Origin of the sequence: Hyphomicrobium sp., from assembly GCF_036833075.1 — a bacterium.
Lineage (GTDB): Bacteria > Pseudomonadota > Alphaproteobacteria > Rhizobiales > Hyphomicrobiaceae > Hyphomicrobium_C.
Genome location: NZ_DAITQL010000005.1, coordinates 56,909 through 98,961 on the forward strand (window position 1 = coordinate 56,909; position 42,053 = coordinate 98,961).

40 protein-coding genes and 1 other RNA gene are annotated in these 42,053 nt (G+C 66.8%); 20 read left to right on the forward strand and 21 right to left on the reverse strand.

All coding sequences use genetic code 11. The annotated features are described in order from the left end of the window. Positions 1–261: 261 nt before the first annotated feature. Both V7082_RS03075 and V7082_RS03080 read right to left on the reverse strand, forming a co-directional pair. Positions 262–1,095, reverse strand: a complete 834-nt coding sequence (locus V7082_RS03075) for a pentapeptide repeat-containing protein (RefSeq protein ID WP_334146152.1) — start codon at positions 1,093–1,095, stop codon at positions 262–264. Between the two features lie 92 nt (positions 1,096–1,187). After that, entirely contained in the window at positions 1,188–4,850 is a 3,663-nt protein-coding gene (locus V7082_RS03080; RefSeq protein ID WP_334146153.1) for a hydantoinase B/oxoprolinase family protein, read from the reverse strand. 115 nt (positions 4,851–4,965) lie between these two features. Here V7082_RS03080 and V7082_RS03085 point away from each other — a divergent pair, with 115 nt between their 5' ends. The 5 genes from V7082_RS03085 to V7082_RS03105 all read left to right on the forward strand — a co-directional run bounded on the left by V7082_RS03085 (position 4,966) and on the right by V7082_RS03105 (position 8,939). After that, on the forward strand, positions 4,966–5,694 hold the full coding sequence (locus V7082_RS03085; protein ID WP_334146154.1) for a TerB family tellurite resistance protein: 729 nt from the start codon (positions 4,966–4,968) through the stop codon (positions 5,692–5,694). Continuing rightward, a complete protein-coding gene (locus tag V7082_RS03090; RefSeq protein ID WP_334146155.1) occupies positions 5,691–6,476 on the forward strand; it encodes an N-acetylmuramoyl-L-alanine amidase in 786 nt (261 codons plus the stop codon). Before V7082_RS03085 ends, V7082_RS03090 begins: the two co-directional genes overlap by 4 nt. Positions 6,477–6,663: 187 nt before the next feature. After that, positions 6,664–8,022, forward strand: coding sequence for a glycerate kinase (locus tag V7082_RS03095; RefSeq protein ID WP_334146156.1), 1,359 nt, complete (start codon positions 6,664–6,666; stop codon positions 8,020–8,022). Positions 8,023–8,124: 102 nt separating this feature from the next. Beyond that, positions 8,125–8,505: RNase P RNA component class A (gene rnpB, locus V7082_RS03100), an RNA gene on the forward strand. Between the two features lie 167 nt (positions 8,506–8,672). Then, positions 8,673–8,939, forward strand: a complete 267-nt coding sequence (locus V7082_RS03105) for a hypothetical protein (protein ID WP_334146157.1) — start codon at positions 8,673–8,675, stop codon at positions 8,937–8,939. Between the two features lie 262 nt (positions 8,940–9,201). On the opposite strand, the gene V7082_RS03110 is transcribed toward V7082_RS03105, so the two are convergent. Both V7082_RS03110 and V7082_RS03115 read right to left on the reverse strand, forming a co-directional pair. Continuing rightward, a complete protein-coding gene (locus V7082_RS03110) occupies positions 9,202–9,612 on the reverse strand; it encodes a dihydrofolate reductase (RefSeq protein ID WP_334146158.1) in 411 nt (136 codons plus the stop codon). Between the two features lie 95 nt (positions 9,613–9,707). Then, positions 9,708–10,643, reverse strand: a complete 936-nt coding sequence (locus tag V7082_RS03115; protein ID WP_334146159.1) for an alpha/beta fold hydrolase — start codon at positions 10,641–10,643, stop codon at positions 9,708–9,710. Between the two features lie 409 nt (positions 10,644–11,052). Here V7082_RS03115 and mraZ point away from each other — a divergent pair, with 409 nt between their 5' ends. From mraZ to V7082_RS03135, 4 genes are all read left to right on the forward strand, one after another. Then, positions 11,053–11,556, forward strand: a complete 504-nt coding sequence (gene mraZ, locus V7082_RS03120; RefSeq protein ID WP_334146160.1) for a division/cell wall cluster transcriptional repressor MraZ — start codon at positions 11,053–11,055, stop codon at positions 11,554–11,556. 153 nt (positions 11,557–11,709) lie between these two features. After that, a complete protein-coding gene (gene rsmH, locus V7082_RS03125; protein WP_334146161.1) occupies positions 11,710–12,684 on the forward strand; it encodes a 16S rRNA (cytosine(1402)-N(4))-methyltransferase RsmH in 975 nt (324 codons plus the stop codon). 54 nt (positions 12,685–12,738) lie between these two features. Beyond that, on the forward strand, positions 12,739–13,023 hold the full coding sequence (gene ftsL / locus V7082_RS03130; protein ID WP_334146162.1) for a cell division protein FtsL: 285 nt from the start codon (positions 12,739–12,741) through the stop codon (positions 13,021–13,023). A 141-nt stretch (positions 13,024–13,164) separates the two neighbouring features. Further along, the gene (locus V7082_RS03135) at positions 13,165–14,757 is read left to right on the forward strand and encodes a peptidoglycan D,D-transpeptidase FtsI family protein (protein ID WP_334146163.1); all 1,593 of its coding nucleotides are present in this window, start codon (positions 13,165–13,167) and stop codon (positions 14,755–14,757) included. A gap of 168 nt (positions 14,758–14,925) precedes the next feature. On the opposite strand, the gene dxs is transcribed toward V7082_RS03135, so the two are convergent. The 4 genes from dxs to V7082_RS03155 form a co-directional block, all read right to left on the reverse strand. Beyond that, positions 14,926–16,830, reverse strand: a complete 1,905-nt coding sequence (dxs, locus tag V7082_RS03140; RefSeq protein ID WP_334146164.1) for a 1-deoxy-D-xylulose-5-phosphate synthase — start codon at positions 16,828–16,830, stop codon at positions 14,926–14,928. 212 nt (positions 16,831–17,042) lie between these two features. Next, complete coding sequence (locus tag V7082_RS03145; protein ID WP_334146165.1) at positions 17,043–17,303, reverse strand: exodeoxyribonuclease VII small subunit; 261 nt, start codon at positions 17,301–17,303, stop codon at positions 17,043–17,045. A gap of 88 nt (positions 17,304–17,391) precedes the next feature. After that, positions 17,392–18,342 carry a histone deacetylase family protein gene (locus tag V7082_RS03150; RefSeq protein ID WP_334146166.1) on the reverse strand — a complete coding sequence of 317 codons (951 nt, stop codon included), beginning with the start codon at positions 18,340–18,342 and terminating at the stop codon, positions 17,392–17,394. 152 nt (positions 18,343–18,494) lie between these two features. Beyond that, the gene (locus tag V7082_RS03155) at positions 18,495–20,276 is read right to left on the reverse strand and encodes an acyl-CoA dehydrogenase (RefSeq protein WP_334146167.1); all 1,782 of its coding nucleotides are present in this window, start codon (positions 20,274–20,276) and stop codon (positions 18,495–18,497) included. A 99-nt stretch (positions 20,277–20,375) separates the two neighbouring features. Between V7082_RS03155 and V7082_RS03160 the strand changes: the two genes are divergently transcribed. Beyond that, the gene (locus tag V7082_RS03160; protein ID WP_334146168.1) at positions 20,376–21,347 is read left to right on the forward strand and encodes an L-threonylcarbamoyladenylate synthase; all 972 of its coding nucleotides are present in this window, start codon (positions 20,376–20,378) and stop codon (positions 21,345–21,347) included. 86 nt (positions 21,348–21,433) lie between these two features. On the opposite strand, the gene V7082_RS03165 is transcribed toward V7082_RS03160, so the two are convergent. After that, positions 21,434–21,760 carry a hypothetical protein gene (locus tag V7082_RS03165; RefSeq protein WP_334146169.1) on the reverse strand — a complete coding sequence of 109 codons (327 nt, stop codon included), beginning with the start codon at positions 21,758–21,760 and terminating at the stop codon, positions 21,434–21,436. Positions 21,761–21,872: 112 nt separating this feature from the next. Here V7082_RS03165 and V7082_RS03170 point away from each other — a divergent pair, with 112 nt between their 5' ends. Continuing rightward, positions 21,873–23,315 (forward strand): FAD-binding oxidoreductase, encoded by a 1,443-nt coding sequence (locus V7082_RS03170; protein WP_334146170.1) that lies wholly within the window; start codon positions 21,873–21,875, stop codon positions 23,313–23,315. A gap of 75 nt (positions 23,316–23,390) precedes the next feature. Here V7082_RS03170 and V7082_RS03175 read toward each other — a convergent pair whose 3' ends face one another. The 3 genes from V7082_RS03175 to V7082_RS03185 all read right to left on the reverse strand — a co-directional run bounded on the left by V7082_RS03175 (position 23,391) and on the right by V7082_RS03185 (position 26,078). Next, a complete protein-coding gene (locus V7082_RS03175; protein WP_334146171.1) occupies positions 23,391–23,726 on the reverse strand; it encodes a hypothetical protein in 336 nt (111 codons plus the stop codon). Positions 23,727–23,884: 158 nt separating this feature from the next. Beyond that, complete coding sequence (locus tag V7082_RS03180; RefSeq protein ID WP_334146172.1) at positions 23,885–24,484, reverse strand: response regulator transcription factor; 600 nt, start codon at positions 24,482–24,484, stop codon at positions 23,885–23,887. Next, on the reverse strand, positions 24,459–26,078 hold the full coding sequence (locus V7082_RS03185; RefSeq protein ID WP_334146173.1) for an ATP-binding protein: 1,620 nt from the start codon (positions 26,076–26,078) through the stop codon (positions 24,459–24,461). Before V7082_RS03185 ends, V7082_RS03180 begins: the two co-directional genes overlap by 26 nt. A 197-nt stretch (positions 26,079–26,275) precedes the next feature. On the opposite strand from V7082_RS03185, the gene V7082_RS03190 reads away from it, so the two are divergent. After that, positions 26,276–26,488, forward strand: a complete 213-nt coding sequence (locus tag V7082_RS03190) for a hypothetical protein (RefSeq protein WP_334146174.1) — start codon at positions 26,276–26,278, stop codon at positions 26,486–26,488. A 219-nt stretch (positions 26,489–26,707) separates the two neighbouring features. Here V7082_RS03190 and V7082_RS03195 read toward each other — a convergent pair whose 3' ends face one another. Next, complete coding sequence (locus V7082_RS03195) at positions 26,708–27,568, reverse strand: SGNH/GDSL hydrolase family protein (RefSeq protein WP_334146175.1); 861 nt, start codon at positions 27,566–27,568, stop codon at positions 26,708–26,710. Then, positions 27,565–28,632: an OpgC family protein gene (locus V7082_RS03200; protein WP_334146176.1), complete on the reverse strand. Its 1,068-nt coding sequence runs from the start codon at positions 28,630–28,632 to the stop codon at positions 27,565–27,567. Before V7082_RS03200 ends, V7082_RS03195 begins: the two co-directional genes overlap by 4 nt. 223 nt (positions 28,633–28,855) lie before the next feature. Here V7082_RS03200 and V7082_RS03205 point away from each other — a divergent pair, with 223 nt between their 5' ends. Beyond that, positions 28,856–29,650 carry a tellurite resistance TerB family protein gene (locus V7082_RS03205; protein WP_334146177.1) on the forward strand — a complete coding sequence of 265 codons (795 nt, stop codon included), beginning with the start codon at positions 28,856–28,858 and terminating at the stop codon, positions 29,648–29,650. 19 nt (positions 29,651–29,669) lie between these two features. On the opposite strand, the gene V7082_RS03210 is transcribed toward V7082_RS03205, so the two are convergent. After that, positions 29,670–30,581 (reverse strand): hypothetical protein, encoded by a 912-nt coding sequence (locus V7082_RS03210; RefSeq protein ID WP_334146178.1) that lies wholly within the window; start codon positions 30,579–30,581, stop codon positions 29,670–29,672. A 123-nt stretch (positions 30,582–30,704) separates the two neighbouring features. Here V7082_RS03210 and V7082_RS03215 point away from each other — a divergent pair, with 123 nt between their 5' ends. Beyond that, the gene (locus tag V7082_RS03215; RefSeq protein WP_334146179.1) at positions 30,705–31,127 is read left to right on the forward strand and encodes a low affinity iron permease family protein; all 423 of its coding nucleotides are present in this window, start codon (positions 30,705–30,707) and stop codon (positions 31,125–31,127) included. Between the two features lie 65 nt (positions 31,128–31,192). On the opposite strand, the gene V7082_RS03220 is transcribed toward V7082_RS03215, so the two are convergent. Next, positions 31,193–31,342: a hypothetical protein gene (locus tag V7082_RS03220; RefSeq protein ID WP_334146180.1), complete on the reverse strand. Its 150-nt coding sequence runs from the start codon at positions 31,340–31,342 to the stop codon at positions 31,193–31,195. 144 nt (positions 31,343–31,486) lie between these two features. Here V7082_RS03220 and V7082_RS03225 point away from each other — a divergent pair, with 144 nt between their 5' ends. The 3 genes from V7082_RS03225 to V7082_RS03235 all read left to right on the forward strand — a co-directional run bounded on the left by V7082_RS03225 (position 31,487) and on the right by V7082_RS03235 (position 34,238). Continuing rightward, positions 31,487–31,840, forward strand: coding sequence for a hypothetical protein (locus V7082_RS03225; RefSeq protein WP_334146181.1), 354 nt, complete (start codon positions 31,487–31,489; stop codon positions 31,838–31,840). 513 nt (positions 31,841–32,353) lie between these two features. Continuing rightward, the gene (locus V7082_RS03230) at positions 32,354–32,875 is read left to right on the forward strand and encodes a PAS domain-containing protein (RefSeq protein ID WP_334146182.1); all 522 of its coding nucleotides are present in this window, start codon (positions 32,354–32,356) and stop codon (positions 32,873–32,875) included. Then, a complete protein-coding gene (locus V7082_RS03235) occupies positions 32,850–34,238 on the forward strand; it encodes a methyl-accepting chemotaxis protein (protein ID WP_334146183.1) in 1,389 nt (462 codons plus the stop codon). Before V7082_RS03230 ends, V7082_RS03235 begins: the two co-directional genes overlap by 26 nt. Positions 34,239–34,302: 64 nt before the next feature. Here V7082_RS03235 and tsaA read toward each other — a convergent pair whose 3' ends face one another. Together tsaA and V7082_RS03245 are read right to left on the reverse strand one after the other, a co-directional pair. After that, positions 34,303–34,821, reverse strand: a complete 519-nt coding sequence (gene tsaA / locus V7082_RS03240) for a tRNA (N6-threonylcarbamoyladenosine(37)-N6)-methyltransferase TrmO (RefSeq protein WP_334146184.1) — start codon at positions 34,819–34,821, stop codon at positions 34,303–34,305. 363 nt (positions 34,822–35,184) lie between these two features. Beyond that, positions 35,185–35,763: a DUF1523 family protein gene (locus V7082_RS03245; protein WP_334146185.1), complete on the reverse strand. Its 579-nt coding sequence runs from the start codon at positions 35,761–35,763 to the stop codon at positions 35,185–35,187. A gap of 382 nt (positions 35,764–36,145) precedes the next feature. Here V7082_RS03245 and V7082_RS03250 point away from each other — a divergent pair, with 382 nt between their 5' ends. Beyond that, positions 36,146–37,168: an LLM class flavin-dependent oxidoreductase gene (locus V7082_RS03250; RefSeq protein WP_334146191.1), complete on the forward strand. Its 1,023-nt coding sequence runs from the start codon at positions 36,146–36,148 to the stop codon at positions 37,166–37,168. A 172-nt stretch (positions 37,169–37,340) separates the two neighbouring features. Here the strand turns inward: V7082_RS03250 and V7082_RS03255 are convergent, their stop codons facing one another. Continuing rightward, positions 37,341–37,868, reverse strand: a complete 528-nt coding sequence (locus V7082_RS03255) for a cyclophilin-like fold protein (RefSeq protein WP_334146186.1) — start codon at positions 37,866–37,868, stop codon at positions 37,341–37,343. A gap of 3 nt (positions 37,869–37,871) precedes the next feature. Beyond that, positions 37,872–39,053 (reverse strand): aldo/keto reductase, encoded by a 1,182-nt coding sequence (locus V7082_RS03260; RefSeq protein WP_334146187.1) that lies wholly within the window; start codon positions 39,051–39,053, stop codon positions 37,872–37,874. A 127-nt stretch (positions 39,054–39,180) separates the two neighbouring features. Between V7082_RS03260 and V7082_RS03265 the strand changes: the two genes are divergently transcribed. Continuing rightward, positions 39,181–40,110: a LysR family transcriptional regulator gene (locus V7082_RS03265; protein ID WP_334146188.1), complete on the forward strand. Its 930-nt coding sequence runs from the start codon at positions 39,181–39,183 to the stop codon at positions 40,108–40,110. 90 nt (positions 40,111–40,200) lie between these two features. Further along, on the forward strand, positions 40,201–41,010 hold the full coding sequence (locus V7082_RS03270; RefSeq protein WP_334146189.1) for an LssY C-terminal domain-containing protein: 810 nt from the start codon (positions 40,201–40,203) through the stop codon (positions 41,008–41,010). Positions 41,011–41,413: 403 nt separating this feature from the next. Here V7082_RS03270 and V7082_RS03275 read toward each other — a convergent pair. Next, the coding region (locus V7082_RS03275) for a cysteine desulfurase family protein (RefSeq protein ID WP_334146190.1) at positions 41,414–42,053 on the reverse strand (640 nt) is incomplete at its 5' end.

Genomic DNA, 42,053 nt, shown 5'->3' on the forward strand with positions numbered 1-42,053 from the left:
GCAGCATTCGAACCACACCACATGCGGGCCGGCTTTTCCCAGGAAGAGCCGGCCTCTGTTTTGGGATCACTGGAGGGTTTCCGTTTCAGGTGAAACAGCGGTTTGTATGCGGATGCGTGTCTGGACTCCGGCCTTCGCCGGAGTGACGTTGAGTTAGACTGCCACACGGCATCATGGCGGAGCCATGCTCTGCATAGACGGCCGGGATCGAGACATGCCGATTGCGCGCACGGCCATGCTTCCACCCAAGCCGGACAGAGCCTAGCGAAACGCCTTGTCGAGATGCAGGGCCTGGTCCAGGCCCTTCACGGTGTCGAGCCCCTTCACACCCGCCAGGTTGGCGCCGTCGAAGTCTGCGCCGGTCACGTCGGCTCCTGAGAGATTGGCGCCCGAGAAGTCCACCTGCGACAGGTCCGCTTCGACCAGCCTGGCGCCCGTCAGGTCGGCGCCGACCATGCTCGAGAACGTGAGGACGCTCCGCGTGAGATCGGCCTCGCGCAACGTCGCTCCCGAAAAATCACAGGATTTCAGGACATTCTTGGCCAGCGTGACGAGCGTGCCCTGGCCGGGCCGGGCCTCGAGGGGGCTGAAGTCTGCGCGCGTCAGGTCGGCGCCGCGGAAGTCCGCGCCCGAGAGATCCGCCTGCACGCGAATGCCCGTGAGGTCCGCGCCGGCGAAGCGAGGCGCATCGGCGTGGTCGTTCTGCATGTCGGAGTAGACGGTTGGGCGGAAGATCGTGGCGCCGCTGAGGTTGGCGCCCGAGAGGTCCGCCCGGATCAACACGGCGCGGTCCAGTCGCGTGTTGGAGATGTCCGCGCCCCGGAGATCGGAGCCGGTGAGATCGACGCCGTACAGATCCGAGCGCGCGAGCGTGGCCTGCTTGAAGTCCAGGCCGGAGAGATCGAGATACGTGAAATCGTGGCCGGCATAATCGAGATGATCGCCGGGCTTGGCGTTGAAAAGCTGCAGGGTGATCTCGCGCGCAGTGAAGTCCGCATCCGGAGACACGTTCTCACGCGCCTCCTCCGCCACTGCCGGCGCGGCGAGGCTCATCAGTCCGCACAACACTATCTGCCGCAGAAAAGCAGCCGCCATGACCCGTTGTCCCGCCGCAGCCCGCCAGCCGCGGCGCATAATTGTAGATGATTCTTATTCCGAAGCCTGAGTTCAAGGGGCCGGACCAGATGTCACGCCGCGCCGACGCCGCCGCCGGTCGGTGTCGAGATCAGAACCGCATCGCCCGGCCCGAGCGTGGCGCTCGCGGCTCCGGGCAACTCCTCCGTCCTGCCGTCGCGGCGCCGGATGGCGTTGCGGCCCGTCTCCCCCGGCGCGCCGCCCGCAAGCCCGAACGGCCTTATCTTGCGGAAGCCCGACAGGATCGCGCAGCGCATGGGCTCCAGGAAGCGGATGACGCGCAGCGTCCCGTCGCCGCTCTTCCAGCGGCCCTTGCCCCCCGAGCCGCGGCGGATGGAAAACCTTTCTAGGATAACGGGATAGCGGCTCTCCAGGACCTCCGGATCGGTCAATCGCGTGTTCGTCATGTGGACGTGCACGGCCGCTGCACCGTCGAAGCCGTTGCCCTCGCTGTCGAAGCCGGCCGGGGCGCCGGAGCAGATGGTCTCGTAGTACTGCACGCGGTCGTTGCCGAAGGTCAGGTTGTTCATGGTGCCCTGTGCGGAGCCCAGCACGCCCAAGGCCGCAAACAGCGCGTTGGTCATGACCTGGCTGGTCTCGACGTTGCCCGCGACGACGGCGGCCGGATAGGCGGGCTTCAGCATGGAGCCGTCCGGGATCACGATCTCGATGGGGCGCAGGCAGCCGGCATTGAGCGGGATCGGCGCGTCGAGCAGGACGCGGACGACATAGAGCACGGCGGCGCGGGCGACGGGCTCCGGCGCGTTGACGTTGGTCGGCTGCTGCGGCGAGGTGCCGGTGAAATCCACTTTGGCCGTACGGCGTGCGCGGTCGATGGTGACGGCAACCTCGATCGCCCAGCCGCCGTCGGTCTCGGCGCGGAAATGCCCGTCCCTCAAGCCGCCGATGAGACGGCGCACGGCCTCCTCGGCGTTGGTTTGCACATGCGCCATGTAGCTCGCGACGACGTCGGTGCCGAACTCGCCGACGAGGCGCAGCAGCTCGGATCGTCCGCGCGCGTTGGCGGCGACCTGCGCCTTGAGGTCGGCGATGTTCTGCGCCGGGTTGCGCGCCGGATAACGCGCGCCCGTCAGCAGCGCCAATGTCTCGGCCTCAAGGAAGCGGCCTTCGCGCACGAGCGGCACGCAGTCGATGTAGACGCCTTCCTGCTCGATGGTCGTGGCGTCGGGGCTCATGGAGCCGGGCGCGGTGCCGCCGATGTCGGCGTGGTGGCCGCGGCTCGCGACGTAAAACGCGGGCTTTGCCGCGCCGTCGAGGAAGACCGGCGTGACGACGGTGATGTCCGGGAGATGCGTGCCGCCGGCGTAGGGCGCGTTCAGCATGTCGACGTCGCCGGGCCTGAGGTCCGCGCCGCGCTCGCGGATCACGGTCTCGACGGCGCTCTCCATGCTGCCGAGATGGACCGGCACGTGCGGCGCGTTGGCGACCAGATGCCCCTCGCCGTCGAACACCGCGCAGGAGAAGTCGAGCCGCTCCTTGATGTTCACGGATTGCGCTGTCGCTCGCAGTGCCTCGCCCATCTCCTCGGCGATCCCCATGAAGAGACTGCCGAACACCTCGAGCAGCACGGGATCGGCCTCAAGGCCCACGGTTTCGCGTGCCTTCGCGGCGATGCGCGTCAACACGAGGTCGCCACGCGGCGTCATCATGGAGGACCAGCCGGGCTCGACGACGACGGTCTGGTTGGCCTCGATGATGAGGGCCGGGCCGGCGACGACCTGGCCGGCCGCGAGGGCATCGCGCTGCCAGACGCCGGCCTCGTGCCAAGCGCCTTGCGAGTAGAAGCGCGTCTCTGCGACCGCCTCGGCGGGCGCACCATCGGTGCCTCTCGGGGTCTCCGCCGGCTCGTCGCCGCGGGCTTCCGCCTCCACCTCGACAACGGCAATGACGACGCGCTTTTCCGGCGATGTGAAACCGAAGCGCTGGAGGTGCGCGGCCTCGAAGGCGCGCCGGAGGTCGGCTACCGGAGAGCCGCCTTCGTCCGCATCCACTTCTCCGACGCTCCCCGGAGCGGAGTCGGGAAAAGAGACTGGCAGCGCGACCTCTGTCGCCTCGTAGCGCAGGTGAAGCCGGGCCGTCGTACGCATGCGCTCGAGAGACGCGCCCTCTGCCGCGAGCTCGTCGGCGGCCTCCCCGCGCATCGCCTCGGCGAGCGTTCGGGCCGCCGCCACGCCGAGCGCGTCGAGCGGCCTCTCGAGGGACCGCTCGCGGCTCGCGCGGAGCGCGGAGAGGCCGATCCCGTAGGCGGAGAGAAGCCCGGACAACGGGTGGATCAGGATCTCCCGCATGCCGAGCGTATCGGCCATCAGGCAGACGTGCTGGCCCGCTGCCGACCCGAACCCATTCAGGGCGTAGCCTGTGAGGTCGTAGCCGCGCGCGACGGAGATCTTCTTCACCGCTTTCGCCATGTTCTCGACGGCGATGCGGATGGCGCCGTCCGCCACCTCCGCTGCCGTGCGGCCGCCGCCGATGCGGTGAGCGAGCTCGGCAAAGGCCCGACGCGGCGCGTCCGCATCGATGGGCTCTTCGCCGCTGGCACCGAACACGCGCGGCAGGAACGCGGGGTCGAGCTTGCCGAGCACGACGTTGGCGTCCGTCACGGTGAGCGGCCCGCCGCGGCGGTAGCACATGGGCCCCGGATCGGAGCCGGCGCTCTCGGGGCCGACCTGGAGGCGCGCGCCGTCATAGGTCAGGATCGAGCCGCCGCCCGCGGCGACGGTGTGAATGTTCAGCATCGGCACGCAGAGGCGCACGCCCGCGACCTCGGTCTCGAAGCTCCGCTCATAGCTGCCCGCGACGTGGGCGACGTCCGTCGAGGTGCCGCCCATGTCGAAGCCGATGACGCGGCCGAACCCGGCGCGCCGCGCGGTCTCGGCCATGCCGACGACGCCGCCTGCCGGACCGGACAGGATGGCGTCGCGGCCGCGGAAGTGCGCCCGCGTCCGCAAGCCTCCGGACGACGCCATGAACGTGAGGCGCGTTTCGAGATCGCGCGCGAAGGCGGCCGCCACGCCGTCGGTGTAGCGGCGAAGCACGGGCGAGAGATACGCGTCGGCGATGGTCGTATCGCCGCGCGGCACGATCTTGATCAGCGGCGCCACCTCGTGGCTCACGGAGACCTGGGTGAAGCCGGCCTCACGCGCGAGCGCCGCCGCCTCGCGCTCGTGCTCCGGGAAGGCGTAGGCGTGCATGAAGACGATGGCGAGGCTCGTAAAGCCGTCGCGGCGGGCGGCGGCGAGGTCGGCGGCGAGGCGGGCGCCATTGAGCGGCGTCTCGACCGTGCCGTCCGCGCGCACGCGCTCGACAGCGCCGATCACGCGCTCATAGAGCCTGTCGGGCTTCACGACGCGGCGCGCGAAAATGTCGGGCCGCGCCTGGGTGCCGATCTCGAGCTGATCCTCGAGGCCGCCGGTGATGACGAGCACCGTCGGCTCGCCCTTGCGCTCGAGCAGTGCGTTGGTCGCAACCGTGGTGCCGATCTTCACCGCACGGATCCGATGGGCCGGAATCGGAGCATCCGGCGCGAGGCCCAGCACCCGGCGTATGCCGGCGATGGCCGCATCGTCGTAGAGCCCCGGGGCGACGGAGAGCAGCTTCAGCGCCGAGAGGCGGCCTTCGGGGGAGACGGCGACGATATCGGTGAACGTGCCGCCGCGGTCGATCCAGAACTGCCAGCCACCCTGTCCGTCGCCCATTGCGCCGCTCCTTCGTCCCGCGTGGCTATCGACGCACCTCTCCGGCGTCAATCGCCATCATGAAATTTACTCCATGTGCTTCATCCCGCGTCCGGAAACGGCTATGGATTGCCTCATGCCCCTCGATTGCATCTCCAATTTCATCGAGTCCGCCAAGGACCGGAGTCCGCGCGCGCGGCTCGCGGATTTCGCCGGCCGCTGGTGGCCGGCGCTCGGCGCTGCCCTGCGTCCGAAGCCGGCCCACCAGACGGCCGCCTTCTCGGCTGCGGTCGTCGCACTCGCCGCGAAGATGGCCAAGGCCGACGGCGTCGCGGTGCGCGTCGAGTGCCAGACGTTCGAGCGCTTCTTCGAGCCCCAACCCGACGAGCTTCACCGCATCCGCAGCCTCTATGCGCTCGCGAGCCAGGACACGGCCGGCTTCGAGTCCTACGCCGAGAGCATCGCGCGCATGCTCAAGGACGAGCCGGACCTCAAGGTCAACGTGCTCGAGTGCCTGCTGACGATCGCCTGCGCCGACGGCATCCTGCATCCGGCGGAAGACGCGTTTCTGAGGCGCGTCGCCACGGCGTTCGGCCTCTCGCGCGAAGCGTTCCAAAAGATCCGCGCGCCGTTCGTGCGCGATCCGGACGACCCCTACGACGTGCTGGGCCTCACGCCGGCGGCCTCGCACCAGGAGATCCGCTCGCGCTATATCGAGCTCGTGCAGCGCTTCCATCCCGACCGCCTCACGGCGCGCGGGGCGCAGGCGGCGCTCGTCAAGGCCGCGACCGTCAAGCTCGCGGCGATCAACGCCGCCTATGAGGCGCTCACAAACGGACGACGCGTGCAGGGAGAGAGCGCGTGAGCCTCGATCTCATCACGCGGCCCGACAGCGTCCTGGTCGCGGATCTCCACCCCTCGCCCAATATCGAGCCGCGCAAGCCCGGCTACACGCCCTCGATCCTGATCCTGCACTACACGGGACTGCCCACCGTCGCGCGTGCGATCGAGGTCCTGGCGCGGCCTGCGTGCAAGGTCTCGTGCCACTACGTGATCGACGACGGCGGTCGCATCACGCAAATGGTGGCCGAGGACATGCGCGCCTGGCATGCGGGCGTTTCCTACTGGGCAGGGGAGACCGACATCAACTCGGCATCGATCGGGATCGAGATCCAGAACCCGGGACACATGCTCGGCTATCCCGACTTTCCCCGCGCCCAGATGCGGGCGGTGGCGGCGCTCGCCCGTGAGATCGCGCGGCGGCACGCCATCGCGCCCGAGCGTGTGCTCGCCCACTCCGACGTGGCGCCGGGGCGCAAGATCGATCCGGGCGAGAAATTCGACTGGGCGTGGCTCGCCCGCGAAGGGGTCGGTCGCTGGATAAGCCCGGCACCGCTCGATGACGGCGACGAGGGCCTGGCGCTCGGCAGCCGCGGCCCCGAGGTCGCCAGGGCGCGCGCCTTGCTCGGTGCCTACGGCTACAAGGTCGATCCCGAGGGGGCGTTCGACCCCGATCTGCAGACGGTGCTCAGCGCCTTTCAACTCCATTTCCGCCAGGCGTGCTGCGACGGACGGCTCGACCGCTCGACGCTCGACACCCTGTCGCGCCTTCAAGCGACCGGTCTCAAAGATGACTGGATCGCATGATTAATCGTGATAATTAGTTTTAAGACGTAAACGGCTTCGTCGGTGGCTTTCCCGTACATTCCGTATTGCGCGTCGACCTCCGACAGGGCCCGCTGGCTCTGTTGCGTCTGTTTGTTGCATTGTGGGAGGAAACCTGCCGAAAATAGATCCGGCCGGACCACACCATGAAAGAATAGGGAAACGTCTCATGAAGATCGTCATCGCCCCGGACTCCTTCAAGGAGAACCTGACCTCTCTCGAGGTGGCGAGCGAGCTCGAGACGGGCCTCAGACGTGTCTGGCCGGACGCGGAGTACATCAAGGTGCCGATGGCGGACGGCGGCGAAGGGACGGTGCAGTCCCTGGTCGATGCCACGGGCGGGCGCATCGTCAAATGCGCGGTCACGGGGCCGCTCGGAGAGAAGGTGCTCGCCTCCTACGGGCTGCTCGGCGACGGACACACGGCCGTGATCGAGATGGCGGAAGCCTCCGGCCTGCCGCTCGTGCCGAAGTCCGAGCGCGACCCGCTGCGCGCCACCACTTACGGAACCGGAGAGCTGGTCCTCGACGCGATCAACCGCGGCGTCGACGAGATCATCATCGGGCTCGGCGGCTCCGCCACCAACGACGGCGGCGTCGGCTTCGCGCAGGCGCTCGGCATGCGCTTCATCGATCAGAACGGCGCGCCGATCACGGAGCCGCTCGGCGGCGGACGCCTCGACGAAATTTGCGCGATCGACAGCCGCTGGGTCGAGCCGGGCCTCGCGCGCGTCAAGATCAGCGTGGCCTGCGACGTGACCAACCCGCTGACCGGCGAAACGGGCGCCTCGTTCGTGTACGGCCCGCAGAAGGGCGCGACGCCCGAGATGGTGCTCAAGCTCGACCGCAACCTCGGTCATCTCGCAGCCCTGATGAAACGCGATCTCAATCGCGACATCGTCGAGCGGCCCGGCGCGGGTGCCGGCGGCGGCATGGGCGGGGGCCTCATGGCCTTCACCCAGGCGGAGCTCAAGCGCGGCGTCGAGCTCGTGGTCGCGGCGACGCGCCTCGACGAGCACATGAAGGGCGCCTCGCTCGCCTTTACCGGCGAGGGGCGCGTGGATTTCCAGACCGCCTTCGGCAAGACCCCGTCGGGGGTCGCGGCATCGGCGCATCGCTACGGCGTTCCCGTCATCGCCGTCGGCGGCGGGCTCGCGGACGATGCCAACGGCGTGTTCCAGCACGGCATCGACGCGATCGAAAGCGCGACGCCGAACGCGATGCCGCTCGACGTGGCCATGAAGAAGTCGCGCCAATACCTGCAAGACGCGGCTGAGCGCGTCGCCCGCCTCATCGACATGGGGCGGCACATGGCGATGGGTGGGGGCGCCCCGACCAGCGCGCCTTCCCCCCCTGGCGAGGGGGCCGGGGAGTCCAACGGCTCGGGTCCCGTGCTGCAGCCGATGGCCAAGCGCAACAAGCCGGTGCGCCAGCTCCTGCGCGCCAAGCGGGTCCAGGGGCTCACGCGCGCCGCGGTGGAGCTCGCCCAGCGCCGTCAGCGTCTCGGGCCGACGCCCCCATCGACTTAGGGCACAAAGCAGTCCGTGCCATCCCGAGGGCACGGCTCAAATCCCGCATTTCCTCCGCTCCGTCCTTGACGCGGAGCCCGGGAGCCTCCTTATCTCCCCTTGTCAGCCGGCCGGACGGCCGCTGCCGTCCTCGCGGCGGCAGAGGAAAGTCCGGGCTCCATGGAGACAGGGTGGCGGCTAACGGCCGCCGGGGGCAACCCCAGGGAAAGTGCCACAGAAAACAAACCGCCCGTTCGGCCTCGGCCGGGCGCGGTAAGGGTGAAACGGTGCGGTAAGAGCGCACCGCGCGACTGGTAACAGGAGCGGCACGGCAAACCCCACCCGGAGCAAGACCAAATAGGGGTGGCCGCGTGCGGGGAAACCCGGCACGGAGGCGCGTCTTCACGCCCGTCACCCGGGTTGGTTGCTCGAGGCGCCCAGCAATGGGCGTCCCAGATGAATGGTCGTCCTCGACAGAACCCGGCTTACAGGCCGGCTGGCATCTCTCCTTCTCCTCCCGTCCTGTCACTTTTTGCCTCAGCCTGCCGCTGATGCAGAAACGCCATACTGTTGTTCCAACATGCAATTCTTTACATCTGCAGGCCGCAGCAAACCATCCGCAGCGGCAGGCGTTCCCCCCTCGTCGTGCAACGTGAAGAAGGATGTGAGAGATGAAAGTGATCCTGCCTCTGGCCGCCGCCCTCGTGCTTGGCGCCACGCCGCTTCTGGCCCAGGAGGACTACGTCAAGGAGGGGCCACCACCCGGTCCCGCGCATCATCGCGCGAGCCTCTACGATCGCATCAGCGCCCACTACGGGCCGATGGGTCGTGACGTGAAGGAGGATTTCCGCGATGGGCCCTGCAGGGTCACGCGCGAATGGGAGACCAACGGCGACTATTACGAGCGCATCAAATGCCGCGGCCCGCGCCGCCGCTGATCCTGGCCTCACCGATCGAGACGCCGTGCCGGATCACACCGACATCATCGACGCCGCCCCTTCTTGCAGAGGGGCGGCGTTTTCGCTCTTGGATAGGCTCTACGTATTTTGCCACACGTATCTGGATCCCGGCCGTCCATGCGGCACATGGCTCCGTCATGATGCCGGGATGACGTTCTTTGTTGGATTGCTCCCCTGCCATTATTCAACGTCACCCCCGACGGAGGTCGGGATCCAGATACGCCTCCAACATGAGCGCTACTCAGAGCGGGCGGCCTTTGCCGGTCAGAAGCCACTTGGGGTCGAACCAGCGGTCGGCCGGGCCGTCGTAGGGTAGCCGCGTGATGTCCCAGTGCATGATGAGCGGCGCATAGACGTCCCACACCGGAGGGCCGCCGCCGATAAACACGACGCGGTCCTGGTACTGGGCGAGCACGTCCTCGGGGCGCTCATGGGAGCGGATGGCGCGGATGGTGCGCTCCGCATAGGCGAAGGCAGGCACCGAGGCGATGGTCTTGGGGCCGGCGATCAGGACGTGACCGCGGGTGATCTCGAAGAAGCGCTCCACGTCGGCGCGGAACTCCGGGCGCGGGTCGCCCTCCCAGGGCAACTGGCCGTGGAGACCCAACTGGCCACTGAGCCCGATCGCGCAGATGCAGCGCACGTCCGCCATAGTTTCACCGCGGTCGCCCGCGCTCCTCGAATTCGCATCAGCTCCAATCCCTGGGACTGGTAATCGATCCACAGCCTGTGCTCAAGCCGGCGGCGTTATTTGCGGAGAAACGGAGCCAGCGTCTTCAGGAGCTCTTTCGGGCGCTCGTGCTGGGGAAGATGGTGGCAGCGCTCGAGCACCGCGAGCCGCGCACGCGGCAGGGCCGCGGCGAGCTCCCGTCCGGCGCGCAGGGGCACGATGGGATCCTTCCGGCACCAAACCAGGAGCACGGGCTGCCCGATCGCCTTGTAGCGTTTGGCGATCGCGGCGGAGTCCTTTTCGCTCACGATCGCGCGCGCGGTGGCGAGGAAGGCGCGCGTCGCATCCTGCGCCTCGTAGGGAGCCGCGTAGCCTTTCACGTCCTCCTCGCTCGGGGTGCGGCCGCCCATGGCCTCTTTCAGCAGAAAGCGCACCGCGGGACCCGAGGGCAAGACGGCCGCAACCGTGTCCGCGACGAGCGGCGCCATGACGAGATCGAAACGGCGCGCCGTGGCGCGGGGAAGCGCCGGTGCGCCGATGGCCACGATGCGCCGGATGCGGCCCGTTCCCGCGATCCCCTCTGCGAGCGCCGTGCGGAGCGCGACCGTGCCGCCGAACGAGTGCCCGACAAGCGTCAGATCCGAGAGGTCGCGCTCCAGGATGAAGCGGGCGACGAGGCGCGCCTGATCGTCCGCGGAATAGGCGCCGTCGTCGGGCTTCTCGGAGCGGCCGAAGCCCTTGAGATCGAGCGCAACAACGCGGTGGCCGGCGGCGAGCGCGGGCAGGATGTCGTGCCAGGTGAAGGTGCTTTCGCCAAGCCCGTGCAGCAGGAGCAGGGGCGGGCCCGCACCATGCTCCTCGTAATAGAGGGTCACGGGGGCCTCGCCGGGAGGGGCGAGCGTCACGCGGCGTCCGGGCGTGTCGGGGGCAGGAAGGCCAGCAGCCGGCGTGGCCAAGCTCGGCGCGCCGACCAGGAGCATGCCCGCCAGGGCCAGGCCGATCGCTCGTGACATCTGCCGCCGTCCCCGGTCCCGCCCCCGCTGCGCGCCTGTCTGCATCGCGTGACTATCGGGCGCCGCTGCGGCGGGCGAAAGGCCGGCGCACTGCTTCGTTGCAGGAAAATCAGGGTGCACATGAAAGCCCGTAGAACCTGGCTTTTGCTTCCTGTGAATTCCTTAACGATCCATTGACGCCCATAACAAACCATGGCATCCCATAATAGCCCGACCGCACCGGGCAAGGGCCCGTGGTCGTGGCGCCTGCTTCGAGAGAGGGCCGAAGCACGAGCGACCGCCACGGCCCAGCCCGCGGTCCGGGCAGACGGCGTGTCCCCTCCGGGGACCGCCCGTGAGTTTCAGACAGTCCTGCAAAGCGTTCCTTTGTTGTTTGTCGTTGCGTTGGAGAGCGAGGCTCAAGAAGGGGATGGACCGCTTTGTCTCGACGTTCACCAACAAGATCGACGCCAAAGGACGCGTCTCGATCCCAGCACCTTTCCGCGCCGTGCTCGAGCGCGACGGCTACAGCCAGGGAAGCGTCGGCGGAATCTATTGCTACCCCTCGATCGATGCTCCTGCGGTCGATGCAGGCGGCGAGAGACTTGCGCAAAAGATCGACGGGCTTCTCGCAGGCCTGCCGGACTATTCAGACGAGCGGGACGAGCTCTCTGTCGCACTCTACGGCGACGTCCAGGTTCTCGGCATCGATGGCGACGGGCGTATCGTCCTTCCTGAAGTCCTTCGCCGCCACGCCGATCTTCAGGATCACGTCACATTTGTCGGCCTTGGCGACAAGTTTCAGATGTGGGCGCCTGCCGCGTTCGAGGAACGGCGCGCGCGCGCCCGCGAGAAGGCTCAGGAGCACAGAAAACTTTTCGGCGCGGGGAGCGGCCACCGCGGGGGCGGTGGACCTGAGGGAGCACGGGAATGACGCCCCGGAGCACCGGCGAGGGTCCGGTGGCACGGGACGTGCGGGCACATATTCCCGTGCTCCTCTCGGATCTCGGTTAAATTAGCCGCGGTCTGAACCACGCTACGTGTCGCGAAGTGGCGACTGGAGCAAAACGTGCTCTAAGCTCAACCGATGACCGCGGCCGTTCCTAAGCTATCCTGTTCCCACATCCCCGTCCTCCTGTCGGAGGTGCTAGAGCAACTCCAGCCGGCGGCCGGCGAAACTTACATTGACGGAACGTTCGGCGCGGGCGGCTACACCCGGGCCCTTCTCGAGGCGGCGCCCTGCCGCGTCATAGCGATCGAGCGCGATCCGACGGCCTTTGCCGAGGGCCAGGCGCTCGTTTCCGAATTCAGCGGGCGGCTCACGCTTGTTCCCACCACCTTCAGCGACATGGAGCGCGCCGCGCACGAGGCGGGCGTGGAGCAGGTCGACGGCGTCGTGCTCGACATCGGTGTCTCGTCGATGCAGCTCGACGACCCGGCGCGCGGCTTTTCATTCCTGCGCGACGGGCCGCTCGACATGCGCATGTCGCAATCCGGGCCGTCGGCCGCCGATGTCGTCAACACGGCGGATGAAGAGGATCTGGCAAACATCCTCTATCGCCTCGGCGAGGAGCGACGCTCGCGCGCCATCGCGCGTACCATTGTCAAGGCGCGTGGCGATGCGCCGATCACGACCACAAAGCGGCTCGCAGACATCGTCGAGCGCGTGCTCGGACGGGCGCGCGGCGGCGACAAGCACCCGGCGACACGCACCTTCCAGGCGCTGCGAATCTACGTGAACGACGAGCTCGGCGAGCTCGAACGGGGGCTCGAAGCCGCCGAGCGCCTGCTCAAGCCGGGAGGACGGCTTGCCGTCGTCACCTTCCATTCCCTCGAGGACCGGATGGTCAAGCTGTTCTTCCAGGACCGTTCCGGCAAAACCGCCGGCGCCTCGCGCTACCTGCCGGAGCCCTCTGCCCCAACCCGCACGCCAAGTTTCCGAATTGTTAACACTCGCGGCTTTACACCTAACAAAAAGGAAACGGATGCAAATCCGCGGGCGCGCTCGGCCCGGCTGCGCGTGGGGATCCGGACAGATGCTCCTCCCTGGCACGGCCGTTAACCGGCGGCGCACCGATCCCCGTCGTCTCGTGTCTGTTGCGTTGAGGTCGATCCGATGCACCCGCTTACCGTCTCAGCCGCGTTCCTGGCCATCTCGAGCGCCTTCCTGCTCTACGGACTGAGCTACGATACGCGGCTCATCGAAGCGCGCGTCGCCGCCCAGGAGCGGCTCGCCGAGCGCGCGCGGTCGGACATCTCCGTGCTCAAGGCGGAGCGAGCGCATCTCGCGCGGCCGGACCGCATCGAGCCCCTGGCGCGGGCGCAAGGGCTCGCGCCGGCCACCGATGCACAGATCGGGGATGCCAACGCCGGCCTCCTCACCGGAGCCATCACGCGTTAGACGGAGATTCCGGGGGCTGATATGAGCGGCTTGGCGTGGCGGAAACGGAGGGAGCGCTCCTCGGAGCCCGCATCGTCTCGCGGGCGAGCGCCGCATCGCACAGCCAAGCAGTCGGCCGCGGGTCTCAGGACGCGCCTCGTCATGCTCGGCATGGCCGTGCTCTTCGCGAGCGTAGCGGCCCAGCTCGCGCGCCTCGCGGCCAGCGGCGGGGACGAGATGGTGGCCTCGATCACCGAGCAGGTAGCGCGCACCTATGTGCGACCCGATATCCTCGACCGCGGCGGACGGTTGCTCGCGACCGACATCGAGATGCCCTCGCTCTATGCCGATCCGTCGCTGGTGCAGAGCCTCGACGACACCACGGAGCGCCTCGGCAGCGTGCTCGGCGATCTCGACCAGAACGAGCTGCGCCGCCTGCTGTCGGAGCGCAACCGGCGCTTCATCTGGCTGAAGCGCGGCCTGGCGCCGAAGCTCGCGCAGCAGGTGCACGACCTCGGCCTGCCCGGCCTCGAGTTCCGCACGGAGCTCCGGCGCGCCTATCCCCTCGAGCGGCTCGCAGGCCATGTGCTCGGCTCGGTCAACGCCGACAACAAGGGGACGAGCGGTGTCGAGCGTGCCATCGACGAGACGATCGGGGTCGAGGCGACGCTCGGTGCGCCGGGGAGCGCGGGGCTTCCGGTGCGGCTCTCGCTCGACCTCGGCGTGCAGCACACGCTCAAGGACGAGCTCGAAGCGGCGATGGCGCGCTACGAGGCAAAAGGTGCTGCGGGGCTGGTGATGGACGTCCAGACGGGCGAGATGCTGGCCTCCGTCTCGCTTCCGGGCGTGGACCCGGCCCGGTCGTCGGAGATTCTCGACCCGGCCCGGACCGACAAGATCCAGGGCGGCACCTACGAGCTCGGCTCGGTCTTCAAGATCCTCACCGTCGCCATGGCGCTCGACGGCGGCGCCGCGAAGCCCGACACGGTCCTCGACGTCACCAAGCCGCTCACGGCCGGGCGCTTCACGATCACGGACTCGCATGGTCCGAGGCGCCCGCTCACGGTTTCCGAAATCTTTCTCCACTCCTCGAACGTGGGCTCGGGCATGCTGGCGCTCGCCGAAGGTCCGGAGCGGCAGAGGGCGTTTCTCGAGACCCTCGGGCTCACGCGCGCCATGCGCACGGAGGCGGGGCCGGTGGCAGCGCCCCAGCTCCCGCGCCAGTTCGGGCGTGCGGAGCAGATCACTGTTGCCTACGGGCACGGCATCGCCGTGGCGCCGATCCAGTTCGCGGCGGCGACGGCCGCGATCATCAATGGCGGCACGGCCGTGACGCCGACCTATTTCCGCAATCGGGGAGAGGCGTCCGCAACAGGCACCCGCGTCGTCAGCGAGGCGACGAGCCGCAGCCTGCGCGTGCTCCTCAGGCGCAACGTGGCCGAGAAGGAGGGCACGGGAACGCGCGCGGACGTTCCCGGATACCGCGTCGGCGGCAAGACCGGAACCGCCGAGATGCCCGGGCGCGGCGGCTATCGGGAAAAATCCGTCGTCTCCTCATTCGTCGCCGGCTTCCCGATGGACGCGCCCAAGTACCTCGTGATGGTGCTGATTTTCGAGCCCAAGGGGACGGATGCGTCCGCCGGCGAGATCCTGGCCGGGCGCAACGCGGCGCCGACCACCGGGCGCATCATCACGCGCATTGCGCCCCTGCTCGGGGTCCGGCCCCTGGCCGACGTGGCCCAGATCGCCGATTGATCCTCTCCGGTCTTTCGGGAACCGGATCGAGCGGGCACCTCGCACCGTTTACGCGGACGCAGACGGGACCGCGAACGTGCCTGCAAGGCCTACGCCGGAAACGCTTCGCGCCCCGCCGCGGAGCGTGGGGCGCATTCCATTTCTCTCAAGCCCGGCTGGCTATCCTTTTTAGGCCCGGCTGGCCATGGCGTCGCGGCCGAGGGCGGCAAGGGCGGTTCGCACGATGTCCGGCGCAGCAAGGCCGGCCTTCTCGTACATGCGCGCGGGCGCATCGTGGTCGATGAAGGCGTCGGGCATCGCCAGGGTGCGCACCTTGAGGCCGCGATCGAGCAGCCCGGATTCGGCGAGATGCTGCAGCACGTGGCTGCCGAAGCCGCCGATCGAGCCCTCCTCGATCGTCACCAGGACCTCGTGCTCCTTGGCGAGACGGCCGATCAGATCGCGGTCGAGCGGCTTCATGAAGCGCGCATCGGCAACGGTCGTCGAAAGCCCCATGGCCGCGAGCTGGTCGGCGGCCTTCAATGCCTCGGACAGGCGCGCGCCGAGCGAGAGGATGGCGACGGCGGTCCCTTCCCGGACGATGCGGCCCTTGCCGATCGCGAGCGGCACGCCCTCCTCGGGCCGTTCCAGGCCCATGCCCTCGCCGCGTGGATAGCGGAAGGCTGACGGGCGATCGTCGATGGCGCGCGCGGTCGCGACCATGTGCACGAGTTCGGCCTCGTCGGCCGCCGCCATGATCACGAAGTCCGGCAGGCAGCCGAGATAGGCGAGGTCGAACGAGCCCGCGTGCGTCGGCCCGTCGGCGCCGACGAGGCCGGCGCGGTCGATGGCGAAGCGCACCGGCAGGCGCTGGATCGCGACGTCGTGGACGACCTGATCGTAAGCGCGCTGCAGGAACGTGGAGTAGAGCGCGCAGAAGGGCTTCAGGCCCTCGGTGGCGAGGCCGGCGGCGAAGGTGACGGCGTGCTGCTCGGCGATGCCGACGTCGAACGTGCGCTCGGGGAACTCCCGGCCGAAGAGGTCGAGCCCGGTGCCGTCCGGCATGGCGGCGGTGATGGCGACGATGCGCTTGTCCTTGCGGGCTTCCGCGATCAGGCTGTCGGCAAAGACCCGGGTGAAGGTCGGCGCGTTCTGCTTGGGCTTCATCTGAGCGCCGGTGACGACGTTGAAGCGCGCCACGCCATGATACTTGTCGTCCGATTCCTCGGCCGGCGCGTACCCCTTGCCTTTCTTGGTGACGACGTGGACGAGGATCGGGCCCTGCCGCGTGTCCCGCACGTTCTTCAGAACCGGCAGAAGCTGATCGAGATCGTGCCCGTCGATGGGGCCGACGTAGTAGAAGCCGAGCTCCTCGAACCACATGCCGCCCTGCCAGAGGTGGCGGGTGTATTCCTCCATGCGAGCGGCGCGCCGCTCCCAGCTCTTCGGCAGGCGCTTGGCGAGCTGCTTGGCGAAATCGCGCAGATGCAGGTAGGGGCCGCTCGACGTGACACGGGCGAGATACGACGAGAACGCGCCGGTCGGCGGCGCGATCGACATATCGTTGTCGTTCAGGACGACGATCAGGCGCTCGTCGCGGGCGCCCGCATTGTTGATCGCCTCGTAGGCCATGCCGGCGCTCATGGCGCCGTCGCCAATGACGGCGATGACGTTGTTCTCGGCGCCGTTGAGATCGCGCGCGACCGCCATGCCGAGGCCGGCCGAGATCGATGTCGAGGAATGGGCGGCGCCGAACGGGTCGTATTCGCTCTCGGCGCGCTTGGTGAAACCCGAGAGGCCGCCGCCCTGGCGCAGCGTGCGGATGCGGTCGCGCCGGCCGGTCAGGATCTTGTGCGGGTAGGACTGGTGACCGACGTCCCAGATCAGCCGGTCGCGCGGCGTGTCGAACACCCAGTGCAGCGCCACCGTCAGCTCGACGACGCCGAGGCCCGCGCCCAGATGGCCGCCCGTCACCGAGACGGCCTCGATGGTCTCGAGGCGCAGCTCGTCGGCGATCTGGCGCAGCTCCGATTCAGGGTGCGCGCGCAGATCCTCGGGTGTCTTGATGGTGTCGAGGAGCGGGGTCTTGCTCACGGCGGGGCATCATCCTTCCAACATCGGCGCTCGCGGCGCCGAGCGGACCGGGGCGCGCCTTCCGAGCTTCGGTTGTCCACTTCGCAATCGCGCCGAACGCCCGATCCCTTTCTTCCGGAGCACTTTAGCGCCGAACGTGCGACGGAAGAAGGGCCGAGGCCCGGTAAATCTTCCCGATCCCGATGCGGCACGAAGATTGGCGGCAGTGCCGTCTACTCCGGATCGAGAGGCTCGATGCCCCGCGGGGCACCGTCGGCGCCGACGGTCAGCTTCTCGACGCGGGCCTCGGCCTCTTTCAGCAGGCGGTCGCAGTGCCCGCGCAGGGCCTCGCCGCGCTCGTAGATGGTGATGCTCTCCTCGAGCTCCACGTCGCCGCGCTCGAGCCGGCTCACGATCGTCTCGAGCTCCTTCAGAGCCTTCTCGAAGCTCAGCTCCCCGATGTCGGCGTAGGTCTTGCCCGGCAACTTGCTCATTCCGTCTCGGCCTCGTGATTCTCCGGCCCGACTTTAGAGCTTCAGAGAGGCCGGCGCACGCACTTGTTATTATTATGCAATCAACGGCTTAGCTGCCAAGATCCATGAGGGTCCGGACGTGGACGGCGACCGACTTGGCGAGCGCGTCGAGGTCGTAGCCGCCTTCCAGCATGGAGACGATGCGGCCCCGGCAATGGCGTTCGGCCGCCTTGCCGATCGCCTCCGTCGCCCACATGAAATCGGCCTCGACGAGACGCAGGCCGCCGAGCGGATCATGCTTGTGCGCATCGAAGCCGGCCGAGATCACGATCAGGTCCGGGCCGAAGTTGTGCAACGGACCCAGGATGCGCGACGTGAACGCCTCCCGGAACGCCTCGCCGGCATCGCCCGCGCGCAGCGGCGCGTTCCAGATGTTGCCGACGCCCGTCTCCGACAGGTCGCCGGTGCCGGGGAACAGCGGCATCTGGTGGGTCGAACCGTAGAAGAGGTCCTTGTCGGACCAGAAGATGTCCTGCGTGCCGTTGCCGTGGTGGACGTCGAAATCCACGACCGCGACGCGCTCGGCACCGTGGCGGACACGGGCGTGGTGGGCTGCGATGGCGGCGTTCGAGAACAGGCAGAAGCCCATGGGGCGGTCGGTCTCGGCGTGGTGCCCCGGCGGGCGCACCTGGCAGAACGCGTTGGCGAAGCGGCCCGCCATCACCTCGTCGACCGCATCGAGCCCGGCGCCGACGGCGCGCAGGGCGGCGTCCATGCTGCCGGCCGACATCACCGTATCGCCGTCGAGGTTCATGCCGCCGTTGCGCTTCTTGGCGACCTCGCCCGTCCGCTTGATGCGGTTCAGGTGATCCTCGGGATGCACGCGCAGGATCGCGTCCTCCACGTCGTCGCGCAGCGGCGCCTCGGCGCGAGTCAATGCGTTGTAGCTCTCATGCGCCAGCACCTTGTCGATGGCGCGCATGCGCTCCGGCCGTTCCGGATGGCCGAAGCCCGTGTCGTGGTCGAGGAAATCGGCGTGTGTGATCAGCAGTGTGGCCATGAAGAGATCGGTCTTTGACGCCCCCAGCGAATTTTGTTCCTGCCATGATAGCGGCCGCCAGCGGTCTGGCCAGCGGTATCAAGGCTAACGCGCACAGGAGGACGCGGCGGGAAACAGAGCAGGGGGCGCCCGTTCCGGCCCTGGGTCATGACCTACGCCGGGGCCGCCTCCGGCAGCGCGCCCAGCACGGCTTCGCCACCCGACGTCACCATGGCGGCGAGGCCGGGCGCGGCGACGGAGAGGTTCTCGGCGAAGAACCGCGCCAGAGCGACGGACTCCATGGCGTGCGCCCCGCCTTCCTCCAAGCCCGCAAGGACGCCCTTGGCGAGATAGTGGCCGCCGGCCGCGAGGCCGAAGAGCCGCAAATAAGGCGTCGCGCCGGCGAGCGCGAGGTTGGGGCGGTGCTCCACGGCCTCGGCCATCCAGCCCGTTGCCTCGGTGAATGCCACCACGGTGGACGCAAGGCGCTGGCCCATGCGGCCGATCTCGAGCCGGTTGACCGCCTTCACGCGGCGCGCGACGGTCTCGAACTCGGCGATCAGGTCCTTGATCACCTGGCCGCCGCCCAGCGGCAGCTTGCGCGTCACGAGGTCGATCGCCTGGATGCCGTTGGTGCCCTCGTAGATCGGCAGGATGCGCGCGTCGCGATAGAACTGCGCGGCGCCGGTCTCCTCGATGAATCCCATGCCGCCGTGCACCTGCACGCCCATGGACGCCACCTCGCAGGCGATATCGGTCGAGAACGCCTTGGCGACGGGCGTCAGCAGCGCGGCGCGGTCGCCCGCGGTGCGGCGATCGTGCTCGGTGGCGGCATGGCGCGACCTGTCGATCTCGGCCGCCGTCGCATAGCAGATGGCGCGGGCGGCGCGCGTCAGCGCCCGCATGGAGAGGAGCGTGCGGCGGATGTCGGGATGCTCGGCGATCGGCGCCATGGCGGATGCTTTCGAGCCCACGGTGCGGCCCTGGCGGCGCTCGCACGCGTAGGCCACCGCGTGCTGGGTCGCCCGCTCCGCGACGGCGACGCCCTGGATGCCGACCGCGAGCCGCGCGGCGTTCATCATGACGAACATCGTGTTCAGACCGCGGTTCTCCTCGCCGACCAGCCAGCCGACGGCGCCGTCCTTCTCGCCGAACTTCATGACGGCGGTCGGGCTGCCGTGGATGCCAAGCTTGTGCTCGAGACCGGCGCAAACGACATCGTTCGCTTCGCCGAGGGCGCCGTCGGCGCCGATGAGGCGCTTCGGCACGAGAAAGAGCGAGATGCCGCGCGTGCCTTCCGGCGCATCCGGCAGGCGGGCAAGCACGAGATGGACGATGTTCTCGGTCAGGTCGTGATCGCCGTAGGTGATGAAGATCTTGGTGCCGAACAGGCGATAGGTGCCGTCGGCGGCGCGCTCGGCGCGCGTCCTGATGACGGAGAGGTCGGAGCCCGCCTGCGGCTCGGTGAGGTTCATGGTGCCGGTCCACTCGCCGCTCACCATGCGCGGCAGATAGCGGCGCTTGAGCTCGTCGGCGCCGCCGGTGCAGAGCGCGTCGATGGCGCCTTGCGTCAGGAGCGGGCAGAGACCGAACGACAGGTTCGCCGCGTTCCACATCTCGCAGACCGCCATGGCGAGCGTGCCCGGCAGGTCCTGGCCGCCGAACGCCTCGGGACACGGCAGCGCGTTCCAGCCGGCCGCGCGGAAGGCGTCGTAGGCGGCCTTCCATCCGGGGGGCGTGACGACGCGGCCGTCGATCCAGCGCGAGGGTGTGCGGTCGCCGGTCGCGTTGAGAGGTGCCAGCTCCTCGGACGCGAACCGGCCGGCCTCCTCCAGGATCGCCCGCAGCGTCTCCTCGTCGAGGCCGCGGACGGGGCTCTTATCCATTGCGTCGGAAACGTCGGCTGCCGCCTTGAGCGCGAACAGGATGTCGTCTACTGGAGCCTCGTAGCTCATGGGGTTCCTTTCGAGGGACACGCCCGGACCGGCGCCGCTCGGTGCAATCATCGTGCGGAAGCCCGCCGAGCGCAACGGACCACCCACAGATCATCCAGAATGTCAGTGACAGCGGCGGACAGTGCGGCAATCGAGGAAGCGGGGCAGCTCATCCGTGCGGGCGCGCTCGTCGCGTTCCCGACGGAGACGGTCTACGGGCTCGGCGCCGACGCCACGAACGGACGGGCGGTCGCGGCCATTTTCGAAGCCAAGGGACGGCCGCGCTTCAATCCGCTGATCGTGCATGTTCCGGATCTCGCCGGCGCCGAGCGGATCGGCGTGCTGACGGGCGCCGCGCGCAAGCTCGCAGAGGCGTTCTGGCCGGGCCCTCTGACGCTGGTTGTCAAGCGGCGGCCGGAGGCCGGCATCTCCGATCTGGTGTCGGCGGGCCTCGATACGCTGGCGCTGCGCGTGCCGGCGCATCGCATCGCAGAGGCGCTGCTCCGGGCGGCGGATCGGCCGCTCGCCGCGCCCTCGGCCAATCGCAGCGGGCGCGTCAGCCCGACGTCCGCGGCGCATGTCGCGGACGATCTCGGCGGCGGCGTCGCCATGATCCTCGACGGCGGCCCCACGGCGCACGGGCTCGAGAGCACGGTCGTCGATGCGGCGGACGAAGCCCGCGTGCACCTGCTCCGCCCCGGTGCGGTGCCGCGCGAGGCCATCGCGGCGGTGCTCGGCCGTCCGCTCAGCGATGCGCCGGCGGGCGACACCGCGCATCCCGCTTCTCCCGGGCAGCTCGCGAGCCATTACGCGCCCAACGCGCGGCTGCGCCTCAACGCCCGTGACGTGCGGCCTGGGGAAGCCCTACTGGCGTTCGGCAGCGGCGTCCCGGCGAGCGACGGGCCGCTCATCAACCTCAGCCCGCGCGGCGACCTCGTCGAGGCGGCCGCGGGGCTGTTCGGAGCGCTGCGCGACCTCGACAAGAGTGGTGCGGCGACCATCGCCGTCATGCCGATCCCGGAGCACGGCCTGGGCGAAGCCATCAACGACCGGCTGCGCCGGGCGGCGGCGCCGCGCCCTTCGGACCGATAGGGTCCGAAAGGATCATGGTCCGGGTCTTTGATGGAACCGATGATTCACGCTTCGGACTGATAAGGTCCGAAGCGATCATGGTCCGATCAGCAGCGCGAGGAGCAGTTCATCCGGCAGTTCTGGCGGATGGAGAGGCACTGGGAGGTATTGAGCCCCGAGCACGACATGGTCTGGCAGGCGGATCCGCAGCGGGAGCGGCAATTGGAGGCCGCCGCCGCGTTCGAGCCGGCTCCCGTCGCCGGTCGCTGCACGCCGGGCGACGGCGCAACGCGGGGCTGGCGGATGTCCGGCCGGTCTCCGCCGACGAGCGAGTCTGCGGCGAAGGCCGGCGGGAAAGCCCCCGCAGCGGCACCGGCCATGAAGAGCAGAAGAGCGGCGGCGCAGAGACGAGCAAAGACGCCAGCGCGCGCCATTAACCGCAATTTTTGTAACCGGGATTTTTGCGTCCCGGCGCGAATGCCTGATAATGGCAGTTCAAGGGCGCGATGCCCCGTTCCCGTGTCATATGCCAATAGCAGCCCGTTCATGACCTCGTCCTCCGATCGACCCGCCACGGCGCCCGACGCCCGCCTCATCGCCCGTTTCGCGGCGATCGTGGGCGCCGACCATGCGATCACGGACACGTCCGAGCAAGCTCCGTTCCTCCGCGAGTGGCGCGACCTCTATGTGGGGCGCACGCCCCTGATCGTGAAGCCCGGCTCGACGGAGGAGGTCTCGCGTCTTCTCGCCTTGGCTAACGCCGAGGGGGTCGGTGTGGTGGCGCAGGGCGGCAATACGGGTCTCGTCGGCGGACAGATCCCGAGCGCGGCCGGGACGGAGATCGTATTGTCGCTCGCACGCATGAACCGGATCCGGTCGGTCGATCCGGCCGGCAGCACGATCACGGTCGAAGCAGGCGTCACGCTCGCGGACGCTCAGCATGCGGCGCGCGCGGCGGGGAGGCTGTTCCCGCTGAGCCTCGCCTCGGAAGGCAGTGCCACCATCGGCGGATGCCTTGCGACCAACGCCGGCGGCGTGGCCGTCCTCTCCTACGGCACGGCGCGGGCGCTGACCTCCGGCCTCGAGGTGGTGCTCGCGGACGGCCGCGTCTGGGATGGACTCAAGGCGCTCAAGAAGGACAACACGGGCTACGACCTGCGCGATCTCTTCATCGGCTCCGAGGGCACGCTCGGCATCATCACGGCGGCGACGCTCAGGCTTCATCCGGAGCCTCAGGAACGCGCGACGGCCTTCGCCGCGCTGCCGAACCTCGATGCGCTGCTACCCTTCTTCCGGCTTGCCGAGACGCACGCCGGATCGGCGCTGACCGCGTTCGAGTTCATGAGCGGGCTATTGCTCGCGTTCGTGACGCGGCACATTCCAGGCACGCGTCGGCCGCTCGCGGGCGAGGCGCCGTGGTTCGTGCTCCTCGAAATCTCCGGCCCCCAAGGCAACGCGTCGGCGCTCCGCGACAGCCTGCTCGCGCGCGCGGCGGAGGAGGGCCTCATCACCGACACGGCCGTCGCAGCGTCCCTCCAGCAGGCAGCCGACCTGTGGCGGCTCAGAGAAGCAGCGTCGGAGGCGCAGAAAGGCGAAGGCGGCTCGATCAAGCACGACATCTCGGTGCCGGTATCGCGGATCCTGGACTTCCTCGTCAGCGCAGGCGATGCGGTCGAGCGCATCTGCCCAGGCGCACGCCCCGTGCCGTTCGGGCATTTCGGAGACGGCAACGTGCATTACAACATCTCGCAGCCGCCGGGCATGGCGCGGGAGGCGTTCCTCGCGCTCTGGGACACGATGGCGCGCGCGGTGCACGACGTGGTGGTGTCGCTCGGCGGCTCGATCTCGGCAGAGCACGGCATCGGCCGGCTCAAGCGGGACGAGCTCGTGCGCGTCAAGAGCCCGGTCGAGATCGACCTCATGCGGCGCATCAAAACCGCACTCGATCCCAAGGGGATCTTGAACCCTGGCAAGCTTCTCGAGCTTTAGACGATTGCGAGATCCGCGCCGGGCACCAGGCCAAGCGTTCCACCGTAGGCTGGCGTCGTGGCGAGGCCGCCGCGCTCAGCGGCAGGGGCGGGCCTCGACCTGGCAACTGTAGCTGCCGCCCGAGCCCGAGCAGCTGACCTTCTTGGCGGCGGCCTTGCTGAAGCGGGCCCAGTCGCTGCCGTACTCGAAGTCGGTGAAGCTCTGCCAGGAGGCGATGGCCTCCTTCTGCGCTGCCGCCTTGGTCGATCCGCTGCCGCTGCCGTAATGCCAGTGGTCGATCATGCATATCTTGTTGCCCACGCGCCTCTGCGTATGCATGGCATCGAAGCCCGTCACGTCGGCGGCCGCGATCGTGGCGCCAACGCCTAGACCGAAAATCGCCAAACCCAAGCGAGCAGCGCCGGTCGTCATAGGAAGTCTCCTCTCTTTCCGCTTGCCCTCGTCGACCGGTTCACGGGTCCCATCCCGACGGGGGCGGCCAAAACTCTCACGGGAAGCGCGCCGCATCACGGCCGCTTCCGAAACGTCTCCATGCCTCGCCCGGGACACGCCCCCGACGGATGGGCACGCTATTCGATGCCGAGCGCCATCGCCATGCGGACCAGATCCGCAATCGAGCGAGCCGACATCTTCGTCATCACCCAGGTGCGGTGGATCTCGACCGTGCGCGGGCTGATGCCGAGCTGCTGGCCGATCTCCTTGTTCGAGAGGCCGCGGATCAGAAGCTGCATCGTATCGCGCTGCCGATCCGACAGGCCCGCGAAGCGGCTCTTCAGATCGTCGCGCTCGAGCCGCTCCTTGAGCGAGCTTTCCGAAGCGACCAGCGCCTCGTCGACGCTGGCGATCAGGCGCTCGTTCGAGAACGGCTTCTCCACGAAATCGAAGGCGCCGAGCTTGATGGCCTGCACGGCAAGCTCGACATCGCCGTGGCCGGTCATCAGCACGACGGGGCGCGGATCGCCCTCGCTCTGCAGCCGGCGCAAAAGATCGAGCCCCGAGATCTCCGGCATGCGCACGTCGCTCACGATGCAGCCGGCGGCAAAGGGAGCCGCGAGAAAGGCGTCCGCACCCTCGTAGCAGGCCACGCTTAGCCCGTGCGTCTCGAGAAGCATGGCAACCGCGTCGCGCACCGAAGCCTCGTCGTCAATGATGCTGACCGTCTTGCTCATCGCCCTCCCTTTCCATCGGCAGTCTCAGGACAACGCGCGCGCCGCGCGGCGACGTTGTGATGGACAGCCCGCCGCCGTGCGCTTCCGCGATGGACCGGGCGACGGCAAGACCGAGGCCGGACCCTTCCGGCTTCGTGGTGGTGAAGGGTGCGGGCTCGTTGACGTCGAATCCCGGCGGAAAGCCGGGGCCGTCATCCTGCACCTCGATCAGCACGTCGCCGGCCGATACTGCAACCTCAGCCTTGATGGTGCCGCTGCGGCCGGCGCCCAGAATGGCCTCGGCGCCGTTGACGATCAAGTTATGGATCGCCTGCTGCAGCTGAACCCCGTCGGCGCGGAAAACCGGCAGGTCCGGGTCCACGTCGATCATCAGCCGGATGCCCTTCTTCTCGAGATCCTCTCCCAACAACGCCTCGAGCTCGGCGAGCTTATCCTTGAGATCGACGCTGCGCTTTCTCAGCGTTCCCTGACGTAGAAGCTCGCGGATGCCGCTCAGGACCTCGTTGGCGCGCGCGCTTTCGCTGCGGATCTTGTCGAGGGCGCGCGCCAGGAGATCCTGCCGCCCGTCCTCCATCGCCTTGGCGGCAATACCGGCGTAGGTGCTGAGCGCCGTCAGCGGCTGGTTGATCTCGTGAGCGATGGTGGCGGCAACCTCGCCCGCCGAGCGGATGCGCAGCGCCCGGTTGATCGACGCCTGCTGGTCGCGCAGACGTGCGGCCGCATCCTCGCGCTCGGCGACGATGGTTCCGACGATGAGGCCGGTGATGGCGAGCGCGATCATCAGGACCTGCAGCGCGCCGAGGCCCGGATCGGGACCGAAGCGGATCTCGGCGCCGATGATGAGACCGAGCTGGATGAGCAGGAGGCCGACCGCCGCGCCGGGCGGGCCGTAGCTCAGCGCGATCCAGAGCAGCGGAAGGAAGAGAAGATAGAAGAGCTGGAAGGCGGTTGCCTCCTGATAGCCGAACACCACCGCCAGCGCGCCGAGCAGCGAGGCGAGCTGAATCAGGACCAGCGGCTCGGCCCTCGGCCACGGCCGATATACGACGGCGAGCAGCACCAGCGGCGCGATGACGAGAATGCCGATGATGTCGCCGACGGCCGCGCGCCAGGCGACCGCGACGACCTCATTCTGAAAGATCGTTCCCGACCGGCGCAAAATCGCGACGTAGAGCGCTGCCGCCACCAGCGCCGCCGAGACGGCAACGCCGATCAGGGTCAGCGCATCGCGCACGTAGCGGAACCGGGGATCGAAGGTGTCGATGCGCTTCAGCGCGAGCCCGCCGGCGAGATACGTTCCACCGACCGCCAGCGACAGGATGATCTCGAGCCGGGGGCCGAGCGCCGCACCGCGCACGATCATGTCCGCCAGAGCCGGCGCGATGAGGACGAACGGCGCGTAGAACACGCCTCCGAGGAAGATCAGCGCGATGCTGAGACCCGGCGGTGGGTTCCACGGCGTGATGCCGAGGCCGCGGTACGGCTTCACGTAGCTCACGTAGTCGAGCGCCACGTAGCCCACGAGAAAAACGAGGCCGTAGGCAAGCCGTCGGTCGGACAGGATGCGGTGCACAAGGGAGCGGGCGTCAATCATGGCGTTGCCTCGGCCCGTCCTCTGCTGTTGCTGCGGCGCAGCCCATATTCCATCGCTCCTCACCCCGGGCGATACGTAATACTCCGTATGGAATGCTTCTACGTACTCGTGCCAATTGTGGAACCCGGACAATCACCGCAAGGTTATCGGCGTTGGAACACTCGTCAGGACGTCCCCAAAAAAGCACGGAGGATACGATGATCGATACACCCTCCACGACCGCATTCGAGACCCGGCTTCCGGCCGCCTACTCGCAGGGCTTTGCGCACGTCCGCATCTTGACCACCATCAATCCCGACGACACGGGCCCTCTTGGCGGGCTTGATTTGCTCGATGTCGTTCTGGCGCCCGACAGCCTCGTGAACAGCGCCCCCAAGCCTCCGCTCGACGATCTGCTGCGCGCAGACTGAGACCACCGATGCAGAGACCGAGCCTGCCGGGCGGCGCCAAGCTCTTCGATATCTTTCTCGTGGTCTCGGCCATCGTCATCATGACGGCCTTCTACCTCTCCTGAGCTTCGACGTCGAAGCCGGACCGATGGCCGCGACACGCGCGTCGCGGCCATCGCCGTTTGAGAGCCTCGCGATCGGGCCCGAGGCGGAATCGCGGATCTCTGCAGCGCCGCTCGCTCAGTGCAGCGCGCCATTTTCGGTGTCGGCCTGGAGAATGCCGGCGACGATCGCCTTCACGGCATACTCGGCCATGCAGCGATAGCCGAGATCGTTCAAATGAAACCGGTCGTTGGAGAGATAGGACGAGCCGGGGTTCTGGCGCGCGAGATCGGCCATTGTCTCGTAGCGGTTGACGAGCAGCACGTGCATCTCGCTCGCAACGGTCGCGATCTCGTTGACGATGCTCGTGTAGCGGACGTCCCTCGACAGGCGCTCGACGTATTGCGGATCGATCAGGACCACGTCGATCTTGTGGGAGGCGAGCCAGGACAGAGTCTCGCGCAACTGCTCACCGAACGTTTCGGCGTCGATGCGCGCCACCGCGTCGTTGGTGCCGACCTGCCAGACGACGAGGTCGGGACGCAGTTCGGCGATCTCCGCCTTGATGCGGTCCGCCGCGCCTTCCGCGACCTCGCCCGACTGGCCGCGCGCGTACATCTCCACTTGCAGTCCTTCGATGACGCCCTCGAGATCGTTCTCGAGGCGCACCGGATAGGTGGCGCGCGGCGAAGTGGCCCCGGCATCGACGGCCGCCGATGCGCCGAGCGCGATGACGCGAACCGGGCGGTTCTGCAGGATGGCGCGGCGCACGGCGCGGAGGGGCGCGCGGCCCTCGTAGGCCGGGCTCTTCACCTTGCACTCGACGGAGGCGCGCGGGTTCGAGAGGCGCAGCAGCGGACGGCGTTTTGCCCCTACCCCTGCAGCGGGTGCCGGAGCGGCAAGCGGAGCGGCCGGCGCCTGCGCAGGCGGGAGGGGCTCTGCCGCAGACACGCCGTGACCTGCAAGCGTGAAGCCAACGGCGGCTATCCCGACGCTCACGACCGATATTCGGCGACCCATGCCGTGGCCCTCATCACTATCAGCCCGAACGCCACGATCCCCGTGTCGAAGAGAAACGTCGGCTCACCGATGTACCTGGCGATCTGGCCCGCCAACGCGAGCAACGAGGCCACGCAGAATACGGCCAAGGAATTGCGGCCGAGGCTGCTGCAGTAACGCACCACAGGTCCCAGCCAGCGTGAAAGTACCGGAAAGGCCGGATAGAACGCAATCGCGATCGCGACCATGCTCAAAATCCGGACAGGCGAGAGATATTCTTTGTCGAAAAGAAAGAAATACCGCGGCCAGGGCACGTTCATCGGATCGGGGCGATAATCGATCCCTACGATCACGACGCCGACGGCGACGATCGCGACAGCAAAGGGCCAGAGGCCCCCGATCGCCGCCTCCCATCCGGGATATTTCCGCTTTGCCCCGATAGCGAGGAAGCCCAGAACGATCAGGATCTGCCACGACAGCGGATTGAAGAACCACGCGCCTTCCGCCGGCCAGCTCGGCAGCGTGAGCTGGAAGGCAAGGGTTGCCGCGTAAAGGGCGAGAGATGCGGCCAGCGCCAGGGCGAGCGACCAGCGCGACAGCAGCACGAACACGCTGGCCAAGAGCAACAGCACGACGTAGAGCGGCAGGATGTTGAAATAGCCGATCTGATAGCTCAGCAGGACCATGCCGATGGACGCGCGCACGGTGTCGGAGAATGCCGGACCTGCGCCGTGCCATTCGAGGAAGAGCGGGTCCGTGAAGGCGATGGCGCTTCCGCCCAACATGGCAAGCGCGATCGAGATGGTCACGATCTGGGCCCGCCAGATCTCGAACGTGCGGATGAGAAGGCGCATCACCACCTCTCCCAACGGCCGGGGCTCGGATCTACCATTGACGACGAACGCCAACGAGCAGCCGGCGAGGAAGACGAACAGCTCGGCCGCGTCCGAGATCGCGAACTGACGGAGCGTCAGGACCGAATAGCCCACGCCCGGGATATGATTGACGAAGATCATCACAAGGGCGACGCCACGCCAGAAGTCGATTGCATTGGGTGGGCGCATCTCGTGCTCGGTCGTCTTCTCGATCTTCGTGCCCGCTGGGCGCGCTTTCCGCCTTAAAGCTTACCCCGTCGCGCGAGACAAGCGGATGATCGAGGCCATCCGTCCGTATCCGTACCTGCGCGCTCAATGCGGTGGCCGGACGCACATTTTTTGCGCTGCAACCTTGAGGTCCCTGTGGCTTTGCTTATGTACGCGCCATCAGGAACTGCCTTGGGAGACCGCAATGATCGATGCTTCGAAGCTTCTCGACCTGGTCATCGGAGGGACGGCGCAACAGCCGGGCACAGGCTCCGTGCCCGCGACAGCCCAACGTCCCGGACCGGTTCCGCAAGGGTCCGATCTCCTCGAGCAGGCCAAAAGCTTCCTCGGCAGCCGCGGAGGCAGCTTTGCGGGCGGTGCGGCCGCGGGCACGCTTGCGACGCTGCTGCTCGGCAGCAAGGACGGGCGCGAGATCGCAGGCGACGTCCTCAAGCTCGGAGCTGCCGCCGCCCTCGGCGGCCTCGCCTATAAGGCGTACACAAACTATAAGGAAGGCAAGCCGCTCGTCGGCACGCGGGCGGCGGAGTTTCTGTCGGCGGCGCGCACGGGTGCGACGGTGCCAGGTGCGCCGCCCGCCAACGAGCACGCACTGCTCCTGCTCAGGGCGATGATTGCGTCCGCGCTTTCCGACGGCCTCATCGATGCGGAAGAGCGGCAGCGCATCGTCGGCCGTCTCGCGGATCTCGGCGTCGGCTCGGAGGAGCGCCAGTTCCTCGAGCAAGAGATCGCGATGCCCTGGTCACCACAGCAATTCGCGGCCGCCGCGTCCACTCCGGAGGTCAGAAGCGAGATCTATCTCGCGTCATCGATCGCCATCGAGGCGGACACGCCCGCGGAGCAGGCCTACCTCCGCTATCTCGCGGCCACGCTCGGCCTCGATGATGGACTCGTGCAGCATCTCGACGCCGCCGTCGCCTCGGCCAAGGGCCAGCAGCAGCCGGCGACGTCCGTTCCGCAGACGCGTAGCGCGGGGGCGTAACGCGCACGAAAGCGCACGCTCAGATCGGCTCGTCCGCCTTGACCTCGACCACGCCCACCTCAGGATCCATGATGTAGATCATGCGGTCCGGCCGCTCGCGGGCAAGGCGGACGGCAAGCGGGCGCGCCTTCGCCGCGTGCGCTTCGTGCTCGGCCTCGCTCCACCGGCCGGCCGCGGGGTCGTCGGGGTCAAGGGACGCCGTGAACGCTTCGGCCCAGGCGTTGAGATCGCGCGTGAGGTCGGGCGACAGGTCGAGAGCCTCGGGCGCGAAATCGCCGTAGAGATCCTCATCGAGCGCCCAGAGCGGATGGCAGTGATAATCGGCCATGACCTTGATGCGCGTGCAGCCCGAGGGATCGCCCGCAGGACCGGCATCGCTGTCTGCGCCGGGGAACGCAAAGGTCCCGCCTCCTGAGGCGGGCAACGTCGTAAGGCTCCTCGCAACGTAAACGACATAGGCCGCGATCAGCGCGGCGCACAGCGAGAGCACCGGCCATCCCGCATCCGCGACGCGCGTCAGCTTGCCGGCCGACAACGACCACAGCACGAACGCGGTGGCGACGAGATAGATCGCGAAGGCGTTGACGGTGCGACGCCGGCCCACGGGATCCGGCGCGTCCTCCACGTCGAAGATGCGGGGCGCGAGATAGAAGAGGTAGAGCGCCTGCCCGAACGCAGACGCGAGAAAGAACCAGGCGGCGATGTCGACGAGAAAGAGCAGGAACACGCCGCCCGCCAGGACGAGCGCGGCGGCGGACAGCAGCCAATGGCTTTGCGCCGTTTCGGTCCGGCTCGGCTTTTTCGCGGCAATGGCGGCAATGGCCTGGTCCAACAGACGCGACATCAGGGCTGCCCGCGTCGCCACGTATCCGGCGAACGCGTAAAAGGCGCCGATGGCCGCGAGCGCAATCTGGACCCCATCCACGGACATGTCCCCCTCCCCCCGAGACCCGCGGGGAACCCCGCAGCGTTCCGCACACTTATGAACCGGGCCGGTGAATCGCGCCAGCCGTCCCGGCGACCGATAGCCCGTCCCCGGCCAACGGAGCTCGAGATGAGAGATATGTTTCGTCTTTTCGCGGAAAGGGCGGCGCATGCCGTCGGCTCGCCCTGGGCGTTCCTCGCCGCCGTCGCGACCGTCGCCCTATGGGCCCTCGCAGGGCCTACTTTCGGCTATTCCGACACCTGGCAGCTCTTCATCAACACCGGCACGACCATCGTCACCTTCCTCATGGTGTTTCTCATCCAGAACACCCAGAACCGGGACGCGCGGGTGGTGGCGCTCAAGCTGGACGAGCTTTTGCGCAGCATCACCGATGCGCGCACGGGGCTGGTCGAATTGGACAGGATGTCGGACGATGACCTCGAGCAGGTGCAGAAGGAGTTCGAGCGCTTACGGGAGAGGTATGCGCCGCTGGTCGACGACGACCTCGCACACGTGGCCCGCGAGCTCCGCCTGCGAAAGGGCGGGAGCTGAGACGCCGGCCCCCATGAGCCCGGTCACGGTTTACCCGGGCCATACTCGACGCCGTGTTCGCGCCCTCAGGCGGGCGTCTGCATATAAAAGTAAGCATACACGACGGCAGCGGCGACCAGCGCGATCAGCAGCGACCGTGTGAGAACCCGGTAGGTCATGCGTTGCGGCGTGGCCTGCCGCGATTCCGTCGGGGTCACGATCTTGCGATCAGCCATTTTCCAAGCCTCCTCATTCTTATCCTTCCCAACGTGCGGAGAGGATTCCGGTTCCGGCGCCGCCACGGCCGGCTGGCCCTTAGGGATTTCTTCACCCTCATTTCCGATGCTAGGTCGGGGCTTTGGGGAAACGGCGGGACGGCGATGGCTTTGTGGAAGACGCTCGTTTCATCGCTTTCCGGCGATAGCGGCAAGCCCGGCGGTCTCAGGCTCAAGCCAGAGGATTTTCGGGCTCCCCGGCGGATGCGGGAAGGCTACCTCTGGAGCGATAGCCTGATCATGCCGCGTCCCTGCACGATCCGGGACATGTCTCCGCTCACGGCCCAAGTTGTCCTCTGGCACGACGACATCAAGCCCCAGGTTCTGGCGCGTCCGCTCAAGCTCTACGTGAGCACCGACCGCCAGGAAGCCGATTGCATCGTTGCCGGCCGCGACAACAACGTGCTGTCGCTGCGCCTCACGAGCGCCTTCCGCGCGCCGACGCGGACCTATCCATAACCGCCGAGGCGCGTCAGCGGCGCTCGTCCCACCTCTACGAGTGGGCGGGCGGACTCCTGCGACCGCTCAAGGATTCTTGACGTCCAGGGTCCCCGAAACGTCCGCGCTCCGGGCGCGAGCCTCGCAACCTGCTGCTTCGCGACCGCCGCGGCACACTCCAATCACAGCGTCGGCAGCGCGTCCCGCTTCGGCCCCGGTCGCCCGGATCCGCTCATTCGTCCTCGCCCACTTTATGCCAGCCTCCGGTAGGCGCTCGACGCTTGCCTCCGGCAAGACCTTGATGCTCGCCTCCGGCAAGACCTCGATGCTCGCCTTCGGCAAGGCCCGACCCTTCGGGCTTCAATTCCTTCTGCACGCCTCACATACACGCAGAGGGCGTGACATAAGCCGATGCAATACTAATCAGTGTAATATTGTTATATATCAGAATATTATGCTTCTTTTCTCATACTTCTTTTAAGCCAACTTTCAGAAAATCGGCTCACAATTTTAAGCATGTGAGAGAGGTCGTCCATGTCACGAGCCGTAAGCCCCACACGACGGGAAGTTTTTTTCGAGCCCGATGAAATCATCGTCTCGAAGACTGATCCCAAAGGCCGACTGGTCTACGTCAACGACGTATTCATGCGCATATCCGGTTACACCGAGCGTGAGCTCCTGGGAAAACCGCACAGCATCATCCGTCACCCGGACATGCCACGCGCCCTCTTCAAGGCGTTGTGGGACACGTTGCTGGCCGGCCAGGAGATCTTTGCCTACGTCAAGAATATGTCCAAGAACGGCGATCATTACTGGGTGCTTGCACACGTTACGCCGTCTTTCGACGCCAACGGCACGGTGATCGGCTGCCACTCCAACCGTCGGGTGCCGCAGCGTAACGCCATTGAAGCCATCGAGCCTCTTTACGCGGAGCTGGTCGCCACCGAGGCCAAGTACCGCAACGCCAAGGAAGGGCTGACGGCCAGTTTCCGTCAGTTTGTCGAAGCCGTCAAAACCAAGAACATGAGCTATGCTGAATTCGTCCTCTCTCTCTAGGGCGTTCATCGCTGCTGCGATCGCACCCCCTGCACTCCTCGCTTCGCTCATCTTCACGCAGCTCGACTGGCAAACCCCGGCGAGCCTTGCGTTGTATGCTGCGCTCGCGGCGTCGCTGGTCGCCGCCGTCTGTCTCCACAAGAGCAGGAGCGCCATACGCCAGGCCGGGCGCGTCTGCCGCGCCGTCTCAATGGGCGACTTCGAGTCCCGTATCATCGATATCCGCGAGCGGGGCGAACTCGGCACGCTCTTGTGGTCGATCAACACCATGATCGATCGCACCGATGCCTACGTCCGGGAATCGGCGGCTGCCATGGATGCCGTGCGCGCCAACAAATATTATCGCCGCATCCGGGAGGAGGGGCTCCTCGGCGCCCTCCTGACCTCGGCCCGCACCATCAATGCCGCCATGGCCGCCATCGACAACCGCATCAAAGCATTCGAAAGCGCGACGGAGTCCTTCGAAGGATCGGTCCGGGAGATTGTCGAAAGCGTGTCGACAGCCTCCGGCCGCATGGGCGACACGGCAACGACGCTGAGCGCCGGGGCCGGGGAAACCTCGGTAAAGGCCGCGGGCGTCGCGGCGGTGACCGATCAAGCGACAACGAACATCCAGTCGATCGCCGCCGCCTGCTGCGAGCTCACGAGCTCTGCCCAGGAGGTGGGCAATCAGGTCGCGCGCTCCGCCGAGCTCACGGAGCGTGCCGTCGCACGCGCTACGGATGCCGAACGGACCATGAGCGCGATGAGCACGGCAGGACAGAACATCGCCGCGGTTGCCGGTCTCATCCGGGATATCGCTTCACAGACCAACCTCCTCGCCCTCAATGCCACCATCGAGGCGGCGCGGGCGGGAGAAGCCGGAAAGGGCTTCGCCGTCGTCGCGGCAGAGGTGAAGTCGCTCGCGTTGCAGACGGCACGCGCCACCGGCCAGATCGATACCCACATCACCGAGGTGCAAGTCGCGACCGGCGACGCGGTCGAAGCGATTTCCGAAATCAGCCGCATGATCTCGGACGCGCACCAGATGACGCACAGTGTCACCGGCACTGTCGCCGCGCAGGCCATGGCCACAAACGAAATCGCGAGCAACATCGATCAGGCCCTCACCGGATTCCACGACATCGCCGGCAACATCCACGGCGTGACCGAGACTGCCGGTCAGACCGAAGCTCTGGCCAAAGGCACCCGAGAGGCGTCGATCACGCTGTCATCGGAATCCCAGCGCCTGGCAGCGGCGGTCCGCGATTTCATCCTCGCCCTGCGGCGTGGCCCGCTCGACCGGCAGCAGGATGACAGGCCCTTGTCACATGGGACGCTCCCGGCCACCCTTAAAAAGCCGGTGTTAAAGCTTGTTGCCTGAGCGGATGACCTGCCTTCGTGCGGTCGGGCAACCATAACCTCTGAACCCTGCGGTGAGCCGATGCTCATGGCCCGGAGCCACCCCGTGCGTTCTCTTCGATCTGATCGTCGCCGGGCTGGCGCGGCGCCAATGGCGTGAACAAGGTGCGGTCGGGCTTGAGATCGATCAGCGGCGTGCCGTCCAGGCAGTCGAGCCCGCGCACGAACAGGTTGGCGCCGTCGACCGAGACCAGACGGACGATGTGCGTGCCGATCGGATTGGGACGCACCGGCGTGCGAAGGCTGAACGTGCCCCGGGCAACGCCATCGTTGCGCGCGCATTGGTGCACGAGATCACGCCTCGACAGATGCAGCCAGTACAAGATCTCGAGGCGCTCGAACGCCGCAATGCCGTCGAGAGCGGGCACCCAGGGATCGAAAACCTCGATGCGGCATGTGGGGCCGTCGAGGCGCCCTTGCCGGGGGCAGGCCAGGCGGTCGGTCCAGGGCGTGTGGCAGCGGCCGATGAAGTAGAGGGCTGCATCGGTCGCAGCCGGCAGCGGCACGGCTTTCTCGCCGTCGCGAATCTCGTTCAGGCGCACCATGGTGTGAGCACCTCGTCGCCGACAGCGATCCTCGCATCCGGGGTCTTGAGCATGGCGATTTCCTCCTTGCCGAATCTAGGCTCTCTCACAACGCGTCCGCTTCCCTCTCATTCATGGCCTACTTGACGCCGGTGAACTCGAGCGCATGCTTCCTATCATCTCTCGCATACCCCAATTGAACTCTGATCCCGTATTTCCGGAACGAACTATGGCAGCGGCCGCCGTCGGTATGTCTTTGCTAAGCGCGAGCGTTTAGGTCTGCATGGAGGTGAAGAGCGGCGCGTGAACAGCTTCGCCGAACGAGCGCAAATGATCCGAGGCCTACTTGGCCTATCGAGATCGCGTTGCTGGGAGGATGCTGACCTACCCGCGACGCGTGTTTGCAGCATCCGCCGAGGCACTCCACCGGTGCAGACGGATGAAGCCGTAGAAGTAGCCGAGCCAGAGAGGGATGGAGAGGCCATAGAAGATGAGCGTCCGCAACGACCACAGCGGCCAGAAGCCAGCGGGACCGATGGCAATCACGTTCGGGTAGAACGAGAAGAGAGTGGAGCGCCACCTGTTCCAAAGGAGGGTTACTTCCGTGTTGCGGGCCTCGGCGGTCTTGGCGTCGTTGAAGACCCGTTCGCTATTGCGCTTCAACCACCACCAGGAATCCTCGTTGATCAGCTCGAGTCCCCGGTCGGACCGGTTGCGCATGTAGATGTACCGGATGTCGCTCGTATTGCCGCCAGCATCGGGATTGCTGCGGCGAATTTCTGTTCCGGTCACGATTCCGGTTGTCCATGTGGGACGTGCGTATTCCCATGCGAACCAAAGGGGGAGGCCCACCACGAGCGACGCGAAGGCCAAAATGGCTGCGCCCCGGCGCCATAGGACATAGGCGAGGACGCCAATCGCGAGCAGGACAATATATCCATAAGACATCCAGGCGTAGAGCATGCCTCAAACCTCACCTTCACCAGTTTTTGCAGCGATCGGGCCGTTGCAATTTGTCGATGACGATATCCTGCCGCGGCGGGAGCACCTAGGAGGATGCGAACCTGTGAGTCAGGCGGGTTCTCGACCGCATGCGATTTGGCGAGCGGAGCCTAGGCTGGCTCTCACGCCATCGGCAAGCATTCTCGTTGCGGGGCGCGGTCGACCTTCGGCGCATACAGCAACCGCTTCTGGACCGGACGTTCGGTCACATGCCGGCCTTAATATGGACAGGGCTTACCCGTGAGCTTGCTGCGGAGATGACTGAGCGGCAAGCTATGTTCCATGCCTGGGACGAGAGTGAGTGAAGGCTCGTTGGGCACTTTTCCATGGATCTGCCATGCCTGTGAAGAAGATCGGTTTCCTCTCATTCGGCCACTGGTCGCCCTCACTACAGTCAGGGACGCGATCGGCGTCCGATGCGCTCCTGCAGTCCATCGACCTTGCTGTTGCCGCCGAAGAGCTGGGGGCCGACGGCGCGTATTTCCGCGTGCACCATTTTGCCCGTCAGCTTGCCTCGCCGTTTCCGCTGCTGGCGGCGGTCGGCGCGAAGACCAAGCGGATCGAGATCGGCACCGCGGTCATCGACATGCGCTACGAGAATCCCCTGTACATGGCCGAAGACGCGGGCGCGGCCGATCTCATTGCCGGCGGCCGCTTGCAACTTGGCATCAGCCGCGGCTCGCCCGAGCAGGTGATCGACGGCTGGCGCTACTTCGGCTACCAGCCGGTCGAGGGCGAGACCGACGCCGACATGGCCCGGCGCAACGCGGAGATCCTGCTCGAGGTGCTGCGCGGCGAGGGTTTCGCCAAGCCGCATCCGCAGCCCATGTTTCCGAATCCACCCGGCCTCCTGCGCGTCGAGCCGCATTCGGAAGGCCTGCGCGAGCGCATCTGGTGGGGCGCTGCGACCAACGCCACCGCAGAGTGGGCGGCCAAGCTCGGCATGAACCTGCAAAGCTCGACCTTGAAATTCGACGAAAGCGGCAAGCCCTTTCACATTCAGCAGGCCGAGCAGATCCGTGCGTATCGCGAGGCGTGGAAGGCAGCCGGCCACACTCGAGTGCCGCGCGTGTCCGTCAGCCGCAGCATCTTCGCACTGGTGGATGACCGCGATCGCGCCTATTTCGGACAGAGCGGCAAGAGCGAGGATCAATTCGGCTTCATCGAGCCGGAAAGGCGGGCGGTCTTCGGCCGCAGCTACGCCGCCGAACCCGACGCGCTCGTCAAGCACCTGGCAGAAGACGAGGCCATCGCCGAGGCTGATACGCTGCTGCTCACCGTCCCCAATCAGCTCGGTGTCGATTACAACGTGCACGTCTTGGAGACGATCCTGAAGCACGTTGCGCCCGCCCTCGGTTGGCGCTGAAGCCAGCCGAGCCATACGACCAAGCTTGGAAAGCCTTAGCCGTACCCGATGCGAGGTCGATGCAGCGGCCGCACTGACCGAGAGTTCGGCGTGTGCGTGTGGTTCAACGCGGCCTAGTGTTGATCGGCTCATCTCATGCAGTCAGTTGGGAGGGGCGCGGCGCATTGACCGGCTAGTCTGCGGAAAACACGACCCGCACGCCGCCCCGGCCAAGAGCCTGGGCCAAACCCGTGGGGTCGTCCACGCGACCGAGGCGCGTATACGCGTACGACGAGCTGAAGGTCAGGTAGAACACGACCAAGGTGTCCGAGCCGTAGAGCATAAGGTCGCCGTTACGGATCGTTCCCGGTCGGCTTGCATTCGTGGGCAGCGCTTTGGGCAGGTTGGCGTGCTTTTCGTTGCCGTTGAGTTCTGCCATCTCCAGGGTCAACGGCAGCAGCGCCGCAAACGCGTGGGCTGCTTCGTTGTCGGCCAGGGTGATGGCGAAACGCCGCTCGCCGACGGTCATCCACATACGAGAGTCCTCCGGTTTGACAATGGCCGTCTCGGCGACAGCGGCAGGCGAACCTGATGCGCCGGGCTGGGCGGCTTGACACTCCACCAGCGCGAGCAAGCCACAAAGAACGCTCAACACGCGCGAAGCCCACAAGCTACGGGCGTGGTGTTGACGACCGCGAGGGATACGCGGGCTCATGTCCATGGCTCAGTCCTTGCCGATCTGATCCATCTGCTTCGCGTCCATGCGGCCGCCATGCACGGTGATCTGGGCGAAGGCTGATTCGATCTCACGCAGGTCTTCCGGCGTGAGATTGACGTTGATCGAGCTGAGATTCTCGCGTGAGTGGTCCAGATTGGTGGTTCCCGGGATGGAGACGATCCAGGGTTTTTGTGCCGCCAGCCAGGCCAAGGCGATTTGCGCGCGCGTGGCACCCTTCTTTTTGCCGAAGGCCTTCAGGATGTCGAGGATGGGCTGGTTGGCCTGCATGACCTCGGGGCTGAAGCGGGGGAAGGTCTTGCGCAGGTCCGTCTTTGCGTCGAAGCCGGCCTGGGCGTCCAGCGGCAGCTTGCCGGGCAGGAAGCCTTGGCCCAGCGGTCCCCACGGCACGAAGCCGATGCCCAATTCCTCGCACGCTTGTAGCACGCCGTTCTGCTCCACGCTGCGCTCCATGATCGAGTACTCGGTCTGGATCGCTGTCACGGGCTGCACGGCGTGGGCGCGGCGGATGGTGCGCGCGCTCGCTTCCGACAGGCCGAAGTGCAGCACCTTGCCCTGCTGGATCAGATCCTTGACCGTGCCCGCTACGTCCTCGATCGGCACGGTCAGATCGACTCGGTGCTGGTAGTAGAGGTCGATGCGATCGGTCTTCAGTCGCTTGAGCGACTCCTCGACCACGCGGCGAATGCGTTCGGGGCGGCTGTCGAGACCGTTGGTGCCGTCGATCTTGAAGCCGAACTTGGTGGCGATGGCCACGTGATTGCGCATCGGCCCCAGAGCCTCGGCGACGAGCTCCTCGTTCACATAAGGGCCATAGACCTCGGCGGTGTCGAAGAAGGTGATTCCGCGTTCGTAGGCGTCGCGGATCACGCGGATGCTCGTCGCGCGGTCCACGCCCGGCCCGTAATGGCCGGGGCTGTTGCTCATGCAGCCGAAGCCCAGCTCCGACACCTCCAGGCTGCCCAGTTTGCGCGTCCCAATGATGTACGGCCGGCTGCTGTTGCCAGCGCCTTGGGCGATTTGCGCGACAGCGGGGGCAACTGACGATGCACCGATCGGCAGCGCTGCGCCGGCAGCCGCGATGCTCGCTGCCTTCAGGAAGTCGCGCCGGCCCGCAGCCACGCCGGACTCTTCTACAGTCTCGCAATCATTGATGCACTGCGTGCTCATGTCCGATGCCTCCACACTGACTTGGTCATGCCCCGAATGGTGGACCCGGGAACGCAACGCGACTAGCTAATGAATACTTAATAGCTATATTAGTGTTGCTAATGACTGCTTCCTGGGAAACGTCATCATGGCCAGACGCAACCTCAACGATCTCCTGTATTTCGTGACGGTGGGGCGGGAAGGCAGCTTCACCCGTGCTGCCTCGTTGCTGGGCGTAACTCAGTCCGCGCTCAGCCAGGCGGTCAGCGGCCTGGAGGCCCGCCTTGAGATTCGGCTCCTGACACGCACCACGCGCAGCGTCTCGCTCACCGCTGCCGGCGAGCGCCTGCTGAATGCCATCGGCCATCGCTTCGATGAGATCGACGCGGAGTTGGATGAACTGACGGAGATACGGGACAAGCCGGCTGGCACGGTGCGGATCACCTGCGGTGAGCATGTGCTGCGAACAACCCTGCTGCCGAAGCTCACGCCATTGCTGCGCGACTATTCCGATATCAAGGTCGAGTTCGACATCAACTACGGCTTCCGGGACATCGTGGCCGATCGTTTCGACGCCGGCGTGCGCCTGGGCGATACGATCGACAAAGACATGATCGCGGTCCCCATCGGGCCACAGTTGCGCATGGCAGTAGCGGCCTCGCCGGCGTACTTCCGGACCCATCCCATCCCCAAGACTCCGCGTGACCTGCTCAAGCACATCTGTATCAATCAGCGTATGCAGTCCGCAGGGGGGCTCTACGTCTGGGACTTCGAGCGTCGTGGCAAGCAGGTAAATGTGCGGGTGGATGGGCAGCTCATCTTCAACACGTCGCCCAGCATGGTCGATTCCGCACTGGCGGGGCTCGGCATCGCGTACCTGCCAGAAGCGGAGTTTGCACCACACATCGAGGAAGGACGATTGGTGCGTGTGCTGGAGGACTGGTGTCCTCCTTTTCCTGGCTACTATCTGTATTACGCAAGCCGCCGGCAGCCTTCACCCGCATTCTCTTTGGTGGTCGACGCCTTACGCGTGCGAGCTTCAGGATCGCCGCGCCCTGGATCGCGAGCGAGGCTATGATCCCGGCGCGACGATACTGGGCTGCTGTCCCACAGTCCGGCGCAAGCCGACAAGTTCACCGGGTGCGAACCAAATGAGCGGGACCAATCCATGAGAGCCATCGCAAGATTTCTTCGGCGAGTGGCGGTGTTAGGCCTCGGCATACTCAGCATTTGGCTGATCGTTGACGTCTTTGAGCTCACCGACGATAGAGTGCCTACGCTTCTAGCGCTCGGCATCACTTATGGCATCGCGGCCTACATCATCCTGCCGCGCGCGGTCCGTATGGGCCTCAAGATTCTCCAACGCAATCACGTACCGCGTTTCACGGTCACGGGCGATGGCCTTCTCGGCGATCCCGTCAATCTGGCGCTTGTGGGCACTTTGGAGCAACTGCGTGCTAGCTTCTCCGCGTCCGGCTGGGTCGAAGCGGAACCACTGAATATCAAGACGTCGTGGCGCATGGCGCAGGCTTTTGTTCTGAACAGGCCCTACCCGACGGCGCCGTTCAGCACCCTCTATCTATTCGGACGCGGACAGGACATCGGTTTCCAGAAGGCCATCGGCAATAGCCCACGCAAGCGCCACCATGTCCGCTTCTGGGCAAAGGACGTGGCAACCGCGCAAGAAAATGCAAACACACTCGACTTCTGGCTCAACACCGACCGCCCTCAAGATTTCGAGCCCGCCCTTTGGGTGGGAGCCGGAACACGAGATATCGGCTTCTCGCTGACGCGGCTTACGTTCCAGGTCACGCATGCAACTGACGCTGACACCAACGCTGAGCGCGAATTTATAATCGGCGAGTTAACTCGATGTGGCGCAATCCGGCATGCGATGTTGTTCAAACCCGGAGACCGCCTGGAAATTGTCAGTCACTACGTCTCCGACGGTGAGATCGCCGTCGCCGAGATCGTATAGTCCCAGTAGCGGAAGACGGTGGCAGTCGTCCGGAGCATGCCGACAGATGAGGTCCGCAGGTCGGCTTGGCGGTAAAAAGCAGACGCAGAGCTGGGATGTCGAACGCGCGTCCTTAGTTCCGGCGCACTTGCCGCAACTCTAGGAATGTTGGTGTCTTTGACCTCAAAGCTTTTGCCTAGCGCCAAAACTGTAAGGCGAATCGTCATCGCTTGTTTTTCGTGCTTGAGACCGTGGATGAAGAAGCGATCCGTCGCCCTATGGGTCGTCGATTGCGTCGATCAGCATCGGTCGCGATCCGAGAAAAACAGTCGAGAACGACATCGCCGCGATCCGTGACGTCTCGATAACGAGCCTTGGCTTTGCGACGATGACAACAAGGTGCTTCAAGGCGGAAGACTGCGCATCACACTGCGGCGCTTACGCTAAGCTGCTCCCAGGCGGAGGCGAGCGCCGCTGCAGCGCGCGACACGTCTTCGCTGGTCGTTGCGCGGCCGAGCGTCAGGCGCACGGCGCCGACGGCTTGACCGGCGGCATAGCCATGCGCCGTGATGATCGATGATGGCTTGTCCTCGCCGGCGTGGCAGGCCGATCCGGTCGAGGCGGCAATCTCCGGAGCCGCGGCAAGCACCGCGTTCCCCGCTGTCCTCGGGAATAGCACGTTGAGCGTGTTGGGCAGTGTGGGCGCACCAGCGCCGACACGTTCGAGATCCGGCACCTTGCTCGACAGCTCCTGCCAGAGCCGGTCGCGCAATTGCGCGATGCGCTGCGCATCCTCCGCGAGCCGCTGCCCGGCAATGACACAGGCGCGGCCCAGCCCGACGATAGAGGCGACGTTCTCTGTTCCGGGACGACGGCCGCGCTCCTGCCCGGCTCCAGCGAGTGGGCTCGGTAGATCATGGCCACGCTTGAGGAATAGCGCGCCGATGCCCTTGGGCGCATAGAGCTTGTGGCCGGCGATCGTCATCGCATCGATGCCCCATGCCGCGACATCGATCGGCACCTTGCCGAGCGATTGCGACGCGTCGGCGTGGATCGGCGCACCG

Bases quoted from the DNA above. Each gene is read 5' to 3' on its own strand.
- V7082_RS03210 (WP_334146178.1), bottom strand. From the start codon at position 30,581: ATGTCCGTGGATGGGGTCCAGATTGCGCTCGCGGCCATCGGCGCCTTT.
- V7082_RS03110 (WP_334146158.1), bottom strand. From the start codon at position 9,612: ATGGCGGACGTGCGCTGCATCTGCGCGATCGGGCTCAGTGGCCAGTTG.
- V7082_RS03150 (WP_334146166.1), bottom strand. From the start codon at position 18,342: ATGGCCACACTGCTGATCACACACGCCGATTTCCTCGACCACGACACG.
- V7082_RS03135 (WP_334146163.1), top strand. From the start codon at position 13,165: ATGCTCGGCATGGCCGTGCTCTTCGCGAGCGTAGCGGCCCAGCTCGCG.
- V7082_RS03215 (WP_334146179.1), top strand. From the start codon at position 30,705: ATGAGAGATATGTTTCGTCTTTTCGCGGAAAGGGCGGCGCATGCCGTC.
- V7082_RS03230 (WP_334146182.1), top strand. From the start codon at position 32,354: ATGTCACGAGCCGTAAGCCCCACACGACGGGAAGTTTTTTTCGAGCCC.
- V7082_RS03175 (WP_334146171.1), bottom strand. From the start codon at position 23,726: ATGACGACCGGCGCTGCTCGCTTGGGTTTGGCGATTTTCGGTCTAGGC.
- V7082_RS03155 (WP_334146167.1), bottom strand. From the start codon at position 20,276: ATGAGCTACGAGGCTCCAGTAGACGACATCCTGTTCGCGCTCAAGGCG.
- V7082_RS03095 (WP_334146156.1), top strand. From the start codon at position 6,664: ATGAAGATCGTCATCGCCCCGGACTCCTTCAAGGAGAACCTGACCTCT.
- V7082_RS03085 (WP_334146154.1), top strand. From the start codon at position 4,966: ATGCCCCTCGATTGCATCTCCAATTTCATCGAGTCCGCCAAGGACCGG.
- V7082_RS03255 (WP_334146186.1), bottom strand. From the start codon at position 37,868: ATGGACATGAGCCCGCGTATCCCTCGCGGTCGTCAACACCACGCCCGT.
- V7082_RS03105 (WP_334146157.1), top strand. From the start codon at position 8,673: ATGAAAGTGATCCTGCCTCTGGCCGCCGCCCTCGTGCTTGGCGCCACG.
- V7082_RS03270 (WP_334146189.1), top strand. From the start codon at position 40,201: ATGAGAGCCATCGCAAGATTTCTTCGGCGAGTGGCGGTGTTAGGCCTC.
- V7082_RS03260 (WP_334146187.1), bottom strand. From the start codon at position 39,053: ATGAGCACGCAGTGCATCAATGATTGCGAGACTGTAGAAGAGTCCGGC.
- V7082_RS03170 (WP_334146170.1), top strand. From the start codon at position 21,873: ATGACCTCGTCCTCCGATCGACCCGCCACGGCGCCCGACGCCCGCCTC.
- V7082_RS03080 (WP_334146153.1), bottom strand. From the start codon at position 4,850: ATGGGCGACGGACAGGGTGGCTGGCAGTTCTGGATCGACCGCGGCGGC.
- V7082_RS03220 (WP_334146180.1), bottom strand. From the start codon at position 31,342: ATGGCTGATCGCAAGATCGTGACCCCGACGGAATCGCGGCAGGCCACG.
- ftsL (WP_334146162.1), top strand. From the start codon at position 12,739: ATGCACCCGCTTACCGTCTCAGCCGCGTTCCTGGCCATCTCGAGCGCC.
- V7082_RS03160 (WP_334146168.1), top strand. From the start codon at position 20,376: ATGTCAGTGACAGCGGCGGACAGTGCGGCAATCGAGGAAGCGGGGCAG.
- V7082_RS03205 (WP_334146177.1), top strand. From the start codon at position 28,856: ATGATCGATGCTTCGAAGCTTCTCGACCTGGTCATCGGAGGGACGGCG.
- V7082_RS03115 (WP_334146159.1), bottom strand. From the start codon at position 10,643: ATGTCACGAGCGATCGGCCTGGCCCTGGCGGGCATGCTCCTGGTCGGC.
- V7082_RS03225 (WP_334146181.1), top strand. From the start codon at position 31,487: ATGGCTTTGTGGAAGACGCTCGTTTCATCGCTTTCCGGCGATAGCGGC.
- V7082_RS03075 (WP_334146152.1), bottom strand. From the start codon at position 1,095: ATGGCGGCTGCTTTTCTGCGGCAGATAGTGTTGTGCGGACTGATGAGC.
- V7082_RS03145 (WP_334146165.1), bottom strand. From the start codon at position 17,303: ATGAGCAAGTTGCCGGGCAAGACCTACGCCGACATCGGGGAGCTGAGC.
- V7082_RS03200 (WP_334146176.1), bottom strand. From the start codon at position 28,632: ATGCGCCCACCCAATGCAATCGACTTCTGGCGTGGCGTCGCCCTTGTG.
- V7082_RS03190 (WP_334146174.1), top strand. From the start codon at position 26,276: ATGATCGATACACCCTCCACGACCGCATTCGAGACCCGGCTTCCGGCC.
- rsmH (WP_334146161.1), top strand. From the start codon at position 11,710: ATGACCGCGGCCGTTCCTAAGCTATCCTGTTCCCACATCCCCGTCCTC.
- tsaA (WP_334146184.1), bottom strand. From the start codon at position 34,821: ATGGTGCGCCTGAACGAGATTCGCGACGGCGAGAAAGCCGTGCCGCTG.
- mraZ (WP_334146160.1), top strand. From the start codon at position 11,053: ATGGACCGCTTTGTCTCGACGTTCACCAACAAGATCGACGCCAAAGGA.
- V7082_RS03245 (WP_334146185.1), bottom strand. From the start codon at position 35,763: ATGCTCTACGCCTGGATGTCTTATGGATATATTGTCCTGCTCGCGATT.
- V7082_RS03165 (WP_334146169.1), bottom strand. From the start codon at position 21,760: ATGGCGCGCGCTGGCGTCTTTGCTCGTCTCTGCGCCGCCGCTCTTCTG.
- V7082_RS03180 (WP_334146172.1), bottom strand. From the start codon at position 24,484: ATGAGCAAGACGGTCAGCATCATTGACGACGAGGCTTCGGTGCGCGAC.
- V7082_RS03185 (WP_334146173.1), bottom strand. From the start codon at position 26,078: ATGATTGACGCCCGCTCCCTTGTGCACCGCATCCTGTCCGACCGACGG.
- V7082_RS03265 (WP_334146188.1), top strand. From the start codon at position 39,181: ATGGCCAGACGCAACCTCAACGATCTCCTGTATTTCGTGACGGTGGGG.
- V7082_RS03235 (WP_334146183.1), top strand. From the start codon at position 32,850: ATGCTGAATTCGTCCTCTCTCTCTAGGGCGTTCATCGCTGCTGCGATC.